Origin of the sequence: Ruegeria sp. THAF57, assembly GCF_903914075.1 — a bacterium.
GTDB lineage: Bacteria > Pseudomonadota > Alphaproteobacteria > Rhodobacterales > Rhodobacteraceae > Ruegeria.
In genome coordinates this window covers 1-54,600 of sequence record NZ_CAIWNQ010000005.1, presented here as the reverse complement: position 1 = coordinate 54,600, position 54,600 = coordinate 1, and the positions used below count along the sequence as shown (strand labels likewise).

The 54,600-nt window shown below is 57.4% G+C and carries 64 protein-coding genes and 1 tRNA gene (1 of these 65 only partly in view); 16 read left to right on the top strand and 49 right to left on the bottom strand.

Translation table 11 applies throughout. From position 1 onward, the window contains the following. The 3 genes from RUESEDTHA_RS13675 to aspT all read left to right on the top strand — a co-directional run. A protein-coding gene (locus RUESEDTHA_RS13675) for an oxaloacetate decarboxylase (RefSeq protein ID WP_180887348.1) crosses the window boundary here: on the top strand, positions 1-788 show its 3' portion. The gene continues 79 nt to the left of window position 1, outside the view; only the last 788 of its 867 coding nucleotides appear in the window; the start codon falls outside the window, past its left edge; the stop codon is at positions 786-788. Further along, positions 772-2,139, top strand: a complete 1,368-nt coding sequence (locus tag RUESEDTHA_RS13670) for an FAD-dependent oxidoreductase (RefSeq protein ID WP_180887500.1) — start codon at positions 772-774, stop codon at positions 2,137-2,139. Before RUESEDTHA_RS13675 ends, RUESEDTHA_RS13670 begins: the two co-directional genes overlap by 17 nt. A 293-nt stretch (positions 2,140-2,432) precedes the next feature. Then, a complete protein-coding gene (aspT, locus tag RUESEDTHA_RS13665; protein WP_180887347.1) occupies positions 2,433-4,133 on the top strand; it encodes an aspartate-alanine antiporter in 1,701 nt (566 codons plus the stop codon). A 260-nt stretch (positions 4,134-4,393) separates the two neighbouring features. Here the strand turns inward: aspT and RUESEDTHA_RS13660 are convergent. From RUESEDTHA_RS13660 to RUESEDTHA_RS13645, 4 genes are all read right to left on the bottom strand, one after another. Continuing rightward, positions 4,394-4,470: transfer RNA gene (locus tag RUESEDTHA_RS13660), tRNA-Arg, on the bottom strand. 64 nt (positions 4,471-4,534) lie between these two features. Beyond that, positions 4,535-5,917, bottom strand: a complete 1,383-nt coding sequence (locus RUESEDTHA_RS13655) for a HAMP domain-containing sensor histidine kinase (protein ID WP_255431735.1) — start codon at positions 5,915-5,917, stop codon at positions 4,535-4,537. An 18-nt stretch (positions 5,918-5,935) separates the two neighbouring features. After that, entirely contained in the window at positions 5,936-7,354 is a 1,419-nt protein-coding gene (locus tag RUESEDTHA_RS13650; RefSeq protein ID WP_180887346.1) for an NAD(P)/FAD-dependent oxidoreductase, read from the bottom strand. A gap of 4 nt (positions 7,355-7,358) precedes the next feature. After that, positions 7,359-8,090 carry a TVP38/TMEM64 family protein gene (locus RUESEDTHA_RS13645; protein WP_180887345.1) on the bottom strand — a complete coding sequence of 244 codons (732 nt, stop codon included), beginning with the start codon at positions 8,088-8,090 and terminating at the stop codon, positions 7,359-7,361. A 297-nt stretch (positions 8,091-8,387) separates the two neighbouring features. Here RUESEDTHA_RS13645 and rpmH point away from each other — a divergent pair, with 297 nt between their 5' ends. The 12 genes from rpmH to RUESEDTHA_RS13585 all read left to right on the top strand — a co-directional run bounded on the left by rpmH (position 8,388) and on the right by RUESEDTHA_RS13585 (position 19,154). Continuing rightward, on the top strand, positions 8,388-8,522 hold the full coding sequence (rpmH, locus tag RUESEDTHA_RS13640; RefSeq protein WP_005980833.1) for a 50S ribosomal protein L34: 135 nt from the start codon (positions 8,388-8,390) through the stop codon (positions 8,520-8,522). A gap of 25 nt (positions 8,523-8,547) precedes the next feature. Then, entirely contained in the window at positions 8,548-8,973 is a 426-nt protein-coding gene (gene rnpA, locus RUESEDTHA_RS13635) for a ribonuclease P protein component (RefSeq protein WP_180887344.1), read from the top strand. Then, positions 8,970-9,227, top strand: a complete 258-nt coding sequence (yidD, locus tag RUESEDTHA_RS13630; protein ID WP_219635857.1) for a membrane protein insertion efficiency factor YidD — start codon at positions 8,970-8,972, stop codon at positions 9,225-9,227. Before rnpA ends, yidD begins: the two co-directional genes overlap by 4 nt. 56 nt (positions 9,228-9,283) lie before the next feature. After that, positions 9,284-10,900: an acyl-CoA dehydrogenase family protein gene (locus RUESEDTHA_RS13625; protein WP_180887343.1), complete on the top strand. Its 1,617-nt coding sequence runs from the start codon at positions 9,284-9,286 to the stop codon at positions 10,898-10,900. Positions 10,901-10,944: 44 nt separating this feature from the next. Next, positions 10,945-11,838 carry a tRNA 2-thiocytidine(32) synthetase TtcA gene (ttcA, locus tag RUESEDTHA_RS13620; protein WP_180887342.1) on the top strand — a complete coding sequence of 298 codons (894 nt, stop codon included), beginning with the start codon at positions 10,945-10,947 and terminating at the stop codon, positions 11,836-11,838. A 70-nt stretch (positions 11,839-11,908) separates the two neighbouring features. Beyond that, complete coding sequence (locus tag RUESEDTHA_RS13615; protein ID WP_180887498.1) at positions 11,909-13,453, top strand: bifunctional diguanylate cyclase/phosphodiesterase; 1,545 nt, start codon at positions 11,909-11,911, stop codon at positions 13,451-13,453. Between the two features lie 123 nt (positions 13,454-13,576). Beyond that, complete coding sequence (gene yidC, locus RUESEDTHA_RS13610; RefSeq protein ID WP_180887341.1) at positions 13,577-15,406, top strand: membrane protein insertase YidC; 1,830 nt, start codon at positions 13,577-13,579, stop codon at positions 15,404-15,406. Then, positions 15,403-16,140, top strand: a complete 738-nt coding sequence (locus RUESEDTHA_RS13605) for an MOSC domain-containing protein (RefSeq protein WP_180887340.1) — start codon at positions 15,403-15,405, stop codon at positions 16,138-16,140. Before yidC ends, RUESEDTHA_RS13605 begins: the two co-directional genes overlap by 4 nt. Beyond that, complete coding sequence (gene yihA / locus RUESEDTHA_RS13600; RefSeq protein WP_180887339.1) at positions 16,137-16,790, top strand: ribosome biogenesis GTP-binding protein YihA/YsxC; 654 nt, start codon at positions 16,137-16,139, stop codon at positions 16,788-16,790. The genes RUESEDTHA_RS13605 and yihA overlap by 4 nt, the downstream gene beginning before the upstream one ends. A 301-nt stretch (positions 16,791-17,091) precedes the next feature. Beyond that, complete coding sequence (gene argB, locus RUESEDTHA_RS13595; protein WP_171126063.1) at positions 17,092-17,955, top strand: acetylglutamate kinase; 864 nt, start codon at positions 17,092-17,094, stop codon at positions 17,953-17,955. 18 nt (positions 17,956-17,973) lie between these two features. Continuing rightward, a complete protein-coding gene (locus RUESEDTHA_RS13590; RefSeq protein WP_180887338.1) occupies positions 17,974-18,660 on the top strand; it encodes a ferredoxin in 687 nt (228 codons plus the stop codon). Next, complete coding sequence (locus RUESEDTHA_RS13585; RefSeq protein ID WP_180887337.1) at positions 18,657-19,154, top strand: histidine phosphatase family protein; 498 nt, start codon at positions 18,657-18,659, stop codon at positions 19,152-19,154. The genes RUESEDTHA_RS13590 and RUESEDTHA_RS13585 overlap by 4 nt, the downstream gene beginning before the upstream one ends. Positions 19,155-19,200: 46 nt before the next feature. Here RUESEDTHA_RS13585 and RUESEDTHA_RS13580 read toward each other — a convergent pair whose 3' ends face one another. The 19 genes from RUESEDTHA_RS13580 to RUESEDTHA_RS13490 all read right to left on the bottom strand — a co-directional run bounded on the left by RUESEDTHA_RS13580 (position 19,201) and on the right by RUESEDTHA_RS13490 (position 37,361). Then, positions 19,201-19,992 carry an amino acid ABC transporter ATP-binding protein gene (locus tag RUESEDTHA_RS13580; RefSeq protein ID WP_269149813.1) on the bottom strand — a complete coding sequence of 264 codons (792 nt, stop codon included), beginning with the start codon at positions 19,990-19,992 and terminating at the stop codon, positions 19,201-19,203. A gap of 12 nt (positions 19,993-20,004) precedes the next feature. Continuing rightward, positions 20,005-21,303: an amino acid ABC transporter permease gene (locus RUESEDTHA_RS13575; RefSeq protein WP_180887336.1), complete on the bottom strand. Its 1,299-nt coding sequence runs from the start codon at positions 21,301-21,303 to the stop codon at positions 20,005-20,007. Between the two features lie 3 nt (positions 21,304-21,306). After that, positions 21,307-22,539 carry an amino acid ABC transporter permease gene (locus RUESEDTHA_RS13570; RefSeq protein ID WP_180887335.1) on the bottom strand — a complete coding sequence of 411 codons (1,233 nt, stop codon included), beginning with the start codon at positions 22,537-22,539 and terminating at the stop codon, positions 21,307-21,309. Between the two features lie 125 nt (positions 22,540-22,664). After that, complete coding sequence (locus tag RUESEDTHA_RS13565) at positions 22,665-23,681, bottom strand: amino acid ABC transporter substrate-binding protein (RefSeq protein ID WP_171126054.1); 1,017 nt, start codon at positions 23,679-23,681, stop codon at positions 22,665-22,667. A gap of 207 nt (positions 23,682-23,888) precedes the next feature. Further along, positions 23,889-24,596, bottom strand: a complete 708-nt coding sequence (locus tag RUESEDTHA_RS13560; protein ID WP_180887334.1) for an ATP12 family chaperone protein — start codon at positions 24,594-24,596, stop codon at positions 23,889-23,891. 4 nt (positions 24,597-24,600) lie between these two features. Then, positions 24,601-25,272, bottom strand: coding sequence for an HAD-IA family hydrolase (locus tag RUESEDTHA_RS13555; protein ID WP_180887333.1), 672 nt, complete (start codon positions 25,270-25,272; stop codon positions 24,601-24,603). After that, complete coding sequence (locus RUESEDTHA_RS13550) at positions 25,269-26,312, bottom strand: RluA family pseudouridine synthase (RefSeq protein ID WP_180887332.1); 1,044 nt, start codon at positions 26,310-26,312, stop codon at positions 25,269-25,271. The genes RUESEDTHA_RS13555 and RUESEDTHA_RS13550 overlap by 4 nt, the downstream gene beginning before the upstream one ends. Before the next feature lie 109 nt (positions 26,313-26,421). Then, positions 26,422-27,732: a replication-associated recombination protein A gene (locus RUESEDTHA_RS13545; RefSeq protein WP_180887331.1), complete on the bottom strand. Its 1,311-nt coding sequence runs from the start codon at positions 27,730-27,732 to the stop codon at positions 26,422-26,424. Between the two features lie 4 nt (positions 27,733-27,736). Further along, entirely contained in the window at positions 27,737-29,122 is a 1,386-nt protein-coding gene (locus tag RUESEDTHA_RS13540; protein ID WP_180887330.1) for a trypsin-like peptidase domain-containing protein, read from the bottom strand. Positions 29,123-29,259: 137 nt separating this feature from the next. Continuing rightward, entirely contained in the window at positions 29,260-30,150 is an 891-nt protein-coding gene (locus RUESEDTHA_RS13535; protein WP_180887329.1) for a DUF2950 family protein, read from the bottom strand. Position 30,151: 1 nt separating this feature from the next. After that, a complete protein-coding gene (locus RUESEDTHA_RS13530) occupies positions 30,152-31,465 on the bottom strand; it encodes a DUF3300 domain-containing protein (protein WP_180887328.1) in 1,314 nt (437 codons plus the stop codon). Positions 31,466-31,597: 132 nt separating this feature from the next. Further along, a complete protein-coding gene (rplQ, locus tag RUESEDTHA_RS13525) occupies positions 31,598-32,020 on the bottom strand; it encodes a 50S ribosomal protein L17 (RefSeq protein ID WP_039538314.1) in 423 nt (140 codons plus the stop codon). Positions 32,021-32,201: 181 nt separating this feature from the next. Further along, positions 32,202-33,218, bottom strand: a complete 1,017-nt coding sequence (locus tag RUESEDTHA_RS13520; protein ID WP_170403678.1) for a DNA-directed RNA polymerase subunit alpha — start codon at positions 33,216-33,218, stop codon at positions 32,202-32,204. A 115-nt stretch (positions 33,219-33,333) separates the two neighbouring features. Continuing rightward, positions 33,334-33,723, bottom strand: coding sequence for a 30S ribosomal protein S11 (rpsK, locus tag RUESEDTHA_RS13515; RefSeq protein ID WP_008757289.1), 390 nt, complete (start codon positions 33,721-33,723; stop codon positions 33,334-33,336). A 15-nt stretch (positions 33,724-33,738) separates the two neighbouring features. After that, the gene (rpsM, locus tag RUESEDTHA_RS13510; protein WP_170377641.1) at positions 33,739-34,107 is read right to left on the bottom strand and encodes a 30S ribosomal protein S13; all 369 of its coding nucleotides are present in this window, start codon (positions 34,105-34,107) and stop codon (positions 33,739-33,741) included. 210 nt (positions 34,108-34,317) lie between these two features. Further along, positions 34,318-34,965 (bottom strand): adenylate kinase, encoded by a 648-nt coding sequence (locus tag RUESEDTHA_RS13505; protein WP_180887327.1) that lies wholly within the window; start codon positions 34,963-34,965, stop codon positions 34,318-34,320. Continuing rightward, the gene (secY, locus tag RUESEDTHA_RS13500) at positions 34,962-36,326 is read right to left on the bottom strand and encodes a preprotein translocase subunit SecY (RefSeq protein WP_180887326.1); all 1,365 of its coding nucleotides are present in this window, start codon (positions 36,324-36,326) and stop codon (positions 34,962-34,964) included. Before secY ends, RUESEDTHA_RS13505 begins: the two co-directional genes overlap by 4 nt. Positions 36,327-36,435: 109 nt before the next feature. Beyond that, positions 36,436-36,909 carry a 50S ribosomal protein L15 gene (gene rplO, locus RUESEDTHA_RS13495; RefSeq protein WP_180887325.1) on the bottom strand — a complete coding sequence of 158 codons (474 nt, stop codon included), beginning with the start codon at positions 36,907-36,909 and terminating at the stop codon, positions 36,436-36,438. Between the two features lie 239 nt (positions 36,910-37,148). Continuing rightward, positions 37,149-37,361 carry a DUF1127 domain-containing protein gene (locus tag RUESEDTHA_RS13490; RefSeq protein ID WP_180887324.1) on the bottom strand — a complete coding sequence of 71 codons (213 nt, stop codon included), beginning with the start codon at positions 37,359-37,361 and terminating at the stop codon, positions 37,149-37,151. 267 nt (positions 37,362-37,628) lie between these two features. Here RUESEDTHA_RS13490 and RUESEDTHA_RS13485 point away from each other — a divergent pair, with 267 nt between their 5' ends. Further along, a complete protein-coding gene (locus RUESEDTHA_RS13485) occupies positions 37,629-38,258 on the top strand; it encodes an MSMEG_1061 family FMN-dependent PPOX-type flavoprotein (RefSeq protein ID WP_180887323.1) in 630 nt (209 codons plus the stop codon). A 105-nt stretch (positions 38,259-38,363) separates the two neighbouring features. Here RUESEDTHA_RS13485 and rpmD read toward each other — a convergent pair whose 3' ends face one another. The 26 genes from rpmD to RUESEDTHA_RS13355 form a co-directional block, all read right to left on the bottom strand. Next, a complete protein-coding gene (rpmD, locus tag RUESEDTHA_RS13480; RefSeq protein WP_074736195.1) occupies positions 38,364-38,552 on the bottom strand; it encodes a 50S ribosomal protein L30 in 189 nt (62 codons plus the stop codon). 13 nt (positions 38,553-38,565) lie between these two features. Beyond that, positions 38,566-39,129 (bottom strand): 30S ribosomal protein S5, encoded by a 564-nt coding sequence (gene rpsE, locus RUESEDTHA_RS13475; protein ID WP_170356677.1) that lies wholly within the window; start codon positions 39,127-39,129, stop codon positions 38,566-38,568. A 173-nt stretch (positions 39,130-39,302) separates the two neighbouring features. After that, positions 39,303-39,662, bottom strand: coding sequence for a 50S ribosomal protein L18 (gene rplR / locus RUESEDTHA_RS13470; RefSeq protein WP_170356678.1), 360 nt, complete (start codon positions 39,660-39,662; stop codon positions 39,303-39,305). An 11-nt stretch (positions 39,663-39,673) separates the two neighbouring features. Beyond that, positions 39,674-40,207, bottom strand: a complete 534-nt coding sequence (gene rplF, locus RUESEDTHA_RS13465) for a 50S ribosomal protein L6 (RefSeq protein WP_170373361.1) — start codon at positions 40,205-40,207, stop codon at positions 39,674-39,676. Between the two features lie 11 nt (positions 40,208-40,218). Continuing rightward, complete coding sequence (gene rpsH, locus RUESEDTHA_RS13460; RefSeq protein ID WP_155148687.1) at positions 40,219-40,611, bottom strand: 30S ribosomal protein S8; 393 nt, start codon at positions 40,609-40,611, stop codon at positions 40,219-40,221. Positions 40,612-40,624: 13 nt separating this feature from the next. Then, positions 40,625-40,930 carry a 30S ribosomal protein S14 gene (gene rpsN / locus RUESEDTHA_RS13455; protein ID WP_010437098.1) on the bottom strand — a complete coding sequence of 102 codons (306 nt, stop codon included), beginning with the start codon at positions 40,928-40,930 and terminating at the stop codon, positions 40,625-40,627. A 19-nt stretch (positions 40,931-40,949) separates the two neighbouring features. Then, positions 40,950-41,510, bottom strand: coding sequence for a 50S ribosomal protein L5 (gene rplE, locus RUESEDTHA_RS13450; RefSeq protein WP_180887322.1), 561 nt, complete (start codon positions 41,508-41,510; stop codon positions 40,950-40,952). Further along, positions 41,503-41,814, bottom strand: a complete 312-nt coding sequence (gene rplX, locus RUESEDTHA_RS13445) for a 50S ribosomal protein L24 (protein WP_068340764.1) — start codon at positions 41,812-41,814, stop codon at positions 41,503-41,505. The genes rplE and rplX overlap by 8 nt, the downstream gene beginning before the upstream one ends. A gap of 2 nt (positions 41,815-41,816) precedes the next feature. After that, complete coding sequence (rplN, locus tag RUESEDTHA_RS13440; RefSeq protein WP_008757934.1) at positions 41,817-42,185, bottom strand: 50S ribosomal protein L14; 369 nt, start codon at positions 42,183-42,185, stop codon at positions 41,817-41,819. 76 nt (positions 42,186-42,261) lie between these two features. Beyond that, positions 42,262-42,492, bottom strand: coding sequence for a 30S ribosomal protein S17 (gene rpsQ / locus RUESEDTHA_RS13435; protein ID WP_008757253.1), 231 nt, complete (start codon positions 42,490-42,492; stop codon positions 42,262-42,264). A 4-nt stretch (positions 42,493-42,496) separates the two neighbouring features. After that, on the bottom strand, positions 42,497-42,703 hold the full coding sequence (gene rpmC / locus RUESEDTHA_RS13430) for a 50S ribosomal protein L29 (RefSeq protein ID WP_010437082.1): 207 nt from the start codon (positions 42,701-42,703) through the stop codon (positions 42,497-42,499). A gap of 428 nt (positions 42,704-43,131) precedes the next feature. After that, the gene (locus RUESEDTHA_RS13425) at positions 43,132-43,752 is read right to left on the bottom strand and encodes a 2OG-Fe(II) oxygenase family protein (protein WP_180887321.1); all 621 of its coding nucleotides are present in this window, start codon (positions 43,750-43,752) and stop codon (positions 43,132-43,134) included. Between the two features lie 71 nt (positions 43,753-43,823). After that, the gene (locus RUESEDTHA_RS13420) at positions 43,824-45,191 is read right to left on the bottom strand and encodes a sodium:proton antiporter (protein ID WP_219635855.1); all 1,368 of its coding nucleotides are present in this window, start codon (positions 45,189-45,191) and stop codon (positions 43,824-43,826) included. Positions 45,192-45,214: 23 nt separating this feature from the next. Next, a complete protein-coding gene (locus RUESEDTHA_RS13415) occupies positions 45,215-45,679 on the bottom strand; it encodes an HPP family protein (RefSeq protein ID WP_171211196.1) in 465 nt (154 codons plus the stop codon). 305 nt (positions 45,680-45,984) lie between these two features. Further along, positions 45,985-46,398, bottom strand: coding sequence for a 50S ribosomal protein L16 (gene rplP, locus RUESEDTHA_RS13410; RefSeq protein WP_058283513.1), 414 nt, complete (start codon positions 46,396-46,398; stop codon positions 45,985-45,987). A gap of 12 nt (positions 46,399-46,410) precedes the next feature. Continuing rightward, on the bottom strand, positions 46,411-47,121 hold the full coding sequence (gene rpsC, locus RUESEDTHA_RS13405) for a 30S ribosomal protein S3 (protein WP_008758042.1): 711 nt from the start codon (positions 47,119-47,121) through the stop codon (positions 46,411-46,413). Then, a complete protein-coding gene (rplV, locus tag RUESEDTHA_RS13400; protein ID WP_039538267.1) occupies positions 47,121-47,501 on the bottom strand; it encodes a 50S ribosomal protein L22 in 381 nt (126 codons plus the stop codon). Before rplV ends, rpsC begins: the two co-directional genes overlap by 1 nt. A 3-nt stretch (positions 47,502-47,504) precedes the next feature. Next, entirely contained in the window at positions 47,505-47,783 is a 279-nt protein-coding gene (gene rpsS, locus RUESEDTHA_RS13395; protein ID WP_005980699.1) for a 30S ribosomal protein S19, read from the bottom strand. 3 nt (positions 47,784-47,786) lie between these two features. Next, entirely contained in the window at positions 47,787-48,629 is an 843-nt protein-coding gene (gene rplB, locus RUESEDTHA_RS13390) for a 50S ribosomal protein L2 (protein ID WP_171126021.1), read from the bottom strand. A gap of 207 nt (positions 48,630-48,836) precedes the next feature. Then, positions 48,837-49,379, bottom strand: a complete 543-nt coding sequence (locus RUESEDTHA_RS13385; protein WP_180887320.1) for a hypothetical protein — start codon at positions 49,377-49,379, stop codon at positions 48,837-48,839. Further along, positions 49,360-50,298 carry a hypothetical protein gene (locus tag RUESEDTHA_RS13380; protein WP_180887319.1) on the bottom strand — a complete coding sequence of 313 codons (939 nt, stop codon included), beginning with the start codon at positions 50,296-50,298 and terminating at the stop codon, positions 49,360-49,362. The genes RUESEDTHA_RS13385 and RUESEDTHA_RS13380 overlap by 20 nt, the downstream gene beginning before the upstream one ends. Before the next feature lie 153 nt (positions 50,299-50,451). After that, on the bottom strand, positions 50,452-50,748 hold the full coding sequence (locus RUESEDTHA_RS13375) for a 50S ribosomal protein L23 (protein ID WP_008757532.1): 297 nt from the start codon (positions 50,746-50,748) through the stop codon (positions 50,452-50,454). Continuing rightward, positions 50,745-51,362: a 50S ribosomal protein L4 gene (rplD, locus tag RUESEDTHA_RS13370; protein ID WP_170694153.1), complete on the bottom strand. Its 618-nt coding sequence runs from the start codon at positions 51,360-51,362 to the stop codon at positions 50,745-50,747. The genes RUESEDTHA_RS13375 and rplD overlap by 4 nt, the downstream gene beginning before the upstream one ends. After that, entirely contained in the window at positions 51,359-52,084 is a 726-nt protein-coding gene (rplC, locus tag RUESEDTHA_RS13365; protein WP_180887318.1) for a 50S ribosomal protein L3, read from the bottom strand. The genes rplD and rplC overlap by 4 nt, the downstream gene beginning before the upstream one ends. A gap of 18 nt (positions 52,085-52,102) precedes the next feature. Beyond that, entirely contained in the window at positions 52,103-52,417 is a 315-nt protein-coding gene (gene rpsJ / locus RUESEDTHA_RS13360) for a 30S ribosomal protein S10 (protein ID WP_008756422.1), read from the bottom strand. A gap of 174 nt (positions 52,418-52,591) precedes the next feature. After that, a complete protein-coding gene (locus tag RUESEDTHA_RS13355) occupies positions 52,592-54,319 on the bottom strand; it encodes an amidohydrolase (RefSeq protein WP_370456795.1) in 1,728 nt (575 codons plus the stop codon). Positions 54,320-54,600 lie beyond the last annotated feature (281 nt).

Sequence of the window (54,600 nt, the reverse complement as noted above, 5' to 3'; positions counted from 1 at the left end):
CCGAAAAAGCTGGTTTCGAGGCGCTGTATCTAAGCGGTGCAGCCGTTGCCTACACGCGGTTGGGCCGCCCCGATATCGGACTGTCCACCGCGTCCGAGATGGCAGACACCATGACCCTGATCGCAGACCGGGTCTCATTACCTGTTATCATCGACGCTGACACCGGTTTTGGTAATGCGCTCAACGCCCAGCGAACCATGCGCCTGTATGAACGCGCCGGCGCATCTGCGCTTCAAATCGAAGACCAGACCTATCCAAAGCGTTGCGGGCATCTGTCGGACAAGTCGCTTATTCCCGCGCAGGAAATGGCTGGGAAAATCGCAGCGATGGCCGACGCGCGCGCCAATAATGACACCCTGATCATTGCCCGAACAGATGCCATCGCCGTCGAGGGCTATCGGGCCGCCACCGACCGCGCGGAAATCTATCTGGAGGCTGGTGCAGATGTTCTGTTCCTCGAGGCCCCTCAAAGCCGCGAACAACTTACATCCATCGCCGATCAATTTGCCCCGCGCGTCCCCCTTTTGGCGAACATGGTCGAAGGCGGCGCGACCCCGATACTTGGCGCCAACGATCTTGAGGCACAGGGATATTCCATCGTCATTTTCCCCGGCGGGATTGTCCGGGCTTTGGCCAAAACCGCTCAGGCATACTATCAAAGTCTGGCTGTCAACGGTTCAAACAAGCCTTTTGCCCAGAATATGTTCGACTTCGGCGGTCTGAACGAAGTCATCGGAACTGCCGAGATGCTGGAAGCTGGGGCCCGCTATGATGACACCCAGGGTTGAGAGCGTTCCGCCGGACCGGTTCGATCTGACGACCGGCACGCTGATCATCGGCGCAGGGGCTTGTGGTCTGGTCGCCGCCCTGTCGGCATCGGAGGCTGGACAGGACGTGCTGGTCATTGAGGCCGATCCAGTTCCAAGCGGTTCAACCGCGTTGTCCGCAGGGTTGATCCCGGCTGCGGGCACAAAGCTTCAGCAGGCAGCAGGGATCACGGATGATGCCGCACTTTTTGCGCGTGATATCCAGACAAAGGCACATGGCGAAAACGAGCAAGCTCTGGTCGATCTGTTGGCCAGCAACGCCGCCGAAGTCATCGACTGGCTGTCTGAACGCCACGCCCTGCCCTTTTCGGTTGTCACGGATTTCGACTATCCCGGTCACTCGCGCCGCCGGATGCACGGGCTGCCGTCACGGTCGGGCCAAGAGCTGATCGACGCCCTACGCAGCACTTGCGAGCGTGAAGGTTTAGACATCATCTGCAATCGACGGGCGGTAACGCTGTATCGGGATCAAGGCCGGATCTTGGGTGTGGCCGTGACCGGCCCGGACGAAACCGTTGAAACCATTGCGTGTGATCGCCTCATTCTTGCCTGCAACGGTTTCGGTGGCAATCGCGCCTTGGTGTCCGCGCATATGCCCCAGATCGAAGAGGCGCTTTGGTTCGGGCACAGCGGCAACCGGGGCGAGGCCATCGTTTGGGGAGAAGGGCTTGGTGCAGGGCTTCTGAACTTAAGCGCCTATCAGGGTCACGGAAATGTCGCACACCCTCATGGGATATTGATCACGTGGGCGGTGATCACCGAAGGCGGTGTACAGGTGAACCGCAATGGCCACCGTTTCTGGAACGAAGCGCAGGGCTATTCGGAAGCTGCCCGTGCGGTCCTGGCGCAGCCCGGCGCAGAGGCCTTCGCCATTTTCGACGACCGTATCGCTGCGATTGCGCGCCAGTTCGAGGATTTCAAGCGCGCAGAAGACTCAGGGGCAATTCAATCCGCTGAGACCATCGAAGACTTGTCAAAAGCACTGAGTTTGCCGTCTGCGGTTTTGGAGCAAACCATTCACGACATTCCTACCGGTCAAACGGATGAATTTGGCAGGTCCTTTAACCAGCCGCCTTTAGCACCGCCTTACAAAGGCGTTCGCGTCACTGGCGCTTTGTTTCACACCCAAGGCGGTTTGCGGGTCGATTCCTGCGCGCACGTTCTCAAAGCTGACGGTATTAAATTCGCCAACCTCTACGCAGGCGGCGGCGCGGCTGTTGGCGTGTCTGGCAAAGGGGACAGCGGGTATCTTTCCGGAAATGGTTTGCTGAGTGCCGTTGTGTTAGGTCGAATTGCGGGCCGGATCGCTTAATATCAGGCTTTGCACCTGAATTTTCCGATCATTTCTAACTGTAGGCAGGAATGCAGCCTCGTCGTGTTTCGGGTTCGGAGGCCAAACTAAAACGCCAATTTGAATGACAGGTAAATTTCACCTTTCAAAAAAAGACGCTTCCGTTTCTCCCGTCTTTATCTGTTCTTGATGCAAGCTCATTCTAGGTGTTTTATCCACATGACGCTGGTCGTCATAATTTTCCAGTCGTCATAATAGTTACGCTATGTATCTTGAGCAAAACGGACCATTTGAACGACCCAGGAGATTTCATAATGGAATTGATTACTGAACAGCTACGGGCATTTCCGATCATGGCGCTGTTTCTTTGTCTGGGCCTTGGATACGGTCTTGGGAAGTTTCGGGTTGGCAAATTCGAACTGGGCGGCATCGCCGGAACCCTTCTGGTGGCAGTTTTTGTGGGCCAGATCGGTGGCATCAACCTAAGCACCGATGTTCAGAACGTTTTCTTTTCTCTCTTTATTTTTATGGTTGGCTACAATGGTGGGCCTCAGTTTTTTGCAGCCCTGAACCGAACCGCACTGACGAAACTTCTGGCCGCGTTTATGATGACGCTTTGGGGGCTGTTCTTTGTCATCGTCGTCGCCCGATTAGCTGGGTTGGACAAGGGCTTGGCGGCCGGGCTGGCCGCCGGGGGGCTGACCCAATCCGCAATCATTGGTACCGCAGGAAACGCGATAGACCTTTTGGGGCTGGCCGCGGACGAGGCTGAGAAACTGAAAACCAACATCGCCGTCGGGTACTCGGTGACATACATCTTTGGCTCAATCGGCCCAATTCTGGCGGTAAGCGTTATTCCAATCATAATGCGCGTCAACCTGAGGCAAGAGGCAATAAAGCTTGCTCAGAAACTCAGCGGCGGGGGCCGCAAACTGGAAGAAGGTGAGTTTCTTCCGATGAACCGCTTCGACGCCCGCGCTTATAGGGTAAATGCGGATGCCTCGGTTTCCGGCCAATCGGTCAAGGCGATCGAAGGCGCCTATAACGGTGATCTGATCGTCGAAAAGCTGCTGCACGATGGGGTCCCGGTGGACCCGACCCCTGAAATTGTTGTCACGGCAGGCGACGTTATTGTCGTATCTGGTCTGGTCACAACCCTGACCCAGTTCGAGGGCACCGCAAGCGGTGAGATTGGCGAATACCCGCCCGAACTGACCGTTGTCGAAGAACGCCGCAATGTTGTTGTCACCAATCGCAAGCTGGCGGGCAAGACTCTGGCCGAAATTCGCGAAGCGCTAACAGCGGATCAGCGCCGCGGTGTACATATCTCCAAGATTACGCGGGTTGGTCACGACGTACCGGTTCTGCAAAACACCGTGATTCAAGCAGGCGACGAAATCAGCATTGTCGGCCACAAGGACGACCTGAACCGGGTGGCGAAAGAGGCTGGATATGTTCCCCCTTCGGCTTCGGTCACCAATTTCATCGCGTTGGGGATCGGTGTGGCAGTCGGCTATCTGATTGGTGAGATCAGTTTTGTCATCGCAGGGACAAAAGTCGCGCTTGGCTCGGGCCTCGGCTGTCTCGTGACCGGGCTGATCATTGGATATCTGCGTGTTCGACAACCCAAGATTGGCGGCATCAACCAAGGGGCCGCGAATTTTCTGCAGAGCTTTGGTTTGGCAGTTTTCGTCGGGGTCGTTGGTCTGAACGCTGGCAAACCCGCTTTGGAAGCGATTCAGCAATATGGCGTCATACTGCTGTTGTTGGGTGTTGTTGTCACTCTGATGCCCATGATCGTTCAGTTCCCAATTAACTATTATGTCCTTCGGATCAAAAACCCGATTGAGGCCTGCGCGGTCGTGACAGGATCACGCTCGGGCAACCCGGGTTTTGCCACGCTGTTAGAGAAGGCCGGGAACTCGACCCCTACGCCAGCATTCACCATGACCTATGCGGTTGCGAACATTTTCCTGACGCTATGGGGGCCACTGGTCGTCGCGTTTGTGCCTTAGGGTACAAAGGCAGGATCACGATGTTTGCCCCCCAGGACCGGCATCGCCCTCGAACAATTACATCTCTGAATCACCAGGGGTTGGGCATGAAGCCAAAACTCTGAACTGCAACGCCTTGGGGCCATGCAATTGCCACTCAACGGGGACCAACTGGGATAATCGTGAACATCCAACAAGCCCCGCTCGCGCGGCAAAAGCCATAATTCACACAGGCTAAAAGAACCCTATGCAGATCATCGAAATTTGAGGAAATCACCAAGTGGCGGACCGAGGAGGATTCGAACCCCCGACCCCTTGATTCGTAGTCAAGTACTCTATCCAGCTGAGCTATCGGTCCGCGTTGGTGAGGCGCTATGTAGACCCGGTGTTCGGGACGTGCAAGTCGATTCTGCAAAAATAATTCAAAAAGTACCACCGCCCCGTGGAAGCCTTATTTCAAACCTTGTTCCGTCTGGGCCGGTTTCGGCAAGAACCAGATCGCCGCCGTGCCCACGCACCAGTTCCTGCGAGATCGCAAGCCCAAGACCAGAGCCGCCTTTACGCACCCCTCCCTGAAACGGGGTAAACAGGTTTTCGCGCGCCTTCGGTGGCAAGCCGGGGCCTGTGTCCTTCACCTCAAGGTACCAACTGGCCTCATCCTCATAGCCGGAAATCGTGATATTCCCAGGTTTCGCCGACGCGACCAGCGCCTGACGCGCGTTGCGAACCAGGTTCATGATAACGCGGAACATCTGTTCGGGATCAGCGCGCGCCACAAGATCCTCTGGCACCTCGTTAAGGATTTGCACACAGCCTCCAGTAACGGACAGCAATTCGCTGGAGACAACGTCATCTGCCACGTCACGCAACGGCACCATCGTCAGCGTCGGCGCCGGCTCTTCCGCGCGCCCAAAGGCCAATGTGCTTTCGCACAGGGAAACCGCGCGGGTGATCGAATTCACCAGTTTGGGCGCCATACGCCGCACCAACGGGTCATCGCTTGCTTCGATCCGGTCTGTGAAAAGCTGCGCCGACGTCAGGATGTTGCGAAGATCGTGGCTAACCTTGGCCACTGCACCGCCCAGTTGCGCAAGGCGCTCGCGTTGCTTCAGGGCTTGGGTCAGTTCCTTCTGCAACTGTTCCAGCGCCTCTTCTGCCTCGCGCAGTTCAGTCACTTTCGAGTTGGGCGAGATGATTCCCCGCGCATCCTCGGGCGCGCCAGCATAGCGTTGCATGTAACCTACGACGCTTTTGATCGGCTTCACCAGAACAACGCGCACAGCCAGAAACAGGAAAAACGCCGTGATAATCGAAATTACGAAAGACAGCCCCAGAATACGCAGCCCGTAATCTGTCATCGCCATGCGCAGCGGTTCGCTGTCTGTTGTGACTTCGATCAGCAAGCCCGCGTCTTTCACCGGCTCACCTATCACGCGGATCACCTCGTTTTCTGGGGTGAACAGCCGAGCCACCGCGTCGCGGATCAAAATCCACGGAGTCGCGTCGCGCAGGTCGTAGGTGTTGGTGATCCGATCAGGAATGGGCGAGGACAGCATCAACTGCCGCACCTCATCGCGGCGCAGCACCACGTTATAGACACCCGCATTGGCCAGCAATTCTGCCTCAAGATCATCAGCCAGCATGTCGTCGGCCAACAGCGCCAGGGATGCGATCTGGGCGCGTTCAAGACGGTTTAGCAGGAAATCCTCGCGGAAACGCGCGATCGAGGGGACAAAGATCAAAATCTCGGCCAACATGACGAAGACCGTGGTCAGGATCAGAAATCGGCCTGACAGAGAATTCAATCTGCTCTCCCTTCCCGGTCAGGGCAGCCAGCGCTGGACGAACCTGACCACTTGTTTAACCGTCTGATTCTCAAACAGCCTTGGCGAGAAATAGGCACCCGCCACCCGTTTGTTAAGTTCTCCGATCGTCGGATAGGGCGAAACCATCGCGGCGATCTGTCCCATCTTAAGGTTATTGGCCAATGCCAACGACCACAAGTTGATCAACTCTCCCGCCTGATGCCCAACGATTGTCGCACCGACCGGGCGGCCTTTTACGACCATGACCTTAATGAAACCTTTCGTTTTGCGTTCGGAAATGGCGCGGTCGTTATGGTGATAGTCAAAGCGCGCGATTTCCATATTGTCGCCATGCTGCGCGCGGGCCTGCGCCTCGGTCAGGCCGACCTGTGCCAGCTCAGGGTCAGTATACGTGGCCCAAGGGATATGCGCGGTTTTCGCTTTGGAGGGCAGCCCGAACAAGGCCGAGCGGATGATGATACCCGCATGATAGCCCGCCACATGGGTAAATTGCAGACCGCCCGCCACGTCGCCGATGGCATAGACTTTCTTATTGGTGGTGCGAAGCGCGTCATCCACCTTGATACCTGTCCGTGTGGGTTCGATCCCCGCCGCCTCAAGGTTCAGCCGGTCGGTATTGGCCTTGCGCCCTGCGGCCAGCAACAGGTGCGAGCCCGCGTAAATCTGTCCGGTTTCGGTCACAACTTCGACCTTCCCGTCCGCGCCGCGAATTTGGGCGACCATAGCCTGCTCGTGGATCTCGACGCCCTCAGCACGCAATGTGTCCAGCACGATCGCCGCCGCCTCGGGGTCGTCCTTGCCCAGCGCCTGCATCCCTTCGATCACGGTGACTTTGCAGCCCAGACGGATATGAGCCTGCGCCATCTCCATCCCGATAGGGCCACCACCGATGATCAGCAGATGCTCGGGCTTGTCGCGCAGGTCAAAGATCGTCTCGTTGTTATAATACGGCACCTGATCCAAGCCGGGAATCGGCGGCACCAACGGCGACGAGCCGGTCGCGATTACCACCCGCCGCGCAGTGATCAGGTGGTCGCCCGCCTGTACCTGCGTGGGCGAGATGAACTGACCATATTCACGGATCACCTTGACGCCAAAGCCTTCGAACCGCTCCTGACTATCCATCGGCTCGATCTGGGCAATCACGTCATGCACGTGGTCCTTGGCGGCGGCATAGTCCACCTGTGGCACCACATCCGCCACGCCCAGCGCCGAGGCATGAGCCTGCCCAAAAGCCGCCTTGCCACTGGCGATCAACGCCTTGGACGGAACGCAGCCAAAGTTCAGGCAGTCACCGCCCATCTTGTGACCTTCCAGCAAGATGACGTCCGCACCCATCTGGCTGGCACCGGCGGCCACAGACAAGCCACCCGACCCGGCGCCGATCACCAGGATATCTGTCTTCAGCTCTTGCATGGGGTCAGGCGTCCTTTTTACCACGTATCGCTTTGATAACTATCGGCAAAGCCGCCAGCACACACAAGCCGATGATCGGGCCAATCACGAAAGGCTCCCACAGCAGCGACACATCCGGCGTCTCGCCCCGGTCAAACACACCGCCGAGGCCGACACCAATCCAAGTATAGACGATGCCCCCGGGAATGATGCCCAGCGCAGTGGTGATCAGGAAGTTGCGGAATTTGACGCCCACCAGCGCGGGCACCAGATTGGCCACGAAAAACGGTACCACCGGCATAAGGCGCAGCAGGAACAAGACCGAGATTTCATTCTCGCGCAGCCCATCCTTCAGCTTTTTGACAGTACCTTCCGATGATTCCAGACGTGCGGTCAGGGTTTCCCCAAGCCCCCAGCGTGCTGCCAAAAAGATTGCGCAGGCGCCGATGGTCGCGGCAAAGACGTTAAAGACCGTGCCTGCAAGCAGGCCAAACAGGAACCCCCCTGTCATCGAAGCCACCGCCGCTCCGGGCAATGAAAATGCAACGATCACGATATAGATCGCAACAAACGCACCGGCCATGGCCCAGAAATGGCTGTCACGCCATTCCAGCAACGCCTCGCGGTTGTCACGCAACGTTTCAAAGGTCAGGTAATCGCCCAGTGTGAAAAACCCCACCGTGGCCACAGCGAGAATCACCAGCAAAGGAATATGCCGCGTAAGCCCAGCGCGGGGGGCCTGCGTTGTGTCGCTCATGAGGCTGTCCGATTTTGTACGTTTCATCCTGCCCCCAACATGCGACGTCTGACGGCTCGACAACAGGGACCTCACGCTGCGTTGATGTTTACGGTAAGGAATGTGAGGGTTTGAGGCAGTAAAACCCCCAAATTGAAACCTTTCGGCTTGCGCGGCTACAGAATTGTTGCAAAAGGCATGAAAACCCCCACCTAGGGGTTTGACTTACCCCCCGCTACCCAGTAGAGGACGGGCTTCGAACACTAGGGCCAGGCGAATCCGCGCCGCACCCGACCGCTATAGATTGGAGACGGAGCGATGAAACGCACCTATCAGCCTTCGAACCTGGTTCGCAAACGCCGCCACGGTTTCCGCGCGCGCATGGCCACCAAGGCCGGCCGCAAGATCCTGAATGCACGTCGCGCACGCGGCCGCAAATCGCTGAGCGCATAAACCGCTCACCGATCAGGTTATGAACATGACGCCGCCGGAGGCCCCTGAGGATGGTAACAACCAACCGAGGGTGAAGCCCCCGGCGGCGTCCGTTTGCGCGCCTGAAACTCTGCTCATCCTCAAAAAACGGTCCGATTTCCTGAAAGCCGCGCGCGCGCGCAGGCAGGGGACACCGTCGATGATGGTTCAGGCCCGAAAGCGCGCCGATGATGAAGCAGACGGAATTCGCGTCGGTTTTACCTGCTCGAAGAAAGTTGGCAATGCCGTGGCACGCAATCGCGCCAAGCGCAGACTGCGCGAGGCGGCTCGCGCGGTCCTACCGGACAGTGGGGAAAGCGGTTGGGACTATGTCCTTATAGGTCGCGCCGAGGTCACCGCAGGACGCCCCTATGACGCGCTGCTGGGCGATTTGCGATACGCGCTGCGCAAAATTCACAGCGCGAAGACGTGACGCTGCTTTCCCATATCCTCGCCCTGCCCATCCGGATCTATCGGTTGGTTTTCAGCCCTTGGGTCGGTTTTAACTGCCGGTATCAACCAACCTGTTCGGCCTATGCCCTTGAAGCGTTGGAAAAGCATGGCCCGGTAAAGGGAACCTGGCTGACTATCCGGCGCATCGGGCGCTGCCACCCCTGGGGCGGGGATGGTTATGATCCCGTACCGGGCTGTTCGGACTGTGAACGCTCTTCCCACGACCCGCAGTAACACTTGACCCGTTCCGATCCGCGCTGAACAGTTGCCCTATTCAGCCGGAGGCTCAAATGACATCCCAGGCGCGTCACACTCTGCCCACGCATGACGTCGTGAACCAACCTCCTTTGCGCGGTGACAGCGACCTTTGGGTGGCTGATCCTGTTCTCCAAAACCTTCTGCACAATTTCGGTGCGCGCGCCGACCCGGTATCGACCTATGGTGACATACTGGGCCGCGCTGAAACGCGCGAGTTGGGGCGCGAGGCCAATCGGCACACGCCTGAACTTGTGCCGTTCGATCAAGGTGGCCGTCGCATCGACGAAGTCAGATTCCATCCCGCGTATCACCAGATGATGGAGATCAGCCAATCCGCTGGCTATGCAGCGTTGGCCTGGGACGGACAACCCGGTGGCCACACCACCCATGCGGCAATGGTGTATTTGGCCAGTCAGGTCGAGCCCGGACATTGCTGCCCGCTGACTATGACCTATGCCGCAATTCCTGCAATCGAAGCTGACGCACACTTGGCCTCGATCTGGCGTCCAAAACTGTCCGCCTTCGGCTACGACGGGACGATCAACCCCATATCTGACAAAAGCAGCGCCACGCTGGGCATGGCAATGACCGAGAAACAGGGCGGCTCGGATGTGCGGGCCAACACAACAACCGCCACACGGGACGGCGATCACTGGCGGTTGCGCGGGCACAAGTGGTTCTGCTCGGCCCCAATGTCAGACGGGTTCCTGACCTTGGCGCAGGCTCCGGGCGGCTTGACCTGTTTCCTTGTCCCCCGGTGGTTAGAAGGAGAGCGCAACGCGATCCATCTGATGCGCCTGAAAGACAAGCTGGGGAACAAGGCGAACGCTTCTTCCGAGATCGAGTATCATGACGCGCTGGCTTTTCAGCTTGGTGACGAAGGGTCCGGAATACGCACGATTCTGGAAATGGTGCATCACACCCGGCTGGACACCGCCATCGCCCCGGCCGGATTGATGCGCGCCGCGTTGACCGAAGCCCACCACTGGGTCTTGCATCGCAGTACTTTTCAGCGTCGGCTGATCGACCAACCGTTGATGCGCTCCGTTCTTGCCGATTTGGTACTGGACTGGGAAGGGGCGTTGACGCTGGGATTGCGCGTGGCCCAGGCGTTTGATGGCGTTTGCGCCGAGGACCGCGCCTTTGCCCGCATTGGCGTCGCACTGGCCAAATTCCTGAACAACAAACGCTGTCCTGTCGTCGCCGTAGAAGCCATGGAGGTATTGGGGGGCATGGGATATGTCGAAGACACGCCCTTGCCGTTGATCTACCGCGAAGCCCCCCTGAACGGGATCTGGGAAGGGTCGGGGAACGTGATCTGCCTCGACATCCTGCGAACGTTGACGCAAGAGCCGCTGGCCGCCGAGGTTCTGCAAGCGGAACTGAACGCCGCAACGGGTGCGGATCGGGAATACGACGCCGCGCTAAAATCACATCGCGACCGCTGGCCGGGCATCCCACCCGAAGCCGAGGCGCGTTGGTATGCTGAACGCACGGCGCTTTTGCTAACTGCGTCCCAGTTGCTGAGACACGCGCCCGGTCCCGTGGCCGATGGTTTTGTCGCCACCAGAATCGCCGAACACAGCGGTCGGATCGCGGGATCGGTCGCAGGTCTGGACACAAACGCGCTGCTGGGGCGCTTGGGATGACCCGGCCACTTGCCGGGTTCCGTCAACTATTGTAGGGGCTGCGCATGTTTGACGAAGCTGACGATATCCACCCGCTCTTTGCTGGCGCGCCCTCGACCACCGAGTTCAAGAAGCTGCGCAAGCGCATCGTGCGCCAGACCCGCGAGGCGATCGAGCAGTACGGGATGATAAGTCCGTCAGCCCACGACAAGGATGGCAAACCCCCTCGTTGGTTGGTCTGCCTGTCGGGCGGCAAGGACAGCTATACGCTTCTGGCGGTACTTTATGAGTTGAAGTGGCGTGGCCTGCTGCCGGTTGATCTGCTGGCGTGCAATCTGGATCAGGGTCAGCCGGGCTTTCCCGCCACTGTTCTTCCTGAATTTCTGGAACGGATGGGTGTTCCCCACCGGATCGAATATCAGGACACATACTCTGTCGTGATGGACAAAGTTCCGCAGGGCCGGACGTATTGCGCGCTATGTTCACGCCTTCGCAGGGGCAATCTGTATCGCATCGCGCGCGAAGAGGGGTGCTCGGCCGTTGTTCTGGGCCATCACCGCGACGATATCCTTGAGACGTTCTTTATGAACCTGTTCCACGGCGGACGTCTGGCGACGATGCCACCCAAACTAGTGAATGAAGAAGGCGATCTTTTTGTCTTCCGCCCACTGGCCCATGTGGCCGAGGCAGATTGCGAGAAATTCGCCAACACAATGAACTATCCCATCATCCCCTGCGACCTGTGCGGCAGTCAGGACGGGTTGCAACGTCAGCAGGTTAAACAGATTCTGGATCAATGGGAAAAGAACAGCCCCGGACGCAGACAGGTGATGTTCCGCGCGCTGACCAATGCAAGGCCCTCGCACCTGCTGGACCCAAAGCTGTTCGATTTCGAAGGTCTGGGCCTGAACTCTGACAAAAATGACGAAATTGAGGGCAAAATTCCTCAGTTGCGTTAACGACTGACTCAGATAGGTTTTCTACGGTTACCCTGAGCGTGCGATGCCCAAGGGAAAGGCCGGAAACCTGATGTGGAAACATTTCTCTGTTAACAGAGCTCTCGATTTTCTAGCCACCGTGTTCAGCGGACCATCCGTTCTGGCATTTGCGCCGGCGATCTGCCTTGCTGCGTTTTGGATAGGCGGGGAGCGTACGCTTGTTCTCGTGGCCCTCATTCTGCCTGTGGTGATCGCTGCAATCATGGCGCTTGTCCGCAAGGTCCAACCCGAGTCCACCGATTTGAACGCAGCCAGCGGCCTGATGGCCATTGATTTGTTCGCCGCAGAGATGGAGGGCTTTTTTGAGGCCAGCCGAAACATGCAGGAGGACTCTGCCTGCATGATTGTCGCACTGGACGGGTTTGCCGACATTTTAGACCTGCATGGTCAGGCGGCGGCAAATCATTTGGCAGAACAGTTCTGTGACCGTGTCCTGTCGTCGATCTGCACGCATGACATCACGACAAGACTGGATCAGAACTCGGTCGCAATCGGCTTGCGCCCGTCCAGTCATCTGGATCTTGAAGCGTGCATTCAAATGTCTGGCCGCATTCAAGCCGCCATAGACGAACCGATCAGCGTAAACGGTGCCAGCATTTATGTTTCCTGTTCCATCGGCTTCTGCCTTTTGTCCAGCGTTAAGGAAGAGGGGTTCGACTCCTGGATCGACGCAACGAACGCAGCCCTGAGCGAGGCGCAGCGAAACGGACCATCAACGATCCGTGCCTATTCCAGCGAAACCCGCCGCAGGTCGCGCACACGGGCGAACCTGCGCAAAGAATTCGAGGCCGCGCTGGACAGCGGTGAAATCCGCCCATGGTTTCAACCTCAGATATCCACAGACACCGGCAAGGTAACTGGGTTCGAGGCCCTTGCCCGGTGGGAGCATCCCCAAAAGGGCGTCATCGGCCCGCAGGTGTTTTTGCCCTTTGCCGAGCAAGCCGAATTGATGGAGCGATTTGGGCAGGCTATGCGCCACCACGCCTTCGCGGCGATGCAGAAATGGGATCACGCCGGGATCGGTGTGCCCCGGATCGGCATCAATTTCTCGTCCGACGAACTGCGCGACCCTGCCCTGATGGATCGGCTGAAATGGGAACTGGATCAGCATGACCTTACCCCTGACAGGCTCGCGGTAGAGATCCTTGAGACCGTGTTTTCCCGGCACCCCGATGACGTGATTACCCGAAATGTAATCGGTCTATCCAGCTTGGGTTGCTGCATTGATCTGGATGATTTCGGCACCGGCCATGCGTCGATCGCGTCTATCAAACGCTTCGACGTGTCCCGGATCAAAATCGACCGCTCATTCGTCGCCAAGGCGGATAAGGATGCCAGCCAGCAGCAACTGGTCAGCGCGATTCTGACGATGGCGGAAAGGCTGAACGTGGAAACTTTGGCAGAAGGTGTGGAAACCCCCGGGGAACATGCATTGATGGCACAATTGGGCTGTGATCATGTTCAAGGGTTCGGGATAGGCAAGCCAATGCCGTTTGAAAAAACTCTGGACTGGATGGCTGCGCACCGGAACAAGGTCGGGGGTGTACCCAGGATCGGGCGTCAGGCGGGGTCATAAACGCGAAATTACGCCACAAAAGCCTTATACGCGACGATAGCAGGGGCGATTCCGCTTGACCTTTGGGGCTGCACTCTGTTGAACCCACCGGGTGTGTTTCACTGCTTAAGGTGGCTGTCCCAGATGGACGATCAGAATAAGAATCTCATCCTCGCAACCGCGCTCAGTTTCCTCGTGATCCTCGTTTGGTTCGTGCTTTTCCCGCCGCCCGAGCAGGCCACGTCACCGGAACAGTCCGAAATCAGCGCGACCGAGGCCAATGAGGTTCAAACCCCCAGCGCCACGGGTACCGGCGCTGTAGGTGAAGCAACCACTGCGGCCGAAGAAACACTGCCCGACGCACAGGCCCCGCGAGTTCAGATCGACACGCCCCGTCTGGAAGGCAGCCTGTCCCTGTCGGGTGGGCGCATCGACGAGCTGTATCTAAAGGATTACAAGGTTTCGATCGAAGAAGGCGCGCCGATTGTCGAGCTTCTGTCCCCGGTCGGGTCTGAATCTGCCTATTACGCCCTTTATGGCTGGGCACCGGGTGCCGGTGTCGCCGGCACGGATGTGCCCGGTCCGAACACAGAGTGGTCCTTGGAACAAGGTGAAACTCTTGGCGTAGACTCTCCTGTCACGCTGAAGTGGGACAACGGAAACGGCCTGACCTTCCGCCGCACAATCGCGGTGGACGAAAACTATATGTTCGAGGTCACCCAATCCGTTGAAAACAACACCCAAGCCGAAGTCGGCATGGCCCCTTACGGTATTCTGGCCCGTCACGGTATCGGCGAGGATGGTGATCTGCCCGGTCTCAAGAACTTCTTTATCCTGCATGAAGGCGTGATGGTCATGGCCGACGGAGTTCTGGACGAGATCGACTATGGCGATGTCCGCGATTTCGACATTGACCCCAACGAACGCGCGCAGGCCGAGGTGTTTCAGGTCAAAGAAGGCGGCTGGGTCGGCTTCACCGATCACTACTGGATGACCACCCTGATCCCCGAGGAAGGCTCGGCCTTCAAAGCCGCAGCGAAATACGACGCGCGCCGCAAAATCTATCAGACTGAGACTGTTCTGCCGACACTCACAGTGGCCCCCGGCGCAACCGAACAGGTAACCACGCAGCTTTTTGCTGGCGCAAAGGAATGGGAAACCATTCGCGAGTATCAGGCGGCCGGTGTTCAAAAGTTCATCGACAGCATCGACTGGGGCTGGTTCTATTTCCTGACCAAGCCGATCTTCTGGCTGCTGCACAACATCAATGCCCTGATCGGCAACATGGGCTGGTCGATTATCGGCCTGACCTTGATCATCAAGGCAATCCTGTTCCCGCTGGCGTTCAAATCCTACGTCTCGATGGCGAAGATGAAGGAACTGCAGCCTCAGATGGAAGCCCTGAAAGAGGCCGCAGGCGACGACCGCCAGAAAATGCAGCAAGGCATGATGGAGCTCTACAAGAAGGAAAAGGTGAACCCCGCCGCGGGCTGTCTGCCTATCCTGATGCAGATCCCGATCTTCTTCTCGCTGTATAAGGTGATCTTCGTGACGATCGAACTGCGTCAGGCCCCGTGGTTTGGCCCGTTCCAGGACCTGAGCGCACCTGACCCGACCTCGATCATGAACCTGTTTGGCCTGCTGCCCTGGGGTGGCCCGCAGCCGGACACCCTGATGGCGCTGATCTTCATCGGTATCCTGCCGCTGTTGCTGGGTATCTCGATGTGGCTGCAGCAAAAGCTGAATCCGGCGCCAACTGATCCGACGCAAGCAATGATCTTTGCCTGGATGCCGTGGGTGTTCATGTTCATGCTGGGCAGCTTTGCCAGCGGTTTGGTGGTCTACTGGATTGCGAACAACACGATCACGTTCACCCAGCAATATCTGATCATGAGAAGCCAGGGTTATAAGCCCGACGTGTTCGGGAATATCAAATCCAGCTTCAAGCGCACGCCAAAGACGGATGACAAATGAGCGCAGAAGTAACCAGCCTCTGGCGGCATCCGATCAAAAGCCACGGCCATGAAGCTGTGGAAACCGTAACACTGAACCCCGGGCAGACCATGCCCGGGGATCGTGTTTGGGCGATCGCCCATGAGGCGTCCAAAGCAGACGGTTCGGAATGGGTGCCCTGCGCGAATTTCAGTCGCGGTGCCAAGGCCCCTCAATTAATGGCAATTACGGCGAAACTGTCAGGTGATACGGTGGCACTCAGCCACCCACAGCGCCCTGATCTGAGTTTCCAGCCGGATACCGAACAGGATGCGTTCCTTGATTGGGTAAAACCATTGATGCCCGCTGACCGCGCCGCGTCTGCACGTATTGTTCGCGTGCCCGGGCGGGGAATGACCGACAGTGACTTCCCATCCGTCAGCCTGTGCAACATGGCCTCGCACAGAGCGGTTGAGCAGAAACTGGGCAAAGACCTGTCGATCAGGCGCTGGCGCGGCAATATCTGGTTCAACGGCCTGCCCCTGTGGGAAGAATTCGAATGGCTGGGTCGCGAAGTTCAGATCGGACAGGCCGTGCTGCACGTGCGTGAACGGATCACTCGCTGTCTGGCCACCACCGCAAACCCGGATACCGGTGAACGCGACGCGGACACTTTGGCCGCGCTGAACAGTTGGGACCATCAGGATTTCGGCGTCTACGCCGAGGTGATCCGCGGCGGAGAGGTCAAGTCCGGCGACACGGTTCAGGTGCTATGACAACGCTTCCCTTCCCCCTTGCCGAGACCCCCGACGAATTCTCGCTGGAGCGCGGGCGCAAACTGTTTGCCGGGCCTTCGGAATTCGTCAAAGGCGTTGTGGCGATGAACGGCCTACCTGCTCCGGATCGGCTAGAGGTCTGCTTTGCTGGCCGTTCCAATGTCGGCAAGTCCAGCCTGATCAACGCGCTCACCGGGACCAAGGGTCTGGCCCGCGCCTCGAACACGCCTGGCCGGACACAAGAGATCAACTTTTTCACCCAAGGCCCCGAGCTGTATCTGGTTGACTTGCCCGGCTATGGTTATGCCAACGCGCCGCTCAAGGTGGTGGAAAAGTGGCAGCGGCTTCTGAAACAGTACCTGAGCGGCCGCCAGACCCTGCGCCGGGCCTTTGTTCTTATTGATTCCCGCCATGGGGTAAAACCCGTCGACGCCGAAATCATGAAGTTGCTGGACACCAGCGCCGTGACTTTTCAATGCGTGTTGACCAAAGCTGACAAGGTCAAAGCCAAGGATCGCGAAAAGGTCTTGGATCAAGTGCGCAGTGCATTGTCCAAACATCCCGCCGCCTTCCCGGAAATCGTGTTGACCTCGTCCGAAAAGGGCGACGGGATCGAAACGCTGCGCGCGATAATTGCAGGGCTGGAGTAGCGACGTAGAATCGCGCAGCGCCTCATCGGCAGTTGATACAGGTATTACAGCCTGCTTCCCATTTATCCCACCTACCACCTAAATCCGGCGCGAAGAAATTCACGCCGGAACTCTGCCCTTTTGCCATGAGGTTGGACGCCAGACTTCTCGCACCCACCTCTTGAGGCTTGCTGGCAACGCTGCGGTGAACACGGCGTTTTTCCCGGTGCCGGATTTGCAGGCCGGTCAACCTATGACACCCACAACAGCGATCTTGGCTTACGCGTCCAAAACGCCTAACACGAGGGTAAGAGGACAAGACATGAAGACAAGAGATATGAACCGGGACTGGATCGCTACTGCTGCAACTCTGAACAGCGCTTTGCCGTACCTACAGCGCTATGACGGCGCGGTCGTCGTTATCAAACTTGGCGGTCACGCCATGGGTAGTGATGAGGCCATGGAGAGCTTTGCACGCGACGTCGTGCTGATGCGTCAGGTTGGTGTGAACCCTGTGATCGTCCATGGCGGCGGGCCGATGATCAACGCAATGCTGAAACAGTTGGACATCCAGTCCGAGTTTGTGGGCGGCAAACGCGTGACGGACAAGGCCACCGTAGAAGTGGTCGAAATGGTTCTGTCGGGGCTGGTCAACAAACGCATCGTTCAGGCCATCAACGGTCAGGGCGGCACAGCCGTTGGCCTGTCGGGCAAGGACGCTAATCTAATTGTTTGTGACCAAGCCGATCCCGCGTTGGGATTTGTCGGCGCTCCAGCGCAGATGAACCCCAAAATACTCCACGATCTGTTCGCACATGATGTGATCCCCGTAATTGCCCCCTTGGGCGCGGGTCGCGAAGGTGAAACTTTTAACATCAATGGTGACACGGCAGCGGGGGCGATTGCCTCGGCCCTGAAGGCGGATCGCCTTTTGCTGTTGACCGATGTGTCTGGCGTCAAGAACGCAGCCGGCGAGGTGGTGACAGAACTCAAAGCCGGCCAAATCCGCGAGATGACGATGGATGGCACGATTGCAGGCGGCATGATCCCCAAAACAGAAACCGCGCTGGATGCGTTGCACAGCGGCGTCAGGGCGGTGGTCATTCTGGATGGACGCGCGCCGAATGCAGTATTGCTGGAACTGTTTACCGAGCACGGCGCGGGGTCGCTGATCCGGCCCGACTAATCCCAATGCGGAGGTCCCATGACCGGGCAGTCCACCCCCCTCACTTACGCTCCGGCCATTAGTTATGGCTGGGTCGGGCGTGTTGCGCATCAAGCTGGCCTGATTGTCATGGGCGCGACCCATCCCCGTAAAAGCGGTGCCAAGGGACTGGACGGGGGCACACTGGTTCTATTGGGCGCGGGTTCGGCCTTTTGGTCGGTACTGAAAACCTCACCCGAGTGGCAAGGCCCTGATCCAGTGGATCGCTGGTCTGCGCGCGTCATTGGCCAAATGGCGCAGGAATTGGGCGGGCAAGCCCATTTCCCCTTTGGCGGACCGCCTTACGCCCCGTTCATAGACTGGGCGCTGAAGTCACAACGCACCTTCAGCAGCCCGGTTGGGGCGTTGGTTCATGACACGGTTGGCATGATGATTTCGTACCGTGGCGCGCTGCATTTCCCGCAGGAGTTCGACATCCCCGAAGTCACAACCGCTTCGCCCTGCGTCGAATGCCCGGCACCCTGCACGACGACCTGTCCGGTCGGTGCGCTGAATAATCAGGATTTCTATGATGTTGCCACGTGCCATGCCCATCTATCAACCGAAGAAGGTCAGACCTGCATGACGGGCGGTTGTCTCGCGCGCCTGTCCTGCCCGGTCAGCGCCGGGGCCGACCGGGACCCTGAGCAATCCGCCCATCACATGAGGGCATTTCACCCCTCATGACCTTGACCCTGATCCTGACACGACACGCGAAGTCCAGTTGGGGCAACCCGATGCTTGACGATCACGCCCGTCCTTTGAACAAGCGCGGACGTAAATCCGCCCCTGCTATCGCCACATGGCTGCGCGACCATGGGTGGCTTCCCGACGAGGTGCTCAGCTCAACCTCGGCCCGCACGCGTGAGACATGGGATCGGATGGGTTTGCAGGCAGACAAGGTTTGCTTTCATCGGCGTCTTTATCATGCTGCACCCGAAGACATGTTGACCCAACTTGCTGGTGCAACAGACCCCACGGTCCTGATGCTGGGTCACAATCCGGGCATTGGCGATTTTGCCCAGCGGATCGTTGGCAAAGCACCAAACCACCCCCGGTTTCAGGATTATCCCACCTGTGCCACGGCTGTGATTCAATTCAACATCTCAGACTGGGCCGATATCAAATGGCAGAGCGGGGATGTTCTGGGTTTCACCACTCCGCGCGAGTTGCTGGAATAGAAAAAGGCGAGGCCAAAGCCCCGCCCGTTCCATGATTTCAACCGGATCAGTGCCCCAGGATTTGGCTGAGGAACAGCTTGGTCCGTTCACTTTGAGGGTTGTTGAAGAACTCTTCCGGTTCATTCTGTTCCACGATCTGGCCAGCATCCATAAAGATCACGCGGTTGGCGACCTGACGGGCAAAGCCCATCTCGTGCGTGACGCACAGCATGGTCATGCCTTCCTCGGCCAGTTCGATCATGGTGTCGAGCACCTCTTTGATCATCTCGGGGTCCAGCGCCGATGTCGGTTCATCGAACAACATGATCCGAGGCATCATGCAGAGCGAGCGGGCAATCGCCACACGCTGCTGCTGACCACCCGAAAGCTGGCCGGGATATTTCAGCGCCTGATCGGGGATTTTCACCTTTTCCAGGAAATGCATCGCGCGCTCTTCGGCCTCTTTCTTGGGCGTCTTGCGCACCCAGATGGGGGCCAGCGTGCAGTTTTCCAGAATGGTCAGATGCGGGAACAGGTTGAAGTGCTGGAACACCATCCCAACCTCGGACCGGATTTTGTCGATGTTCTTCAGGTCATTCGACAGTTCGGTCCCGTCCACGACGATCGTACCCTGCTGGTGTTCCTCCAGCGCGTTCAGGCAGCGGATCAGGGTGGACTTACCCGACCCCGACGGGCCCGCGATCACTATCCGCTCGCCCTGATTGACGGTCAGATTGATGTCGCGCAGCACGTGGAAGGACCCGTACCACTTGTTCATGCCGTTGATTTCGATGGCGACCTCGTCGCTCACCTGCATCTTCGAGCGGTCGATTTCGCGTTCTACTGCAAGTTCAGACATGTGTTGAACTCCTTAGTGATGATCCGTGGCAAGGCGACGCTCGAGCCACTGGGAATATTGAGAGATGCCGTAACAGACGACGAAGAACAGAAGTGCGGCAAAGCCCAGAAGCTCCCAATAGACGCCGTTCCATTCGGTCGACGCCAGGATGGGGCCCCGGATCATGCCCACCAGATCGAACATCGAGATGACCGAAACCAGTGTGGTGTCCTTGAACAGGCCAACGGCCACGTTCACGATACCGGGGATTGAGATCTTCAGAGCCTGCGGCAGGATGATCAGCCGCATCGCCTGCGGGTAATCCAAGCCAAGACTGTCTGCTGCCTCGTACTGTCCGCGCGGAAGCGCTGCCAGACCGCCGCGGATCACCTCGGCGATATAGGCGGCCGAGAACATGGTGATCATGATCACAACGCGCAGGAACAGGTCGACCGTGCTGTCAGGCGGGAAGAAATAGGCCAGCATCACCGAAGCCACGAACAACAGCGTGATCAGAGGCACGCCGCGGATGAATTCGATGAAGATGACACAAACCCACTTGATCAGCGGCATGTCGGATTGACGACCCAGAGCCAATGCAATGCCCAAAGGCAGGGACAGCGACACACAGGTCACGCCCAGCATCAGGTTCAGCATAAAGCCACCCAGATCACGGCTGGGAACAGCCGAAAGCAGCGCGCCTTCGTTGGCGTCATCGGGGATTAGCGCCCCGCCGACATTCCACACGACCAGCGCCACAACGATGCCCCCAAAGAACCCGGCAGCAAAGCTGTTCTTGCCGAATTTCTGAAACACCACGGCGGCTGCAACACAGCCCAGCAGCGCAACGATGGGCACCAAGATGGTTCCGCCCCAGATCAGCCAGAACGCAACGAACGGGTACACCGCTGTAAACAGCAGCAACTTGCGCGGCAGGTCGAAGAACAGCACGGGTGCTACCGCGACCAGCATCAGCAAGAAGGCAAGGTTCGGGCGCCAATAGGCATCGTCAGGGTATTTGAACCCATAGATCAACTGGTGCCAGCGCTCGGTCAGAACCGCGAAACAGGCTCCGGTCTTGCCGTCCAGAATCTCACGGCATTGCGCCAATGAATCCGCGTTCCATACACCATTCAAAATCCACGGAAGCGTGTTCTTGAGCAGCACATAGATCAACAGGATGGACAGAACCGTCAGGATGGTATTCGCCACGCCCGAGAAGAGATTTTCACGCAGCCACTTGATGATACCGGTCTGGTTTGCTGGCGGAGGCGATGGCGGGATTGTGCCATCAGCGACAAAGGCGATCGGGTTTGTTGTTTGATCAGCCATAGCTCAGCGCTCCTTCAACTTGACGGATGCGTTGTAGATGTTCATCGCCATCGAAATCAGCAGCGAGGCCGTCAGATAGAACAGCATCAGAAGCAGGACGCATTCGATCGCGCGACCGGTCTGGTTCAGCGTGATGCCGCCCAACGTGGCCGTGATATCCGCATAGCCCACAGCAATCGCCAGTGACGAGTTCTTGGTGATGTTCAGATATTGCGAGATCAACGGAGGAATGATGACCCGCAGCGCCTGCGGCAAGATCACAAGATTCATGATCCGTCCAGGGCGCAAGCCCAGCGCAGCCGCAGCTTCGGTCTGACCCTTCGAAATCGCCTGAATACCGGCACGCACGTTTTCTGCGATGAAGGCACCCGTGTAGATGGACAGAGCAAACCACAGCGCGATCAGCGGACCGCCTACCTTGATACCCCCGCTGAAGTTAAAGCCCTTGAGCGCGGGAACTTCCCATGTCAGGCCCATCAAAACCATCAGCAGCGCAAACGGCACCAGCCATACGGCCAGTTTCACAAGACCGGTTTTTGGACGTTCACCAGTCTGTTCCTGCTTCAGTGAGGCGCGCTTTTCGATTTCACGAGTTGCAAACCATGAGCCCACCAGCACTGCAATGACCAGCAGCCAATTCAGGAACGTCGCGCCAAACAGACCATTCGCAAACTCGGGGCGCGGAATGTAAACGCCTCGGTTGGTAAATGCGAACAGATCAAACAACATGCTGGATGTCGGGTTTTCCCCGCGAAATTCCCGCGGACCCGGCAAAACCGCCGTCATGATCGTGAAGATGATGATGATCCAGATCAGAACCGGAATATTCCGGAAAATCTCGACGTAAACCGCCATCAGCTTGGACACCAGCCAGTTATTGGACAGGCGCAAAACCCCGGCGATCACACCAAACACAGTTGCTGTGATACAGGCCAGAAACGCGACCAATAGCGTGTTGAGAATACCGACAACAGCCGCACGTCCGTGCGAGGACTGGCTGTCATATTCGATCAAACGCTGGTTGATGTCGTACCCGGACGGATCGCCCAGGAAGGAATACGAGATGTTGAGGCCTGCGGCCCTGAGGTTCTGGATCAGGTTGTTGCCCAGATACCAGATACTTAGCGCAATAACGATCGCCGCGATCACTTGGAACGTCAATGATCTGTAGCGGGTATCGTTTATGAGCATCGACAACCGAAAATCTGCTTTCGGCGGGTCAGTCATAGTCGACATATTTTGGGATCCCCGTGCTTTTCGGGTGCTTCCTTCCCGGCGAGGTTTTCCCCGCTCCTGAGCAGCCCGTAGCATTCTGTTATGGAAAAAGGGCGCAGGTTAACCCGCGCCCTTTTCTGTGGATTTTAGCGGAACGGCGGCGAGTACAGCAGACCGCCGTCGGTCCATTGTGCGTTCAGGCCACGTGCCAGACCGATCGGAGTTTCCTCACCGATGTTCTTGGCAAAGACTTCGCCATAGTTACCACCGGATTTGATCGCCTTCATAGCCCAGTCAGCGTCCAGACCCAGCATCTCGCCCAGCGTACCTTCGGTACCCAGCAGGCGGTTGACTTCAGGGTTGTCGGTGCCAGCGGCCATCTCGTCGATATTTGCCGAGGTCACGCCCAGCTCTTCAGCCGAGACCAGTGCGTTCAGAGTCCAGCGGACAACGTCGCCCCACTCGTGATCGCCGTGACGGACCAGCGGGCCCAACGGCTCTTTCGAGATGATTTCGGGCAGCAGTACGTGGTCACCGGGATTTTCGAACGTGGCGCGGGTTGCGGCCAGGCCCGATGCATCGGTGGTGTAAACGTCGCATGCACCAGCCAGGTACTGCTGCTGCGCTTCAGCGTTGGTTTCGATCGGAACCGGCTCATAGCTGATGTTGTTCGAGCGGAAGAAGTCCGCCAGGTTCAGCTCTGTGGTGGTGCCGGTCTGGATGCAGACGGTCGCGCCGTCCAGTTCTTTGGCCGAGCTTACGCCCAGAGCCTTGGGAACCATGAAGCCCTGACCGTCATAGTAGTTCACGCCCACGAATTCGAACTTCAGGTCGACGTCGCGGCTGAAGGTCCAGGTGGTGTTACGGGCCAGCATGTCGATCTCGCCCGAGGCCAGCGCGGTAAAGCGCGTCTTACCGGTGGTCGGAACGAATTCAACGGCGCTTGCGTCGCCCAGAACGGCTGCAGCAACTGCGCGGCACAGCGAGACGTCAAAGCCCTGCCATTCGCCATTCGCGTCGGGTGCGGCAAAGCCAACCAGACCGGTGGTCACACCGCAGTTCAGCTTACCGCGTGCTTTGACATCATCGACAGTCCCCGCTGCCGCTGCGCCTGCAGCAAGGCCGGCAACGGTTGCCACGCCCAAGATTACGGATTTTTTCATTTTTACCTCTTCCTGATTTTCCGCCCCGACTCTGGGACGGTTCTGTCCGGCACCTTTGGTACCAGAAAGGTTTCCCCAAAGGTGTCTCCCCTTTAGTGGGCTTGAGTTTGGGCGCATTCATAAACAAACGTCAAGGGTCGGATCAGCGAAAACGATGGTTCATCTTGCAGATGTTCGGCGCAGCGACGGATTTTCAGGCGTAAGGGCTCAAACCGAGAGGTCGAAGAACCGTTTGGCGTGTAGAAATGCAGCCCTTTTGACCTCGGATGCGGCGTGGGCCTCGTCGTCATGACCCCATTGTTCGATTTGCCACAACTCGTCCAGCCTTGAGATTTGCCAGATATCCTCGGCAGAGCGCCAGTCCGCAGTGGCTGCAAACCCCAACACCAGCGACCCGGACAGGCTGACCAGATCGTGAAATGCGGCAAGCTGGAAGTCATTGAAATCATGGGCACGTTGGCGCAATTCCTGCAAGGCCGATGCGTTCTGTGGCTGATGCAAAACACCGGCAACCGGCAGCAAACGCGCCGCAAGCGCCTCGGCCGCCCAATCCAAGGCCGGGTCCCAAAGTTCGGCTTGCCGGTGCTGCAACTCCTGCGGGTGCGTGGCGCGATAGCATAACAGGTCCGAATCGCCGTAATCGGCCAGCATGTCCGCAACCTCGGCGTGCTGATGCTGGACCTTGTCGATGGCTGCGTTCGCCGAACGGGTGAACGGCATCGTGGTCGGGTCCACTTCTTTTTCCTGCGCATCCCACTCGGCAGCGATTTCCTGCGCCATGGCTTGAGTGGGCACGATCAACCCTGCCTTGGCCGGCGTTTTGACGCGCCGACCATCCAATTCCACAGTAAACCCGCCTTCTGCGTCAACAACCGCGCTTTCAGTCCAGAATCGTTTCGGTTTCCAATCGCTCATCACTTCAGGTCCAGATTTGATCCAGCGCGCCCGGCAACTGGTCGAAGGTTTCGATTATGGTCGTGGCGGCATCAAGTGCAGGGCGCGTATGATACCCCCATGTCACACCGATGGCGGGGACACCCGCAGCCGCGGCCATATCCATGTCAAACCGGGTATCGCCGATCATGACCGTATTCACCGCCTCAACGCCTGTTTCCGCGCGGGCCGTGTCAATCATCGATGGATGCGGCTTCGAAGGGTGGTGATCGGCGACCTGCCGCGTGACAAAATAACCTTGCAGCCCGTGCCCCTCGATCAGCGCATCCAGACCGCGCTGAGATTTCCCGGTTGCAACGCCCAGCAAGACCTCGGGGATGGCGTGCAGCGCCTCGATTGCCTCCCGCGCACCGGGATAAAGCGGCGACCCGGCCATGCCCTGTTCCAGCCGATGCGCATGATAGGCTTGCTTATATCCTTCGACCAACCGCGCCTGAACCACATCAGACTGTTGCGGCGCAAGCTGTGCAATGGCTTTAGGCAACGACAGGCCAACAATGGACAGAATCGCCTTGCGATCCGGCACCGGCAGGGACAGCGCGTCAAAACTGGCGGTCATCGCGCCGACGATGCTGCCCTGACTGTCGACAAGGGTGCCGTCCACGTCGAACAGCACCAAACGCAAGGGTGCGCTCATTGCAGCTCCTCGAACGGGTCATCGGCAGCCAGATCTTCGGTCCAGCCGAACGTATCCCAACTGTGCTTCATGTGATCGGGCAAAGGGGCCTTAACAGTGATCGTCTTGCGCGTCACCGGATGCTGGAACGACGCCTGCCGCGCATGCAGATGCAGCTTTTTACTGATGATCCCACCCAATTGTGCGCCCCAACCGTCCCCAAGGTTTTCCTGACCTGAACCACCATATTTACCGTCACCGATAATCGGATGACCGATCGCGGCCATATGCGCCCGCAACTGGTGCGTTCGGCCGGTAATCGGTTCCATGGCCACCCACGCGGCGCGACCTGCCACCCGGTAAAGAGTGGCATAGAGCGTATGCGCGCGTTTCGCGCCCGGTGTATCGTTGACCTCATTCAGGTGAACGGCGACCATCTTTTCGCCTTCGCCCTGCTTGCCATGGCCTGACGCCTTGACGAGACCGGTCTTGATCTCGCCCAAATATGGCGTCGGCACCCCGGCCACCAACGCCCAATAAATCTTACGCGTATCGCGGTGACGGAAGGCTGCGGTCAGCCCCTTGGCGGCTTCGCGTGTGCGTGCCATCAGCAGAACGCCAGAGGTGTCCTTATCCAACCGATGAACCAAACGCGGATTTTCGTCATAGCCAAACCTCAGTGCTTCGGACAGGCTGTCCACATGGCGGGTCTGGCCGCTCCCGCCCTGCACGGGCAAGCCATGAGGTTTGTTCAACGCCAGCACGTGATCGTCGCGGTAGATCACGCAGGATTGGATCATCTTGGCGTCCGCGTCGGAAACCCCGCGTTTGACCTCGGCCGGTTTGTGATCAACGTCGGGCAGAGGGGGGACGCGCACAATTTGCCCGGCCTCAAGCCGGGTCGAGGCTTTGACCCGGCCACCTTCCACACGCAATTCACCCTTGCGGCACATCTTCTCGATGCGGCCCTGACTGACATGTGGGAACAGACGGCGCAACCAGCGATCCAACCGCTGGTCTCCGTCACCTTCTGCCACGGTGATCATCTGTACGCCGCTCATGCCAATATCCCCTGCGCCGCGCGGTGATCCCGCGCGAAATGCGTGTCTTTCAGTGCCGTAGAAAACATGCGCGTCTGTGGCGTGCCCAACCGCAAGAGTCAAGCAGGCGTTAGCCGTTGCGTTGCGCGCGAAGCTTGGCGAAATATTCCAGTCGCTTTTTCAACTCGCGCTCAAAGCCGCGTTCGACAGGTTGATAGAGATCAGGCCGCTGCATGCCGTCCGGAAAATAATTCTGACCAGAAAACCCGACTTCGGCGTCGTGGTCATAAGCATAGCCCGCCCCATAGCCCTGATCCTTCATCAGGGAAGTTGGCGCATTCAGAATGTGCTTGGGCGGAGGCTCGCTACCGGATTGTTTGGCCAACCGCATGGCGGCCTTGTATCCCACATAGGCGCCGTTCGACTTGGGCGCCAAGGCCAGATAGACCAGCGCCTGCGCCAAGGCCAGTTCCCCCTCCGGGCTGCCAAGACGTTCATAGGTTTCCCAAGATTGCAGGCATATCGCCTGAGCCTGCGGATCCGCCAGCCCTATATCCTCAACCGCCATCCGGGTAATCCGGCGCGCCAGATATCGAGGGTCCTCACCCCCGGTCAGCATCCGCGCAAACCAGTACAAAGCCGCGTCGGGATCGGACCCTCGTACGGATTTGTGCAGCGCCGAGATCAGGTTGTAGTGTTCGTCACCGGACTTGTCGTATTTTGCGGCACGACGCATCAGCCTTGTCGACAAAGCATCCGGGTCCAGCGGCGCATCAACCTGCCATGCCGCTACCTGTTCGATCAGATTCAACAAAGCCCGACCGTCACCATCCGCCATTTCCTGAAGCGCTTCACGCGCGGCACCCGTCAGCGGCAATGCCCGGTCCAACTCTTTTTCCGCGCGTTGCGTCAGATGCTCCAGATCAGACAGGCTCAGACGCTCCAGCACCAAAACCTGAGACCGGCTCAGAAGGGCCGCGTTCAGTTCGAACGAAGGATTTTCGGTCGTGGCTCCGACCAACAGGATTGTTCCGTCCTCCATATGCGGAAGAAACCCATCCTGCTGCGCCTTGTTGAACCGATGAATCTCATCCACGAACAAAAGCGTGCCCTGCCCGTTCTGACGCCGTATCTTGGCGGCCTCGAACACCTTTTTCAGGTCCGGAACGCCGGTAAATATCGCGCTGATCTGAACGAAGTGCAGGTCCGTTTCCTGCGCAAGCAACCGCGCAATCGTCGTTTTTCCAACACCCGGCGGCCCCCAGAAAATCAGGCTCGACAAACTACCAGACGCCAGCATGACGCCCAATGGCGCGTCGGGGCCCAGAACCTGCTGCTGCCCGATTACCTCGGACAGCGTTTGAGGCCGCAGGCGATCTGCCAGCGGTCGGTGCGGGCTTGCTGTGGGTTGGGTGGACCCGGTATCGAACAGATCGCTCATCGCGTCACAGCCTGAATCGCAAAGATACAGCGCGCCTACCGCGCAGGATATCAAATTGCAGCCTGCGGCCCGGATCGGTTAGCGCGTCGACCAGATCGTCGGGATGCCGAATGTCCTGACCGTTGACGCTGTCGACCACATCACCCGCACGCAGACCGGACCGCCCGCCATAGGGGCCGGCATCAACCACGACGACCCCGGTCTGTGACAACAGCAATCCCATCCGCGAAATCACTGCCGGATTGATGCGCGACACCTCTAAACCGGGCATGACCGTTTGATCATCCAGCGTAGTTTTATCCGCCGATGGTGTTTCCGGGGCTTTGATCAGCGCGATCTCAATCTCTTCGCTGCTGTCGCCGCGCAACAGGGTTAGAACCGATGTACCGCCAACACCCGCGACAGACATCCGAAACTTCATCTCGGCGGGTGAGTTCACCTCATCCCCGTCAACATGAGTCACAACATCACCGACACGCAATCCGGCCTCGGCCAAAGGACTTAGCCTGTGCAGGTCCGAGATCACGACGCCCTGCGGGATGACAAGCCCAAGGGACTCGGCAATATCAGCGCTCATATGCTGCCCGGCCATTACTGCCCAGGGGCTTACAAAGCTTTCATTACCGGATTGCGCTTGCCGCAGAAACTCGGCCACCAGATTTGCAGGGATAGCAAAACCGATGCCGTTCGACCCGCCGGATCGCGTCAGAATAGACGTGTTAATCCCGATAAGGTCCCCATTCACGTCGATCAATGCACCACCCGAGTTACCCGGATTGATCGCTGCATCCGTCTGAATGAAGTAGCCCCGCGCATTGCCCGTTGCCGTACCCGTGCGCGCCAAACCTGAAATAATCCCCGACGACACGGTCTGCCCTACTCCGAACGGGTTTCCGATGGCCAATGCGAGTTCTCCGACCTCGACCTGATCGGAATCGCGCATTTGAAGGTATGGCAGGTCCGCCGCATCCTCCAGCCGTAGAATGGCGATGTCGCTTTCCTTGTCGCCCAACACAACCTGCGCCGAGTATTCGCGGCGATCCGTCGTAACGACGCGAATCTCGGTCGCTGTTCCGACGACATGGTAGTTCGACACCACGTAACCATCGTCTGACAAGATGACACCGGACCCCAAGGAATTCTGGACCCGTTGACGAGGTTCCGAGAATCCACGTCCGAAAAAGTCCTGAAAGAACGGGTCAGAGAACAGGGTGTTCGCACGCCCCTGACGGATGATCTTTGCATAGATGTTCACGACAGCCGGGGACGCCTGCTTGACGACCGGCGCAAATCCCAATGAGATTTCGGCCTGTGATTGGGGGACACGGGTTTCTGCCGCAGCAAAAGTCGCGCACGCTATGAAAAGCGCGAATAGGGACGGGCGGAGCATTGTTTCCTCGACCTGCAAATCTCAGATGGATATGCGGCTCTGGGCGCCTTAATGCAAGCGCCTACCCACGAAGATGGCAGCTTCGGTGCCTGGGCTGAACGTTAGAAATAGACGCCTCGGCTGTCACTGGCGGCGCGTCATTCTACTGATGACCAATCGGGGCCGGGATCATAGGCTTCGATATCTGCGCTTAGGTCCAGCGTTTCGGGCCCCAGGTCAGCCTCGTAAACGATACCGTTCTCGCCCACGATGAACGAGTGAATGCCCGTCTCGCCATAATCCGCCGGAACCGCAAGCATTGCGTGACCCGCCACAAACTTGTCACCAACCATATAAGAATAGGCGCCACCAGGGGCATTCGGCCCCTGCCCCTGCAGGATCGTGAAATAATACCCTAGAAACGGCTCGGCTTCGTAATCCGCTTCACCATCGCTCCAACCTGATGCCGCGGCCCTTGCCAACGCCGCCCCGACGAAACTGTCTTCATCCGGCCAGAACAACCCGTTCCGCGCGCCTGGATCGGCAATGATGGTGCGAGCAAATTCCATGACACCGTCGCCGTCGTGGTCGACCAGTCGGAACGCCGCCTGCAAATCAACATAGGCTTCAAGAAGGTCGATCACTTCCAACTCGTTCAGACCAATCTCGCGCGCGGCGATTTCTTCAGCGCCCGCTTCGATGTCGAACCGCCAAGCCTCTGCGCTGCGCAGGATCGGGATGGGGAAAGGCCAGCTATCCTCGCCCAACAGGATCACAACCCCATCGTCTTCGGGTTGAAAGCGATAGCCCTCGGCGTACATGCCCAGCACCTCACGCCGCCTTTGCTTGTCCTCAGCAGGATCGCCAGAGCCAATCAGGTCTTCGGCTTCAGGTCCAAAAATGTCCAGCAGGGCGTTGTGATCATCCGCCCTGAGTGCATCCACAAATGCGTCCAGCGCCGACTGAGGCGTTTCAAATCGCGCGCCCTCGGACATTGCCAAGCCAGCAGATGCGAGAAGAAAGAATACAGAAACAACCGCTTTGCGCATATTATCTTCTCCGTGCTCCTTTGGCCGCGTGTCCACGTTTCGACGCGCTTTTGGCCCTGTTACCAGAGGATTTTTTCTTCATGGCCGCGCCCTTGGCAGCAGATGGCTTGCGCTGAGTCGTCACCGGTTTCTTTGCCTGAGGTTTCTTGACGCTTTGCGGCTTCTGCTTGACCGGTTTCTTGGCAGCGTTCGGCCTTTGCTTGGTGCGGTCAATGGCCTGCTGCTTGGCGGCGGCCCTGTCCCCGTCCACGTTGCCACGGTTCACCTTCGGCAGTTGCTTGTCGCCGCCACGGTTGGCCAACGCGCTTCCCGCCACGGCCCCGGCACCAGCGCCCGCAGCAACGGCAGCGGCGCGGTCACGACTGATATCCGCCGCACCGGATTCCCGGCTTAGCTTGGCTCGCAGTTCATCCGTCCGCCCGTCCGGTCGGTTGACAGGTAAATCGCCTCGGCCGCCTTCAGGCCTTTTGTGATCCGATATCTTGTCGCGTGCCTGTTCTTTCCGCTCGGGGTCCGGGGTCCAGCCGATATCCGTCCGGTCGCCCCGGTCAATCTCATTACCGATGTTGATATTACCATCCACATCAATGTCGATGTCGGGGTTTCTGACGATGGGTTGACCGTTCCATCCACCACAATTCCGGCAGCCCCAGTAGTCATTCCAATCGTCATCGTCGTCAAAGATCTCGTCAATCAGGGCAACCGCCCCGAAGGTCAGCAGCGCGGTCCCGATCACGTCCCCGGTCGAGGGGCCGGTGTAGACGGTCTGCGGATCATATTGCGGGACATAAACCGTTTCCGTGTTCGTCGGTGTGATCACGACCGTTTCTTCTTCGGTCACCTCAACTGTCTGTTCCGGCCCCGAGATCAGCGCGCCGCTGTCAATCGCCTGATCCCGCATGACCTGCACAGCGTCCATCACATCATCGGACTGAGCCAGCATCGCGGTCCCCATGGTCTCGGTCCAGTCGATATGCGTAGCCATCTGCCCTACAACTTCGGGGAAGGCCGTTGCCAGCACACTGACGGAAGGATCCCAGCCCATGGCGTCGATCTCAGGCTCCAGCTCTGTTGGATCGCGATCGGCGTTGTCCAGCAGGAACCGCTCGGCCTTAACGATCTCCAACGGTTGGGTGGCCGCCACGAAAATCTGGATGAGCAACGTGTCCGGATACAGCGCAACCGGGGCGACCAGCGTTTGCAGTTCGGCGTCGGTCAACAGGGTATCGTCGGCCTGCGCGTCCTGAGATGCCTCCTGGGCAAACACAGAAACCGGTGCGCAAAACCCGAGTAATAGAACAAGATATCTAAACATATTGCGATCCTTCAATTGAACCAAGGATCGCCCAAGTTAATGATTCTGGCAACAAAACCGCTTTTTGGCTGCCGGAACGAAAAAACCCCCACACCAGTGGCGCAGGGGTTTCGCTCAGAAAGACGGGCTTTCTTATTCTTCGTCTGCGGCTTCTTCAGCAGCAACGCGGGCTTTGTCGGCCGCACCTTTGGCGTCGACGTCACGATCCACAAATTCGATGATCGCCATCGGTGCCATGTCGCCATAGCGGAAGCCAGCTTTCAGGATGCGGACGTAACCGCCTTGACGCTCAGCGTAGCGGGGGCCCAGAACTTCGAACAGCTTTGCGACGTCTTTGTCTTCTTTCAGCTGTGCTGCGGCCTGACGACGGGCGTGCAGGTCGCCGCGCTTGCCCAAAGTGACCAGCTTTTCGATGATCGGGCGCAGTTCTTTTGCCTTGGGCAGAGTTGTTTTGATTTGCTCATGCTCGATGAGCGAGCCAGCCATGTTTGCAAACAGAGCCTTACGGTGCTCATGAGTACGGTTCAGGCGGCGGTAACCACGTGCGTGACGCATTGTTCAATTCCTATCTTGCGTTTTTGCTTTGTCTGGCCGGCGATGCGTGTCACCGGCTCTCCTTGGGGCGGAAGTGCCCATTTTGTCCCCGGCAGCCCGGGCATTTGTTTCAACGAGTGGCGGGCTGAAGCCCGCCTTACGTATTTGCGCGAAGTAAGCCGGGCTTCGGCCCGGCACCACCTTAAAAGGCGTCTTCGAATTTCTTCGCCAGATCTTCGATGTTGTCGGGCGGCCAGTCCTCGACATCCATGCCGAGGTGCAGACCCATGCCGGACAGCACTTCTTTGATCTCGTTCAGCGACTTGCGGCCGAAGTTCGGGGTGCGCAGCATCTCGGCTTCGGTCTTCTGGATCAGGTCGCCGATGTAAACGATGTTGTCGTTCTTCAGGCAGTTTGCCGAACGGACCGACAGTTCCAGCTCGTCCACTTTCTTCAGCAGCAGCGGGTTGAACTCCAGACCATCGTCCTCGTCCTGGCGGCCAGCCGATTCCGGCTCGTCAAAGTTTACGAAGATCGACAATTGATCCTGCAGGATACGTGCAGCAAAGGCCAACGCGTCTTCCGGCGTGATCGAACCGTCGGTTTCGATCTTCAGGGTCAGCTTGTCATAGTCCAGAACCTGACCTTCACGGGTCGGCTGAACGTCATAGGCAACCTTTTTGACCGGCGAATAGATCGCGTCGATCGGGATCAGACCGATAGGCGCGTCTTCCGGCTTGTTCTTCTCAGCCGAGACATAGCCCTTACCGGTGTTGACGGTCAGTTCCATGAACAGATCGGCGCCATCGTCCAGGTGGCAGATGACGTGATCGCGGTTCAGAACCTCGATGCCGGCGCTTTCGCTGATGTCGCCAGCGGTGACAACGGCGGGGCCTTTGGCATTGATCGACAGGCGCTTGGGGCCTTCAACTTCCATGCGCAGGGCAACCTGCTTGAGGTTCAGGATGATGTCGGTGACGTCTTCGCGGACACCTGCGACCGACGAAAACTCATGCAGAACATTGTCAATCTGAACGCTGGTGATGGCCGCACCTTGCAGCGAGCTCATCAGAACGCGGCGCAGCGCGTTGCCCAGAGTCAGACCAAAACCACGCTCCAGCGGTTCAGCGACCAGAGTCGCCTGACGCGCGGGGTCGTTGCCCGGCTTGCCGTCCAGTTGGGTCGGCTTGATCAATTCTGCCCAATTCTTGTGGATCATGTAATCCCTCCATTCCTGTCCGCGCCCCATGACCAACAAGGTGCAGACGCCCGAGGTTCAAAATGACGTGCTGGGGCCGTGCAAAAACACTGGCCCCAGCTCAATTCAAAATCGCTTAGACGCGGCGACGCTTCGGCGGGCGGCAGCCGTTGTGAGCAATCGGCGTCACGTCGCGGATCGACGTGATGTTGAAGCCAACTGCGGCCAGCGCGCGCAGTGCCGATTCACGACCCGAACCAGGGCCCTGAACTTCGACTTCCAGCGTCTTGACGCCATGTTCCTGCGCCTTTTTGCCTGCATCTTCTGCAGCCATCTGAGCGGCATAGGGGGTCGATTTCCGCGAACCCTTGAAGCCCATGGTACCGGCAGACGACCAAGAAATGGCGTTGCCCTGTACGTCCGAGATCAGGATCTTGGTGTTGTTGAAGGTCGAGTTCACATGGGCAACGCCCGATGCGATGTTCTTACGCTCTTTGCGCTTAACGCGAGTCTTATCACGTGCCATCAGTCAGACCCTCCCTTATTTCTTCTTACCAGCAATGGCCTTTGCGGGGCCTTTGCGGGTACGAGCATTGGTGTGGGTACGCTGACCGCGAACCGGCAGGTTGCGGCGGTGACGCAGACCGCGATAGCAGCCCAAGTCCATCAGGCGCTTGACGTTCATCTGAACTTCGCGGCGCAGGTCGCCTTCGACGGTGAAGTTTTCGTCGATGAATTCGCGAATTTTCAGAACTTCGGCATCGGACAGTTCGTTGACGCGACGGGTCGCTTCAATGCCCACGGCTTCGCAGATCGCTTTGGCCGAGGTGTTGCCGATTCCGGTGATATATGTGAGGGCGATAGGTACCCGCTTTGCAGTCGGGATGTTTACGCCGGCAATACGTGCCACGTGTCACTTTCCTTTTCGTTGCGGTTCCGTAGCTCCAGAACCTTTTTTCACAACGCTTGACCGTGGCAGTGTCGCCATTGGGCCCAGCATTATTCGAGGTGGTCGGGGCAGTTGGGACGAATCCCGCCTGCGGTCTTGATTCCCTATAGGGATGGGGGTCGATATGGGCTTTTGACGCTGTCGTCAAGCCCATATTCAAATGCCGATCGCTCAGGCGTCGAGCACACCTGCGATCGCGCCCTGAACCTCATCAATTTCACCCAAACCATCGACCCAAGACAGGTTGCCCTTGGCGTGGTAATAGCCGATCAGCATCGAGGTCTTTTTGTAGTATTCCATCAGACGGGTCTTGAGGCTTTCCTCATTGTCGTCCGCGCGGCGTTTAAAGTCATTTTGCTTGCCGCAGTTGGTGCATTTCCCATCTGCCGGGATCGGCTTGGTGATGTCATTATAGACCTCACCGCAACCAGCACAGGTCGACCGGGCCGTGATCCGTGCGACCAGAGCGTCGTCGTTGACCTCCATCGCAATGACAGCGTCCAGAGATTCACCTGTGCTTTCCAGCAACTCACCCAGCGCGTCAGCCTGGGCCAAAGTGCGTGGGAAACCGTCAAAGATGAAACCGCCCTTGGCACCCTGCTCCAGCTTCTCGCGGATCAGGCCAATCACGATCTCATCCGTGACCAGCTCACCCTTGGCCATCACCTCGGCCACACGGTTGCCCATCTCGGTGCCGCTGTCCTTGGCCTCGCGCAGCATGTCGCCAGTGCTCAGCTGGACCATGCCACGTGTTTCCACCAAGTGGCGCGCCTGCGTCCCTTTACCTGCCCCCGGGGGGCCCAACAAAATAATGTTCATCGACGAGCGGGTCCCTTCCTGCCGCGTTTCTTACCCTTACCGCGCAGCTGGGACTTTTCAATAAGCCCTTCGTACTGGTGCGCCAGCAGGTGGCTCTGGACCTGTTGGATCGTGTCCATGGTCACAGAGACGATAATCAGAACCGAGGTACCGCCGAAATAGAACGGAATGGCGAACTGGTTCCGCAGAATTTCAGGCAGCAGACACACCGCCGCCAGATACGCCGAACCCAGAACCAGAACACGGTTGACCACATATTCCAGATATTCAGCGGTTTTCTTGCCCGGACGGATACCCGGAACAAAGCCATTCTGCTTTTTCAGGTTATCCGCCACATCGTCCGGTTTGAACGAAACATTGAACGTGTAGAAATAGGCAAAGAACACGATCATCGACGCGAAGAAGAGCAGATACAGCGGCTGTCCGGGGCCAAAGTTGGCCAGCAGCCACGACATGATCGGCCCGTTGGTTGCGCCCGACGAGAAGGTGGAGATCGTTACCGGCAGCAGCAACAACGAACTGGCAAAGATCGCTGGGATCACGCCCGCCGGGTTTACCTTGACCGGAAGGTGGCTGGAGCCGCCCTCATAAATCTTCATACCGGCCTGACGGCGCGGATATTGGATGTGGATCTTACGCAAGGCGCGCTCCATGAACACCACAAAGGTAATCACGGCAATCACCATCACGATCACACCGATGATCACTGCAGGGCTGATCGCGCCCGAGCGGCCCGAGGCAAAGAACTGCGCCAGAGCGGCCGGAACTTCGGCAATGATGCCCACGAAGATGATCAGAGAGATACCGTTGCCGATGCCGCGTGCGGTGATCTGTTCACCCAGCCACATCAGGAACATCGTGCCGCCGACCAGAGTAATCATGGTCGACATGCGGAAGAACAGGCCCGGATCGGTGGCCAGATCACCCGATTCCAACGAAACGGCCAGACCATAGGCCTGAACGGTGGCCAACGCCACAGTGCCGAAACGGGTGTATTGGTTGATCTTCTTGCGCCCCTGCTCGCCCTCTTTCTTGAGTTGCTCGAGCGCGGGAACCATGGATGTCAGCAGCTGCACGATGATCGAGGCCGAGATATAGGGCATGATGCCGAGGGCAAAGATACCCATCCGACCCAGCGCCCCGCCGGTGAACATCGAAACCATACCGCCGATGCCTTGCCCCGCTTGCTCCATGAATTCACGAAGAGCTTGTCCGTCGATTCCCGGCACCGGAATGAAGGTGCCCAGGCGATAAACGATCAACAAACCCAGTGTAAACAGGATGCGGTTGCGCAGATCGGTGGCTTTGCCAAGGGCAGACCAGCTTGTGTTGGCTGCCATTTGTTCTGCTGCTGATACCATAAATCGGTCTCTCTTATGAAAACACCGCCCAGAACCGTTTTCCGGCTCGGGCGGCGTCTGGGAAAACTTAGTGCTCTATGTAAGCGGGTCTTCGCCCGCTCACAAGCGCTTACTCTGCCGCAGCAGCTTTTGTGACCGTCAGTGAGCCGCCCGCTTTTTCAACTGCCTCAACGGCAGCCTTCGAAGCACCTGTCACTTCCAGATTCAGTTTGGCGCTGACTTCGCCTTTGGCCAGAACGCGGACACCGTCCAGCTTGCGACGAACCAGACCCGACGCAACCAGCGCGTCCTCGGTGATCGCAGCTTTGGCGTCCAGTTTGCCGGCATCGACGAATTTCTGGATCAGACCCAGGTTGATAACGGCGAATTCCTTACGGTTCGGCTTGTTGAAGCCACGCTTGGGAAGACGCTGATACAGCGGCATCTGGCCACCTTCGTAGCCGTTGATGGCCACACCCGAACGGGATTTCTGACCTTTGATACCACGGCCACCCATTTTACCTTTGCCGGAGCCCGGACCACGGCCAACGCGGGTCCGTTTCGGTGCGGCGCCTGGGTTATCGCGCAATTCGTTCAGTTTCATATCGCTTCTCCTAAGCCGGATGTGACCCCGAAGCGTGATGGGCCAAACACGGCGTTTCTTGGTTTTGATTCTCGTGGACGCAATGCCACCGGGGCGGGTTACAGCGTCGCGTTGCCGGATGCAAGTTTTGTTGTTCCCTATGTCCAAGATTCCGGGAAAAACAAACAAGGTCATCCCCTAAAACCCAAAAGAGACGCCAAATGGCGCCTCCGGGTCAGATCAATGGTCTGATCAGTTTGTCAGCAGTAGACATGCTTTTGAGCAATATCGCGGATATCGCACCGACGCACACCGATATCGTTCAACTCACGATCCGACAGGCTTTGCAGCTCTGAATAGGTGCGGTTGTACTCGGCACGCAGGGTATAAGCCTCTTTGATGCGAGCGACGAGTGTAGCGATGCGGGCGGTCAGGCCAAAACCTTCGCGGGTGTATGTTGCAGTATTTGCCATAGTTCATTTCCTTTCTAAGCCCGAGGCGAATTCCCCGGGATACTATTTGCGTTCCTGTTTGGGACACGGCTCAGATAAGGAGGGTGGGTATCGCTAACAACGGATGTTTCGGTCTATCCGTTATGCGTTGGGGGAATGGCCAGACAGGAGTTTGCACGCCACGCTTTCTGCGATGAATGTCTGCGCGGCGGGACGAAGCGGCTGTCTCAGTTGTCTGTTTTTCTTCTCTGCTCTAGTTTTGAACGCATTTAACTTGAGGAACACCGCATGTTACAGGTCGAAGAAGAAATCACGGATATCGGTCGGCTTCGAGAACTGCTTCCCGAGTACAAAGGTTCCAACACCGATCTGAAAGTTATTGATCAAATAAATGGTGTTGCGAAAAGGTTCATAGCAGCTGCGCCTTTTGTAGTCGTTGCAACCAAAGCGTCCCCCGGGTTGATTGACGTATCTCCCAAAGGGGATCCGGCTGGTTTCGTAGAGGTATTTGACGAAAAAACTCTGATCCTTCCGGATCGGCTTGGAAACCACCGAGTGGATGGGTTTGCAAATCTTTTGACCGACCCGAATGTTGGACTCATTTTTGTTGTCCCCGGACACGGAGACACCCTTCGGGTAGCCGGCAAAGCCCGTATTGTAAAAGATCAGAAAATTAGCGAACGCTTGTCCGTGAACAACAGGCAACCTTTGCTTGCCATGGTCGTGGATGTTGAGGAAGTCTTTATGCACTGCTCAAAGTCGTTGATCCGCTCTCGACTTTGGCATCCTGATCAATGGCCGCCACGCGGAACAGCACCAACGCTTGCCGAGTGGGTAGTCAGTGCAGTTGATCGAGAACAGACAGTTGACGAGGTTCAAGGCATTCATTCAAACGACGAAGAAAACCGGCTATATTGAGACTGTTTGGATCGCTTTGGATTCAATGCGGACAAAAAGGACCGTAGGCATGAAAAAAGCCCCCGCAAACGGCGGGGGCCTTTCAATCCTTCAACGATGTCGCGCTTAGCCGCGCTCTTCGATGATCTCAACCAGATGCGGGATCTTGTTGACCATGCCGCGGACCGAAGGCGTATCCTCCAGCTCACGGGTACGGTGCATCTTGTTCAGGCCCAGACCGATCAGGGTTGCGCGCTGTTCGGCGGGGCGGCGGATCGGGGAGCCGATCTGCTTGACGACGATGGTTTTTGCCATGGTACGCTACTCCTTACGCTTCGGCTTCAGCCGGTGCTTCGTCCCGCTTGGGCAGGATGTCAGCAACTTTTTTGCCACGACGTGCTGCAACCGAACGCGGGCTCTGCTCTTTCTGCAGGCCGTTGATGGTGGCGCGGATCATGTTGTACGGGTTTTGCGAGCCCAGCGACTTGGACACAACGTCCTTCACGCCCAGCATTTCGAACACGGCACGCATCGGACCACCGGCGATGATACCAGTACCTTCAGGCGCGGTGCGCATGACCACTTTACCAGCGCCGTGACGGCCCTCGATGTCGTGGTGCAGAGTACGACCTTCGCGCAGTTGCACGCGGATCATCTGACGCTTGGCTTGTTCAGTCGCCTTACGGATGGCCTCAGGTACTTCTTTCGCTTTACCTTTGCCAAAGCCCACGCGGCCTTTCTGATCGCCGACAACCACCAGAGCGGCGAAGCCAAAGCGCTTACCACCTTTTACGGTTTTCGACACGCGGTTGATTGCGACCAGGCGATCTGCAAATTCCGGTGCTTCTTCACGGTCGCGGCCACGGCCCCGACGGTTTTCACGTTCTGCCATTTGGCATCCCTTTTCTCATATGGCGTTTGTGACGCCGTTTTCTTCAATCGAAGTGAGCGTGAACGCCCCCCGATCATCGAGGCGGGAATACCCGCCTTCAAGGTGCCGAAGCCGGGCTGGAGCCCGGCCTACAGCGGTGTCGTAGGTAGGCCGGGCTTTAGCCCGGCACACCATCAGATCTTCAGACCGCCTTCACGCGCGGCGTCGGCGACTGCCTTCACCTTGCCGTGGAACAGGAAGCCACCACGATCGAAATAGGCCTCTTCGACGCCTGCCTTCTTGGCACGCTCGGCGATGGCCGCGCCCACTTTGGTGGCCGCTTCGACGTTGTTCTTGCCAACAACACCCAGATCTTTTTCCAGGGTCGAGGCTGCGGCCAGGGTCACGCCACGAACGTCGTCGATCAGCTGAACGCTGATGTTCTTGTTCGAACGGTGAACCGACAGGCGTACGCGGCCCGCGTTGACTTTGCGAAGTTTGTTCCGAACGCGCAGGCGGCGCTTCAGAAACAGGGTTCTTTTGCTGTTTGCCATTGTCTGCGTCCTTACTTCTTCTTGCCTTCCTTGCGGAAGATGAACTCGCCCTTATAGCGGATGCCCTTGCCTTTGTACGGCTCGGGGCGGCGCCATTCGCGGATTTTGGCCGCGACTTCGCCCACCTGCTGCTGGTCGATACCTTCCACAACGATTTCGGTCTGCTTCGGCGCAGTGATGGTCACACCTTCCGGAGCAGTGAAATCAACATCGTGGCTGTAGCCCAGGTTCAGCTTCAGGGTGTTGCCCTGCATCTGAGCCCGGTAACCAACACCCTGGATCTCCAGCTCTTTTTTGAAGCCTTCGGTCACACCGGTTACCAAGTTGGCAACCATGGTGCGGCTCATGCCCCACTGCTGACGGGCACGCTTGGACATGCCACGGGGGTCGATTTTGACCACGTTGTCTTCAACCGACAGCGTCACGTCGTCGGTGGCGGTGAAGCTACGGGTGCCTTTCGGACCTTTCACTTCGATGGTCTGACCCGACACAGAGGCGGTAACGCCGCTGGGCAGCTCGACCGGTTTTTTACCAATACGAGACATTGCAGACCTCCTTAGAAGACGGTGCAGAGCACTTCGCCACCAACATTGTTGGAGCGAGCGTTTGCGTCCGACATCACACCTTTCGGAGTGCTGACAATCGACACACCCAGACCCTGACGGACCTGCGGGATGTCATTGACGCCCATGTAGACGCGACGACCGGGTTTTGAAACCCGCTTCAGTTCGCGAATGACAGGGGTGCCTTCGTAGTATTTCAGGCTAATTTCGATGGCCGGATGACCGTTTTCACCGGTCGTGTTTTCGTAGCCACGGATGTAACCTTCGTCCGCCAGCACGTCCAGAACCCAACCGCGCAGTTTGGATGCGGGTGTGGAAACGGTGGACTTGCCGCGCATTTGCGCGTTGCGGATACGGGTGAGCATATCGCCGATAGGATCATTCATATCTATGTCTCCCTTACCAGCTCGATTTCACCATGCCGGGGATCTGACCAGCAGAACCCAGCTCGCGCAGCGCGATACGGCTGACCTTCAGCTTACGGTAGTAAGCGTGGGGACGACCGGTCAGCTGACAACGGTTGTGCAGACGGGTAGCCGAGCTGTTGCGCGGCAGTTTCGCCAGTTTCAGACGCGCTTTGAAACGCTCTTCCATCGGCTTGCTCTCGTCATTCGCGATTTCTTTCAGCTCGGCACGCTTTGCGGCATATTTGGCCACCAGGCGTTCGCGCTTCTTCTCGCGTTCGATCATTGCTTTCTTAGCCATGTCTCAATCCTCCCGGCGCTTACGCGTTGAACGGCATGTTGAACGCTTTCAACAATGCCTTTGCTTCAGCGTCGGTTTTCGCTGTGGTGGCAATTACGATATCCAGGCCCCAGACCTCATCGACCTTGTCGAAGTCGATTTCCGGGAACACGATGTGCTCTTTCATGCCCATGGCAAAGTTGCCCTGACCATCGAAAGACGGCTTAACACCGCGGAAGTCACGAATACGCGGCATCGCGATTGTGATCAGACGATCCAGGAATTCGTACATCCGGTCGCCGCGCAGGGTCACTTTCGCGCCCAACGGCATGTCTTCACGGACGCGGAAACCCGCGATCGACTTCTTCGCCTTGGTTGCAACAGCCTGTTGGCCAGCAATTGCAGTCAGATCTTCGACGGCAGCTTTCGCTTTCTTCGAGTCCTTGACCGCCTCAGCACCACAACCGATGTTCAGAACGATTTTCTCCAGCTTGGGCAGCTGCATGTCGTTCTTGTAGCCGAACTCTTCTTTCAGAGCGGCACGGATGGTTTCAACGTACTGAGTTTTCAAACGCGGGGTGTAGGTTGCGGAATCAAGCATCGATCACGTCCCCTGTGGTCTTGGCGAAGCGAACCTTCTTGTCACCTTCCATACGGAAGCCAACGCGGGTTGCTTTGCCGTTCTTGTCCAGCAGCGCCAGGTTCGACAGCTCGATCGGGTTTGCCTGAGGCAGGCGACCACCTTGCGAGGTTTGCGACTGACGTGTGTGACGGATGGCAATGTTAATGCCTTCGACAACAGCTTTACCGGCCTTGGGATCAACCGAGGAAATAGTTCCCTCTTTGCCCTTGTCCTTGCCGGCCAGCACGACGACCTTGTCGCCTTTGCGGAGTTTAGCAGCCATGATTACAGCACCTCCGGAGCCAGCGAGATGATTTTCATGAAGTTCTTGCCGCGCAGTTCGCGAACAACGGGGCCAAAGATACGTGTACCTACGGGCTCGTTGTTGTTGTTCAGGATGACGGCGGCGTTGCGATCGAAACGGATCGCGGTGCCGTCTTCGCGACGGACTTCCTTGGCGGTGCGCACGACGACGGCCTTACGGACGTCACCTTTCTTTACGCGGCCGCGCGGGATGGCTTCCTTCACCGAGACGACAATGATGTCGCCAACGGAGGCGTATTTACGCTTGGAACCACCCAGGACCTTGATGCACTGAACTCGGCGTGCGCCGGAGTTGTCAGCGACATCCAGATTGGTCTGCATCTGGATCATGTGGTTTCTCCCGACCTGTGGGGGCTGGTCTCGTTAGATCCCCCAGGGTTTCGACAAATGGAAAAATCCCGGAGGCTTACGCTTCCAGAACTTCCCAACGTTTCGTCTTCGATTTCGGCGCGCATTCGATGATGCGGACTGTGTCGCCGACCTTGAAGGCGTTCTTTTCATCGTGAGCCCGGTATTTTTTGGACTTACGGATGGTTTTCTTCAGAACCGGATGCGTAAAGCGGCGCTCGACGGATACGGTTACGGTCTGTTCGTTGGCGTCGCTGGTTACGGTGCCGGACAGGATACGCTTGGGCATCTGATTACTCCTCGGATGCCGCTGCAGCGGCCTTTTCGTTCAGAATGGTTTTGACGCGGGCAGCATTGCGGCGGGCCGCTTTGATGCCGGCTGTGTTTTCCAGCTGACCGGTTGCCTGTTGAAAGCGCAGGTTAAAGCTTTCTTTCTTCAGGTTGGCCAGTTCCTCGCGGAGCTGGTCCGGGGTCTTGTCACGCAGTTCTTGGGCGTTCATCGCCTTTTTCCTTTGCTCAAAACACCAGAAGGCCCCCTGACAGGGTCACCTTGGACCTGGTGGATGAATGATAGACATACGAATCGCCCGACAACGCCGGGAGACCGCAGGATGCCGCCGTATAAGGGTTTGGGGGGTGGGTGGCAAGAGGAAGTTTGGCCGAACTGCGTTAAGTTATCACGATCTAAATTGATCAGCCCGCGCACGTCTTAAAGGCCGCCCACGAGACGTAGAGTGTCACAGCCAATACCATAACCCATAAACCAACTTCAAATCTTGGCAAAAGATGCAGATGCGACCGCCACAAGGCTGCCAAAAAGCTTTCTTTGAACTTCCACCCAGAGCGGCGCAAAGTGATCAAGTAAAGAAGAAGAAACCCACCCCAGAAAAACGGCGAACCAGCACTCACGGCCTCGCCGATGCAGGAGTCACTCCCACTTATAGTTAAAGCTGACACTGATCCGTTCTTCCTCGGCCATGTTCATCGGCACTTCGTGGCGCAGCCAGCTTTCCCACAGCAGCACGTCCCCCACCTGCGGCTTCATATAGATGAACGGCTGTAAATCTCGCCTTCCGCCTTTGACCCGCGTTGGTGCGGCCATCATGCGGCCTGAACGCGGGTCTTCCAGTTTTAGCGCGCTCGCCCCTTCGGGCATCGCCACATAGGTCGTGCCCGAGATCACGCTGTGCGGGTGCAGGTGGCTGGAATGCATACCGCCCTCAGGCAGGATGTTGATCCACAGGTCTTCCAACTTGAGCTCACCCTCGCCCAGATCAAATTCCAGATCCTTGGCAAAGGCTCCCACGTGCTGATCCAACGCGGTCACCAGATCGGCGAAGATCGGGAACCGCCACGGCAGGTCGGTCAGCGAGGCGTAACTTGTATAGCCGGGATAGCCGTTTTCCTCGCACCATTCCTGCCCGGCCTCATCATCCTCGGCGATGACAATGCACGAGCTTTCCAACTCTTCCGCGTCGATCTTGGGATCGAACTCGGACAAGGCTGCGCGATAGAGACGGGTAACGAAGAGTGATTCAATCTGTGCCATGCCCCGGCTATAGCTCAGCCGGGACGCAAGAGCGAGACCAGCCGCCCCAGAAAAGCGGCTGGTCGCGTGCCTTAATAAAAGTAGCGAAGCCAGATATAGACGTTGGCGATCATCAGGGTCAGGATCATGATTGGAAACGCCATGATCGCAAACTTTACGAAACCGATGGGCTGTTTAGCCTTCTCGGCAAAGGCCGCAACGGTCAGGTTCGCGCTGGCGCCCAACAGCGTCCCGTTGCCACCCAAACAGGCACCCAGAGCCAGCGACCACCACAAGGGCTCAATCGCATCAGGGCCGCCGAAAGTGTCGGCGGTGGATTCGATCAGCGGGATCATTGTGGCGACAAAGGGGATGTTGTCCAGAATGGCCGACAGAATGCCCGACGCCCAGAAGATGAAGAACGCTGTCCACATCATGTCACCTTCGGTCAGTTCCAGCACCTTCTGGCCAAAGAACTCCAGCAGCCCCACATGCTCAACACCAGCGACAATCACGAACAAGCCGCCAAAGAAGAAAATCGTGATCCATTCGACCTCACCAAAAATATGGTGCACGGACTCGGATTGTTCTTCACCGCTTTGGTGACCGTAGGCCAGCAACATCAACAACCCAGCCCCAGCCAGCGCGGAAGTCCCAGGTTGGATGCCGTAACCATGGCCCAGCGTAAAGCCCAGAAGAACCAGCGCCAGAACGGACAGGGATTTGATCATCAGACGAACATCCGTGATCGCCTCGTCCTCGTTAAACCGCATGATCTTTTCGCTGGCCGACTTGGGTATGGCGGCCAGAGTACGCCGGTTCATCAGATAAATGATCCCAGTCAGCACAACCAGACAGATGGCTGAAATCGGCGCCAGGTTCACCACGAATTCATTGAAACTGAGTCCTGCGGCAGAGCCGATGATAATGTTGGGCGGGTCACCGATCAGGGTCGCCGTCCCTCCAACATTCGACGCCAGAATTTCGGCGAAGAAAAACGGAAACACCGGCGTATCCAGCGCGTCCGTGATCAGCAAGGTTATCGGGGCGATCAGCAGAACGGTCGTCACGTTGTCCAGCAGGGCCGAGAACACGGCGGTAATCAGGGTCAGCATGATCAGGATACCCGTCGGGTTGGCCTTGACCACCTTTGCTGCCTTGATAGCGACGTACTGAAACAAGCCGCATTTACTGGTGATACCCACAATTACCATCATGCCGATCAACAGGGCCAGGGTGTTGGCGTCCACCCCTGCCACGGCCTGTTCCTGATTGAGGATGCCAAAAAGCACCATCAATGACGCCCCCAGCATGGCCAGAATTGCGCGGTTAACTTTTTCGGTAATCAGGACAGCATAAACTGCGATCAAAATGCCGGTGGCGATCCAAAGGGGATCAATTCCCAGCAGTTGAGGGACAGAGAACGCGTGTTCTCCGTGCGAAACGGAATGGTTGGTCAAGGGTCTGATCCGGTATTTAGGGGTTAACTTAGCGCGTGTTCAATCAGCGAATTGGGGCTGACTGTGCCCACAAAACGATTGGTGTCAGGCTCAACAAGGAAGACGTGGCGCTTGAATTTGTGGATCAGGAAAATGCCTTCCATGACCGGAGTATCGGGCGCAGTCACCGGAATATTTGCCGGTTCTGACATGTGATCCCCGACCCGTTCTTCGTTCAGGCGCTTAATCTGCTCACCGAAGTCTTCTTTGGTCAGGTCCATGAAGCTGAGATTTGCGATCGGCACACGCGCCGTTTCAGAGCTGACGCCAATCCGTGCGGCTTGAGGCAGGATCATCTTGATGAGCGTTGGAGCAGTAAACACGCCCTGAAAGCTTCCGTCATCGGAAACCACAGGCAGGAACCGGGCCCGGCTGTCGCGAATGATCTCGAACGCCTTTGCGACGGTATCATCGGGATGGATTGTCTTCTGAATTTCTGGGGGGACCATGACGTCCCTGCAAGTAAGGCCCATTCGTGCTCTCGGTCTTTCAACGGGGTGGCAAAGCCAGGATATCATACGCGCTCAAACCACGTTGAGGGATTGAACTGCCCAAGCTTTGATCGGGAATAAGTGTGGGGGCTTCTTTTCACCAGATCAGGGGACTTTCCACCCCTGAGCTGCATGATTTTTGCAATGCCGGTATTGAATTTCGGAAATAACCCACTGGCCGCCCATCGCAGACCGCCAAAACGAAAAAGGCCCCCGCCGAGTGTTCGGCAGGGGCCATGTTCTTTGGGGTCTCCCCAGACTGTTTACCAGTCTTCGCGAACCACGACGCGAGTCTTGATCGGCAGCTTCATCGCGGCCAGGCGCAGGGCCTCGCGGGCGATGTCATCATTGACGCCGTCGATTTCGAACATGACGCGGCCTGGCTTGACCTTGCAGGCCCAGCGGTCGACCGAACCTTTACCTTTACCCATACGAACTTCGATCGGCTTTGCAGTGACCGGAGTGTCGGGGAAGATGCGGATCCAGACACGACCCTGACGCTTCATGTGACGCGTCATGGCACGACGTGCAGCTTCGATCTGGCGTGCAGTTACACGCTCAGGCTCAAGAGCTTTCAGGCCGTAGGTGCCAAAGTTCAGATCAGAGCCGCCTTTGGCGAGACCCTTGATCCGGCCTTTGTGCATCTTGCGGAATTTAGTACGCTTTGGTTGAAGCATATCTTTCCCTCCTTAGCGACGACCGCCACCAGCACCACGAGGTGCAGGGCCGTCCTGGAGTTCCTGTGCTTTACGGTCACGTGCCTGCGGATCGTGCTCCATGATCTCACCTTTGAAGATCCAGACCTTGATCCCGATGATCCCGTAAGGAGTCATCGCTTCGGCATGTGCGTAATCGATGTCGGCACGCAGGGTGTGCAGAGGCACGCGGCCTTCGCGATACCACTCGGTCCGTGCGATTTCGGCGCCGCCCAGACGACCAGCGACGTTCACCCGGATACCCAGGGCGCCCATACGCATGGCATTCTGAACCGAGCGCTTCATGGCGCGACGGAACGAAACACGACGTTCCAGCTGCTGAGCGATAGACTCGGCAACCAGCTGCGCGTCAAGCTCGGGCTTGCGCACTTCGACGATGTTCAGGTGCAGTTCGCTGTCGGTCATCCGCGCAAGCTTTTTGCGCAGAACTTCGATGTCTGCACCTTTCTTGCCGATGATGACACCGGGACGTGCTGTGTGGATCGTGACGCGGCACTTCTTGTGCGGACGTTCGATGATCACACGGGCAACACCGGCCTGCTTGCACTCTTTGTTGATGAACTCACGGATCTTGAGGTCTTCCAGCAGAAGATCACCGTAGTCCTTGGTGTCGGCGTACCAGCGGCTGTCCCAGGTGCGGTTAACCTGCAGGCGCATGCCGATCGGATTTACTTTATGACCCATTAGGCTTGCTCCTCAACTTGACGCACCTTGATGGTGATCTCCGAGAACGGCTTCATGATCTTGCCGAAACGGCCACGGGCACGCGGACGACCGCGCTTCATGACCAGGTTTTTGCCAACCCATGCTTCGGCGACGATCAGCTCGTCAACGTCCAGGTTGTGGTTGTTTTCGGCATTCGCGATTGCGGACTGCAGGCACTTCTTTACGTCCTGCGCGACACGCTTGTTGCTGAAAGTCAGGTCGGTCAGAGCCTTCTCAACTTTCTTGCCGCGGATCATTTGCGCAACCAGGTTCAGTTTCTGCGGGCTGGTGCGAAGCATACGGGTTTTCGCCATTGCTTCGTTTTCAGCCACGCGGCGGGGGTTCTTTTCCTTGCCCATGACTTACTTCCGCTTCGCTTTTTTGTCTGCGGCGTGGCCATAATAGGTCCGGGTCGGCGAGTATTCACCGAACTTCTGACCGATCATGTCTTCCGAGACGTTGACGGGAATGTGCTTCTGGCCGTTGTACACACCAAAGGTCAGACCCACGAACTGGGGCAGAATGGTGGAACGACGCGACCAGATTTTGATGACTTCGTTGCGGCCCGACTCGCGCGCTGCTTCGGCTTTTTTGAGCACGTAAGCATCGACGAAAGGACCCTTCCAAACAGAGCGAGACATAGATTAACGTCCCTTCTTCTTGGCGTGCCGCGAGCGGATGATCAGCTTCTGGGACGCTTTGTTCTTGTTGCGGGTACGCTTACCCTTGGTGTCCTTACCCCACGGTGTAACCGGCGTACGGCCACCCGAGGTACGACCTTCACCACCACCGTGCGGGTGATCGATCGGGTTCATTGCAACACCACGAACCGACGGACGAACGCCCTTGTGGCGCATACGACCGGCTTTACCGAGGTTTTGGTTGCTGTTGTCGGGGTTGGACACGGCACCAACGGTGGCCATGCATTCCTGACGGACAAGACGCAGTTCGCCCGAGCTCAGACGGATCTGAGCGTAGCCACCATCGCGGCCAACGAATTGCGCGTAAGTACCGGCCGCACGTGCGATCTGACCGCCTTTACCAGGCTTCATCTCGATGTTGTGGACGATGGTACCGATCGGCATGCCCGAGAATGGCATTGCGTTGCCCGGCTTGATGTCGGCTTTTGCCGACGAGATGACTTTGTCACCAACAGCCAGACGCTGCGGAGCCAGGATATATGCCTGCTCGCCGTCTTCGTATTTTACCAGTGCGATGAATGCGGTCCGGTTCGGGTCATATTCGATCCGCTCGACGGTTGCCGCGACATCAACTTTGTTCCGTTTGAAGTCAACGATCCGGTAGAGACGCTTTGCGCCACCGCCGCGGCGGCGTGAAGTGATCCGTCCGGTGTTGTTCCGGCCGCCCGATTTGGTCAAACCCTCAGTGAGAGACTTGACCGGACGTCCTTTCCAAAGCTCCGAACGGTCGATCAGCACCAGCCCGCGCTGGCCCGGCGTCGTCGGCTTGTACGACTTGAGTGCCATGCTTTCTGTCTTCCGTTTAGCAAGTGCGAGGGGTTTCCCCGCTATGTGATAGGCCCCCGTAGGTGCCCGAGGTGAAGGGCCCCGAAGGTCCCCGGTTACAAATATCAGAGGCCCCGGAACGAATCCGAGGCCGCAAGATTGGGAGCGTGTAACAGGGTTGCGGGTGGGTGTCTATAGGGGAAAGTGGTTTAGCAATCGCGGTCTAGCTTAATCACTTGTCCGATCTTGTCGCGCCTCTTCCCTTCTCCGCTGTTCGTCTCTCTTTGCACGCGCCGCCTTTCGGTAAGAAATCTCCTGTTCGAGGCGTGATACCTGAATATTCTTGATCTCAAACGGCAACCACATTGACATAATAAACGCCGCGATCGAGAGCCACGCAAATACCCCATGTACCCAGTACAGCCCAGTTAGACACTTGGCCTCGATAACTTCCGTCACCACCAACAGAAATAGTACAGCCATGTACAAAACAAAAAGATAGGTCAGCCGCATAAGCCTAAATTGGACACCCTTCGCCCCTTCCCACGCCGTTCGCCAACCCCCTCTAATTAGGTTTCCGGGATCGCCAAGAATTGAAACCGTTGCAAACAACGAGGCCGCTAAAATCGAAAATATCAATCCGATGTATTCTGAGGGCTTTTCAGAAACGCGCAGCGCCTCACCCGCACCGAGATACACTGCGACAGAAGGCAAACTAATCACCGCTATAAGAAAAGGTAGCTTTCGGGGATCAATGTTCATTTGGCTCAATCAAAATCTCGTCGCCTATTACGCCCAGTTCTTCAAACCGATCTATTGCACTGTGCAAACCAGCAAACATCTGGTGCCGACTCACGACCTGCCGGTTCCCATCCACGCTGAAATCGTCCTTTAATCGAACCGAATCTTGTGTAATACGCAGGCCATTCTTGGTAACGATTGCGAACCCGTCGTCACTCCCACCATCAAGCAGTTCCATCGCCATGTCGGTCATGACGCGCTTCACGTGGGCATCCTTCCAGTCTTTTCCAGACCGAAGAACGAACCTACCTGCGATTTTAGTTGCCGCTTCCCTGTCGGCAGCAGTCAAATCTCTCTGCCAAAGAGAGGCAACAACCCCCATGATCCCAGTTTGCTCAATGGCGCCACCGTTGATCGCGTGCTCTAAAGTCTGCTTGAACCCACTCATCCCCAAGTCGATCTCCCCAATACCTTGATCCATAATTTCTCTGTATTGGGCCTCATCGAGCGCAGCCTCCAAGAGATAAACCGGAGTCTCATCAACTCCGGAGAAAGTTCTGATCAGGTTGTTGATCAGCAAGTTGACCCGGCTATCACGCAGCGGAGCATTATGTGTAGAAAATATAATATCCTCACCGGAACAAATCAAGAACACCTGCGATCGAATAAACTCCTTCTGCGCCGGGGCCGGTTCTTCGTCAACACGGACTTGCGCCAGCGTTTCCACCACTGCCGCGCCCGCGCCCGCCTCAAAGACCGCTAGATGTATTTCTTGACGTCCATGGCGACGTGCATGGGATGCAACCACACAGTCCAAACCATCCGCATATTGAAAGATTGGATGGCCGACGTTTGGATAACCGTCGCTACACAAATCAAATGATTGTTCCAGTGTTAGTTGTTCACCGCGAACGTGCGCAGCACGGCGATAATGCCCAGTCTTTCGCAATCTTGTTCCTCCAAATCGTCTCAAAAAGAGTTTTCAATCAATGCGTGAATCTCACAATGGCAAATCTAGCGCCATGCGACACATTTCTAACAAAAAAACAAAAAAACCCCCGCTTTCGCGGGGGCCTTTATCTCTCTCCAAAGACGGGTTCGATCAGAGACCGGTGGACACGTCGATGGTGTTCCCCTCTTCCAGGGTCACATATGCTTTTTTGACGTCTTTCCGACGGCCCAGCTGGCCACGGAACCGCTTGACCTTGCCTTTGGTCACGGTGGTGTTCACCGCTTTGACCTTCACACCAAACAGCGCCTCAACGGCCTCTTTGATCTGCGGCTTGTTGCTGTCGATCGCCACTTCAAAGACAACCGCGCCGTTCTCGGACGCCATGGTCGACTTCTCGGTGATGATCGGCTTGCGGATCACGTCGTAGTGTTCTGCCTTCGCGCTCATTTCAGACGAGCCTCCAGTGCTTCGACAGCCGCTTTGGTGAGCACCAGGGTGTCACGCTTGAGGATGTCATAGACGTTTGCGCCCATCGACGGCAGGATATCCAGACCTTCGATGTTCTTCGACGCTTTCAGGAACCCTTCGTTCACGGTCGCGCCGTCGATGACCAGAGCACGTTTCCAGCCCAGGTTTGCAACCTGTTTGGCCAGAGCGGCGGTCTTGCCTTCGGCTTCGGCGTTCTCGATCACAACCAGCTCACCTGCTTTGGCTTTGGCCGACAGAGCGTGGCGCAGGCCAAGCTTGCGGAACTTTTTCGGCAGGTCGTGGCCGTGCGAACGAGGGGTCGGGCCCTTGTAGATACCACCCTTGCGGAAGATCGGCGCGTTACGGTCACCATGGCGTGCGCCACCGGTGCCCTTCTGGCGATAGATCTTCTTGGTCGAGTAGCTGGTTTCCGAGCGGGTCTTGACCTTGTGGGTGCCGGCCTGCGCGTTGTTACGCTGCCAACGGACCACACGGTGCAGGATGTCCGCGCGCGGCTCCAGGCCGAACAGGTCCGCATCCAGCTCGATGTTGCCGGCTTTGCCGCCGTCCAGTTTGATTACATCAAGTTTCATGCTTCACCACCTTCCGCGGGAGCTTCTTCCGCAGGTGCTTCAGTTGCGGCACCTTTTACGGCTGCCGGGAAAGGCAGACCTTCGGGTGCTTTCTTCTTGACGGCGTCCTTGACGGTAACCCAGCCCGATTTCGGTCCGGGAACGGCGCCTTTGATGAAGACCAGGTTCCGGTCGGCGTCGGTTTTGACGACTTCCAGGTTCTGGGTGGTGACACGGGCAGCACCCATGTGACCGGCCATCTTCTTACCTTTAAAAACCTTGCCCGGGTCCTGACACTGACCCGTTGAGCCGTGCGAACGGTGGCTGATCGAAACACCGTGCGAGGCGCGCAGACCACCAAAGTTCCAACGCTTCATCGCACCGGCAAAGCCTTTACCGATCGAAGTGCCCGAAACGTCAACCTTCTGACCTTCCAGGAAGTGTTCTGCCGAAATCTCGGCACCCACTTCGATCAGGCCATCTTCGGAGACGCGGAACTCGGCCAGCTTACGCTTGGGCTCGACCTTTGCAGCGGCATAGTGACCGCGCATGGCTTTCGAGGTGCGTTTTGCCTTGGCGGCACCGGCGCCCAGCTGAACGGCGGTGTAGCCGTCTTTGTCAGCAGTACGCTGTGCAACGACCTGCAGGTTGTCCAGGTGAAGAACGGTCACAGGGATCTGCTTGCCGTCTTCCATGAACAGGCGGGTCATGCCAACTTTTTTTGCGATAATACCAGAGCGCATAATCTATACCCTCCGATCTTACGACTGCAGCTTGATCTCGACGTCCACACCAGCAGCGAGGTCGAGCTTCATCAGCGCGTCAACGGTCTGGGGGGTCGGATCAACGATGTCGAGCAGGCGCTTGTGCGTCCGGATCTCGAACTGGTCGCGGGATTTCTTGTCAACGTGAGGGCCACGGAGAACCGTGAACTTCTCAATCTTGTTCGGCAGCGGGATCGGGCCGCGCACGTTCGCGCCGGTCCGCTTGGCAGTGTTGACGATCTCTTGCGTGCTGGCATCCAGAACGCGATAGTCAAATGCCTTCAGCCGAATACGGATGTTTTGGCTTTGCATATTAACAGCCTTTTTTAGGCGTTGAGGTTGAGAGGAGGACAGACGCGCATCGCCAACCCTCTTCGAACCCAAAAGGCGGGAATCACCCCGCCTCTGTTCGCAATGAGCGAACTCGCGCGTATTAGTGGGGTTGGTGCGGTTTGGCAAGAGGCAAACGCCATAAAGACAACCGCGCTATTGATCGTCAGACGTGCCGTTGCTTAACCATGGATCTTCAACCTTCATGCCTTGATAAACCGCGTGCAGAAAAAGGTGGGCAATTACAGGGTCATTCGAAAATGGCGAAAACTGCAACTTACCCTCTTTGACTTCCTCTACGGCTTCATAGACGACCTCGTCGCCCTTTACCGTCAACAGCACTTTGAGTTCTGCCAATGTCTCTGGATCAACCGCCGTGGGATCGTCTGACAGGATTACAAAATCTGCCACTTTCCCTTCTTCGATCGAGCCTTTTTCGTTTTCCTCGAAATGCTGCCAGGCGGGCCAGATCGTCATAGCTTTCAAGGCGGTCATGACATCTACCCTCTGATGCGGTCCCAAGATATCACCGGAGCGCGTACGGCGCGTAACCGTAGCTGCAAGAACACGCATGCTGTCTGGAAAGGCCACCGGCGCATCATGATGCGTGCCGAAAATCATGTCACGCTCGCGCAGCCACCCGGTCGGCGAGATGTTGTCCGCATTCACCGGCCCAACCGTGTGATCCCGATGCCAGTCGCCCCAATAGAATGTATGCATCGGGAAAAGGGATGGGAAAACACCCAACCGCTTAAAGCTTGCGACCTGATCTTCTCTTAGAAACTGCCCGTGAATAAGAACTGGGCGGTTACCGGGGTCACCATACTTGATCTGCGCTTCTTCCAAAGCCGCAATAAGCATGTCAGATGCGCCTTCACCGTTGGAATGAACGAGAATTTGGAAACCGTTCTCGAAACACCAGTTCACTGCGTCTTGGAGTTGCTCCATCGTGATGGCGGCGTATCCCGCATACCCGGGAACATAGTTCCCTACCGGATCATAATAGGGTCGATCCCTCAATGCCGTGAACCCCTGAGGCGAGCCGTCAATGGTAAGCTTGCAGCCCCCGACCCGGACACGATCATCATAGTTCCTTGATGTGTTTGCGCCGATGAAATCCCGCGCCTCAAGAACATCCGGAAACGCGACTACGTCAATGGGAAGCCCGTCTTCGGCGGCAACCTTCCTGAGAACCTCGACAATTTCGCCAGACGAGCGCCCTTCTTGTCCGGTTGTATACCCAAATTTGGCCCAAAGCTGTGTGCCCGCCTTGGCAAATTCTGCAAGTCCATCTTCACCCAGATTTCCCAACATGGGAACAAGGACGGAAAAGAATGCGTACTCTTCCAGCACGCCGTTCGGCTCACCAGTCTCGTCACGTTGAATTACGCCGCCCGGAGGAGCCTCGGAAGCGGCAGTGATGCCAGCCAGTTCCAAGGCTTTTGAATTTGCGACACCCAAGTGCCCGGATTGATGAACGATTATGACAGGAAATTCCTCAGAAACCTGGTCCAGCTCTTGCCGTGTTGGGTGACGAAGTTCCTTTAGCTGGGCATTGTCGTAGCCGAAGCCAATGATCATTTTGACCTGTTCGACAGCCTGCGCATTCTCGTCGGCCCAACTTGAAAGCGTGGTTTGCAAACTGGCAATATCAACCACCTCTCCATCCGGCGGCGCGAGAAGGTTCGCAGACAAAGCCTGCAAGCCTCCCATGACGACATGCCCATGGCTGTCGACGAAACCCGGAAGCATCGCGCGCCCTTCCAAGTCGAAGGTTTCGGTTGCGTTCCCTTGATGGGCCGACACATCAGAAATCGCCCCCACCGCAAGAATGCGCCCATCCTTGACTGCGACAGCTTCGGCTGACGGAGCCGCGTCGTTCATCGTAACTATTGGCCCCCCGAGATAAATCCTATCCGCGATTTCTTGCGAGGATGCCGAGGTAGATAAGCAAGCAACAGCCGCGACAAGACAAACTGAACGAGCCGAGAAAAGCATCTTATGACCTCTTTTTAATTGCAATTTGTTAATAAGAAACAAGCTAGCACCTCAGGTAGCCTAGGCAAAAAAGAAAAAGGCCGCCCCCTGAGGGAGCGGCCTTCTTTAGTTTTATCGATGTGCCGGGCTGAAGCCCGTCCTACCGATTATTCAATGATCTTCGACAC

Excerpts from the sequence above, each read along its gene's own strand:
- rpsK (WP_008757289.1), bottom strand. The coding sequence starts at position 33,723 with ATGGCACGTGATAAGACTCGCGTTAAGCGCAAAGAGCGTAAGAACATC.
- RUESEDTHA_RS13375 (WP_008757532.1), bottom strand. The coding sequence starts at position 50,748 with ATGAGCGCGAAGGCAGAACACTACGACGTGATCCGCAAGCCGATCATC.
- rpsE (WP_170356677.1), bottom strand. The coding sequence starts at position 39,129 with ATGGCAGAACGTGAAAACCGTCGGGGCCGTGGCCGCGACCGTGAAGAA.
- rpsQ (WP_008757253.1), bottom strand. The coding sequence starts at position 42,492 with ATGCCCAAGCGTATCCTGTCCGGCACCGTAACCAGCGACGCCAACGAA.
- RUESEDTHA_RS13540 (WP_180887330.1), bottom strand. The coding sequence starts at position 29,122 with ATGCTCCGCCCGTCCCTATTCGCGCTTTTCATAGCGTGCGCGACTTTT.
- rpmD (WP_074736195.1), bottom strand. The coding sequence starts at position 38,552 with ATGGCAAAAACCATCGTCGTCAAGCAGATCGGCTCCCCGATCCGCCGC.
- rplB (WP_171126021.1), bottom strand. The coding sequence starts at position 48,629 with ATGGCACTCAAGTCGTACAAGCCGACGACGCCGGGCCAGCGCGGGCTG.
- RUESEDTHA_RS13570 (WP_180887335.1), bottom strand. The coding sequence starts at position 22,539 with ATGTCGACTATGACTGACCCGCCGAAAGCAGATTTTCGGTTGTCGATG.
- RUESEDTHA_RS13485 (WP_180887323.1), top strand. The coding sequence starts at position 37,629 with ATGTTACAGGTCGAAGAAGAAATCACGGATATCGGTCGGCTTCGAGAA.
- RUESEDTHA_RS13555 (WP_180887333.1), bottom strand. The coding sequence starts at position 25,272 with ATGAGCGCACCCTTGCGTTTGGTGCTGTTCGACGTGGACGGCACCCTT.
- ttcA (WP_180887342.1), top strand. The coding sequence starts at position 10,945 with ATGTTTGACGAAGCTGACGATATCCACCCGCTCTTTGCTGGCGCGCCC.
- RUESEDTHA_RS13585 (WP_180887337.1), top strand. The coding sequence starts at position 18,657 with ATGACCTTGACCCTGATCCTGACACGACACGCGAAGTCCAGTTGGGGC.
- RUESEDTHA_RS13650 (WP_180887346.1), bottom strand. The coding sequence starts at position 7,354 with ATGCAAGAGCTGAAGACAGATATCCTGGTGATCGGCGCCGGGTCGGGT.
- argB (WP_171126063.1), top strand. The coding sequence starts at position 17,092 with ATGAAGACAAGAGATATGAACCGGGACTGGATCGCTACTGCTGCAACT.
- RUESEDTHA_RS13415 (WP_171211196.1), bottom strand. The coding sequence starts at position 45,679 with ATGGTCCCCCCAGAAATTCAGAAGACAATCCATCCCGATGATACCGTC.
- rpmC (WP_010437082.1), bottom strand. The coding sequence starts at position 42,703 with ATGAACGCCCAAGAACTGCGTGACAAGACCCCGGACCAGCTCCGCGAG.
- rplD (WP_170694153.1), bottom strand. The coding sequence starts at position 51,362 with ATGAAACTTGATGTAATCAAACTGGACGGCGGCAAAGCCGGCAACATC.
- rplX (WP_068340764.1), bottom strand. The coding sequence starts at position 41,814 with ATGGCTGCTAAACTCCGCAAAGGCGACAAGGTCGTCGTGCTGGCCGGC.
- rplE (WP_180887322.1), bottom strand. The coding sequence starts at position 41,510 with ATGCTTGATTCCGCAACCTACACCCCGCGTTTGAAAACTCAGTACGTT.
- rplO (WP_180887325.1), bottom strand. The coding sequence starts at position 36,909 with ATGAAACTGAACGAATTGCGCGATAACCCAGGCGCCGCACCGAAACGG.
- rplC (WP_180887318.1), bottom strand. The coding sequence starts at position 52,084 with ATGCGCTCTGGTATTATCGCAAAAAAAGTTGGCATGACCCGCCTGTTC.
- RUESEDTHA_RS13575 (WP_180887336.1), bottom strand. The coding sequence starts at position 21,303 with ATGGCTGATCAAACAACAAACCCGATCGCCTTTGTCGCTGATGGCACA.
- RUESEDTHA_RS13560 (WP_180887334.1), bottom strand. The coding sequence starts at position 24,596 with ATGAGCGATTGGAAACCGAAACGATTCTGGACTGAAAGCGCGGTTGTT.
- rpsJ (WP_008756422.1), bottom strand. The coding sequence starts at position 52,417 with ATGCAAAGCCAAAACATCCGTATTCGGCTGAAGGCATTTGACTATCGC.
- yidC (WP_180887341.1), top strand. The coding sequence starts at position 13,577 with ATGGACGATCAGAATAAGAATCTCATCCTCGCAACCGCGCTCAGTTTC.
- yihA (WP_180887339.1), top strand. The coding sequence starts at position 16,137 with ATGACAACGCTTCCCTTCCCCCTTGCCGAGACCCCCGACGAATTCTCG.
- RUESEDTHA_RS13625 (WP_180887343.1), top strand. The coding sequence starts at position 9,284 with ATGACATCCCAGGCGCGTCACACTCTGCCCACGCATGACGTCGTGAAC.
- RUESEDTHA_RS13535 (WP_180887329.1), bottom strand. The coding sequence starts at position 30,150 with ATGCGCAAAGCGGTTGTTTCTGTATTCTTTCTTCTCGCATCTGCTGGC.
- RUESEDTHA_RS13505 (WP_180887327.1), bottom strand. The coding sequence starts at position 34,965 with ATGAACATTATTTTGTTGGGCCCCCCGGGGGCAGGTAAAGGGACGCAG.
- rplF (WP_170373361.1), bottom strand. The coding sequence starts at position 40,207 with ATGTCTCGTATTGGTAAAAAACCGGTCGAGCTGCCCAGCGGCGTTACC.
- RUESEDTHA_RS13545 (WP_180887331.1), bottom strand. The coding sequence starts at position 27,732 with ATGAGCGATCTGTTCGATACCGGGTCCACCCAACCCACAGCAAGCCCG.
- rplQ (WP_039538314.1), bottom strand. The coding sequence starts at position 32,020 with ATGCGTCACGCACGTGGTTACCGCCGCCTGAACCGTACTCATGAGCAC.
- rpsH (WP_155148687.1), bottom strand. The coding sequence starts at position 40,611 with ATGAATGATCCTATCGGCGATATGCTCACCCGTATCCGCAACGCGCAA.
- RUESEDTHA_RS13605 (WP_180887340.1), top strand. The coding sequence starts at position 15,403 with ATGAGCGCAGAAGTAACCAGCCTCTGGCGGCATCCGATCAAAAGCCAC.
- rplN (WP_008757934.1), bottom strand. The coding sequence starts at position 42,185 with ATGATCCAGATGCAGACCAATCTGGATGTCGCTGACAACTCCGGCGCA.
- RUESEDTHA_RS13520 (WP_170403678.1), bottom strand. The coding sequence starts at position 33,218 with ATGATCCACAAGAATTGGGCAGAATTGATCAAGCCGACCCAACTGGAC.
- RUESEDTHA_RS13490 (WP_180887324.1), bottom strand. The coding sequence starts at position 37,361 with ATGGCAAATACTGCAACATACACCCGCGAAGGTTTTGGCCTGACCGCC.
- rnpA (WP_180887344.1), top strand. The coding sequence starts at position 8,548 with ATGACGCCGCCGGAGGCCCCTGAGGATGGTAACAACCAACCGAGGGTG.
- RUESEDTHA_RS13670 (WP_180887500.1), top strand. The coding sequence starts at position 772 with ATGACACCCAGGGTTGAGAGCGTTCCGCCGGACCGGTTCGATCTGACG.
- RUESEDTHA_RS13550 (WP_180887332.1), bottom strand. The coding sequence starts at position 26,312 with ATGAGCGGCGTACAGATGATCACCGTGGCAGAAGGTGACGGAGACCAG.
- rplP (WP_058283513.1), bottom strand. The coding sequence starts at position 46,398 with ATGCTTCAACCAAAGCGTACTAAATTCCGCAAGATGCACAAAGGCCGG.
- secY (WP_180887326.1), bottom strand. The coding sequence starts at position 36,326 with ATGGTATCAGCAGCAGAACAAATGGCAGCCAACACAAGCTGGTCTGCC.
- rplR (WP_170356678.1), bottom strand. The coding sequence starts at position 39,662 with ATGGCAAACAGCAAAAGAACCCTGTTTCTGAAGCGCCGCCTGCGCGTT.
- RUESEDTHA_RS13425 (WP_180887321.1), bottom strand. The coding sequence starts at position 43,752 with ATGGCACAGATTGAATCACTCTTCGTTACCCGTCTCTATCGCGCAGCC.
- aspT (WP_180887347.1), top strand. The coding sequence starts at position 2,433 with ATGGAATTGATTACTGAACAGCTACGGGCATTTCCGATCATGGCGCTG.
- RUESEDTHA_RS13580 (WP_269149813.1), bottom strand. The coding sequence starts at position 19,992 with ATGTCTGAACTTGCAGTAGAACGCGAAATCGACCGCTCGAAGATGCAG.
- rpsS (WP_005980699.1), bottom strand. The coding sequence starts at position 47,783 with ATGTCTCGCTCTGTTTGGAAGGGTCCTTTCGTCGATGCTTACGTGCTC.
- RUESEDTHA_RS13355 (WP_370456795.1), bottom strand. The coding sequence starts at position 54,319 with ATGAACGACGCGGCTCCGTCAGCCGAAGCTGTCGCAGTCAAGGATGGG.
- RUESEDTHA_RS13615 (WP_180887498.1), top strand. The coding sequence starts at position 11,909 with ATGTGGAAACATTTCTCTGTTAACAGAGCTCTCGATTTTCTAGCCACC.
- rplV (WP_039538267.1), bottom strand. The coding sequence starts at position 47,501 with ATGGGCAAGGAAAAGAACCCCCGCCGCGTGGCTGAAAACGAAGCAATG.
- RUESEDTHA_RS13565 (WP_171126054.1), bottom strand. The coding sequence starts at position 23,681 with ATGAAAAAATCCGTAATCTTGGGCGTGGCAACCGTTGCCGGCCTTGCT.
- RUESEDTHA_RS13645 (WP_180887345.1), bottom strand. The coding sequence starts at position 8,090 with ATGAGCGACACAACGCAGGCCCCCCGCGCTGGGCTTACGCGGCATATT.
- RUESEDTHA_RS13530 (WP_180887328.1), bottom strand. The coding sequence starts at position 31,465 with ATGTTTAGATATCTTGTTCTATTACTCGGGTTTTGCGCACCGGTTTCT.
- rpsC (WP_008758042.1), bottom strand. The coding sequence starts at position 47,121 with ATGGGTCATAAAGTAAATCCGATCGGCATGCGCCTGCAGGTTAACCGC.
- rpmH (WP_005980833.1), top strand. The coding sequence starts at position 8,388 with ATGAAACGCACCTATCAGCCTTCGAACCTGGTTCGCAAACGCCGCCAC.
- rpsN (WP_010437098.1), bottom strand. The coding sequence starts at position 40,930 with ATGGCTAAGAAAGCAATGATCGAACGCGAGAAGAAGCGCGAACGCCTG.
- RUESEDTHA_RS13590 (WP_180887338.1), top strand. The coding sequence starts at position 17,974 with ATGACCGGGCAGTCCACCCCCCTCACTTACGCTCCGGCCATTAGTTAT.